Origin of the sequence: Idiomarina sp. H2, assembly GCF_004364275.1 — a bacterium.
GTDB lineage: Bacteria > Pseudomonadota > Gammaproteobacteria > Enterobacterales > Alteromonadaceae > Idiomarina > Idiomarina loihiensis.
Genome location: NZ_SNZY01000003.1, coordinates 344,502 through 398,045 on the forward strand (window position 1 = coordinate 344,502; position 53,544 = coordinate 398,045).

The window sequence follows — 53,544 nt, forward strand, 5'->3', positions numbered from 1 at the left end:
AAGGCCATCCTTATTCCTGGTCGGTTATCGGCTCAATGGAAGATTTAAACGCGGCATCGCTTGATGACGTGCATCAGTGGTTTGAAGATTACTATGGTGCAGCGAACGCGGTATTGGTTTTAGCCGGTGACATCGATGTCGAAACGGCCAAAGAAAAGGTAACGAAATACTTTGCTGATATCGGTCCGGGTAAACCACTGCAAAAGCAAGAATCCTGGGTTGCAAAACGCGAAGAACAAAAACGAGCAACGATGGAAGACCGGGTACCGGCCGCGCGCGTATACAAAGTCTGGAATACCGCCGAAATGGGAACCGCGGACTCTGAATACCTGAGCCTGCTGGCCGACATCTTGGCCAACGGCAAAAACTCACGTCTCTATGAGCGTTTGGTTTACAACGAGCAAATTGCCAGCTCAGTTGGTTCTTTCCAGTATGGCCGCGAACTGGCCGGACAGTTTTTGATTACCGCCGACGCAAAACCAGGCGTTGAACTTAAAAAGATTGAAGCCATTATTGATGAAGAGGTAGAACGTTTAATTAATGAAGGCCCAACCCCAGCCGAACTGCAACGTACTAAGTTCAGCACCACAGCGAATTTCGTTCGTCGTGCTGAGAAGGTGGGTGGCTTTGGCGGCAAGTCAGATATCCTTGCTTCGGGCGCGGTATACCACGACGATCCGGGCTTTTATCAGCAGCAAATGGAATGGACAAAACAAGCTTCCGTTAGTGACCTGCAAAGCGCTGCCGAGCAATGGTTAAGTTCTGGCGACTTTGTTCTTAATGTTGTTCCTCAGCCGGAATATACCAAGCAGGAAACCAATGCTGACCGTTCTCAATTGCCGAATGTCGGTGACTTGCCAGAGCTGGAGCTACCGGAGGTTAAGCACTTTACCTTATCAAACGGTTTAGACGTGTATCTGGCCCAACGCAGCGACACGCCAACGGTAGAAATGAGTCTGGTTTTCGACAGTGGTTATGCGTCTGATGTTGGCTCAAAACTGGGCACAGCCAGCTACACCATGTCGATGCTAAAAGAAGGCACGGCAAACCTCAGTGCATTAGAGCTGAATAAGCGTCTAGAATCTCTGGGAACCAACCTAAGCGCATCTGCCAGCCTGGACAGCTCCCGTATTAACATGGATACACTAACAGTCAACTTGGCTGAAAGTTTATCGTTAATGAGTGACGTGTTAGAGAATCCGGCCTTTGCAAAAGAAGAAATTGAACGTAAACGCTCAAACTGGTTAGAAGGAATTCGTAAAGAACAGGCTCGCCCTCAAACCCAGGCTTTACGTGTATTACCTCGGTTAATGTTTGGTGAAGGTCATGCCTATAGCCAGCCACTTACTGGATCAGGCACCATTGAGTCAATCAAGTCATTAACTCGCGACGATTTGGTTGAGCACGCACAGACTTGGTTGCGTCCTGATAACGCCAAACTTGTTATTGTTGGTGATACTACGGTTGGGCAGACTCAGGCTTTACTAGAAAAAGAACTGAGCAGCTGGAAGGCTCCAGCATCTGACAAACCAGAAAAAACCTTTGACTCCGCTATGGCATCGGACAGCAGCCGAGTCTTTTTGATTGATAAACCGGGCAACCCGCAGTCGTTAATCATTGCCGGGCAGTTAGCTCCTTCAGGTCAGGTTGATAACGCAGACACCGTCGATGTCATGAACACGATTCTTGGTGGCAGCTTTACCAGTCGTCTGAACATGAACTTACGCGAAGACAAAGGCTGGTCTTATGGTGCTCGCTCAATTTGGCTGGATAATGAAGGCCCTGGTTTATTAGTTGCTCTGGCGCCAGTGCAAACCGATAAAACCAAAGAGTCCATTGAGGAAATCATTAAAGAATTTACTCAATACGAAGGCGAAAACCCTGCGACTCAAGATGAGCTGGCAAAAGTAAAAGCCAATAAAACGGCTAAATTACCTGGTGCATATGAAACAAAAGGCAGCCTGCTCAGCGGGTTAGTCAGTACCTTTAACAAAGGCAAAGATGTGGAGTACCTTGAAGATTATGGACAGCGCATTAACGCCATCACACTTGAAGATATAAGGGAAAATGCAGACAAGGTATTAAAACCGGAAGCAATGACCTGGGTTATCGTTGGTGACTTAGCCGAAATAGAAGAGAAAGTTCGTTCACTAAATTTAGGTGAAGTGACCATTCTTAAAGAAAACGAAGTAAAATAACGTTACTGACACCCCAGTCTCTTCGGCTGGGGTGTTTTTACTACAACTAACCAAATAATTGCTCCGCCCTGCTGTGTAATATCCAGCTCGTCAATATGTATTTATCATTCGATACCGGTGTTCGCCCCCTGTGGGTGTGGGTAAAGTACGCTGGCGCTATAACCATCTGTCCCGCTTTGGGTTTTAAAGACCGATTCTGATAATAAAAGTCCGTTTCGCCTCCCTCCTCAACATCGTTTAAGTAATACATGAACAGTAAAGCCCGATGCAAAGGTTCAGTCGATCCCTTCTGAGGATAAGTTTCACAATGCCAGTAATTATAATTTCCTTCGCCTTTTCGGTAACGTTGCATTTGTATAGCGCCAACTCGAAACAGCTTTTGCATAATTGCCATTTCGTTACCCTTAGCAATTTCATCAAAATTATCATGAGTCAAAGGCGCTGGCTGCTTGGTCTGCGGGTGTTGCAGTGTGAGAGCCACCGGTGCAATTAAGGCAAAATGGTATTTTTTAAAATACTTCAGGGCGTGATGGGCTGTCGTTTGTTGTATCTGTAACAGCAAATTTTGGTATTCAGCATGATTATTCAAAGCCAGATCGGTACTGGATTTCTTACTGACATCGACACCACCACCGGTACGTCCCTGAAAAGTATGCGATGACTCCTCAAAGGTGTTAATTAGCTGCTGGCACAGCTCGGAAGATAAGGCGTTGTCATAAGTTTCAATAAAATCATTCATAGCGACGACTCTTTCCAGTAACGAGGGGTAAATAAAGTGCTAATTTAACAAGCGGTTCATTTCCGGAGCGGGTTTACCAATATAATAACCTTGCAGATACTCAATTTGCTGATCGCGCAGGTAACCATTAACGTCTTCGTTCTCAACGAATTCAGCGACAATAGGAATGCTCAGCTCTTTACAAATACTGATTAGGCCATTAAGAATACTGGCGCTGGTCGGGTCATGTAATACGTTCTGAACAATACTACCATCTATTTTCAGGTAATCTGGTCGCAAACTTATCAGTCGGGAAAAGTTTGAATAACCGACACCAAAATCATCTATTGCAATTTGGCCACCTAAACGCCGTACGTCATTAGCAAAAGCCTGGACTTTGGTGAAGTCCTCTGTTGATTCCGTTTCCGTAATTTCGAAAATTAATTGAGCTCTTTTATGTTCCGCCAGAACATAATGAATAAAATTGACGGTCTCATCATTCAGAATATCTTCAATCGATACGTTCACTGATATAGCGACCTGATACTGCTCGGAGGCCAACACCGCCTGCTCAATGACAGAGCGCGTAATTTCGCAGTAATAACGGGTTGTTTTTGCTTTATCCAGAAACAGCCCGGGAGCCAGGTCCTTATTGTTATCTCTTAGCCTGACCAGCGCCTCGTAGTAGCTTGGCTTATCTTTTTTTGTGCTTTTTATTGGCTGGTAGTAATTGATAAAACGATGATCAACAAGGGCTGACTGAATTTTAGGGAGCCAATTCACTTTGTTCTCATGAAGAAACTCACGTTCATAAACCACTTCAATTTTATAGCCCGAGTAGATAGCTTTTGCCTTAGATAAAGCACTTTCGGCTAGCTGCAGCTGCTTATTGCGACCCACCCCCATGCCAATAGCGACATCCAATGCCACATCGTTGTTTCCTACCGCAAGCCGCTTCGATAATAACGCCTGATAAAAATTTAACAGATGATCTTCAAATAAATTGGGAATCATTCTGAAATCGGGAATTAACGCGAACTTATCACTGTACAGACGATACAGGTTGATATGTTTTGTCTTTAAATAGGCAGATGCCCAGGTACTGAATTCACGTAACAGTTCATCACCAAATTCCAGACCGTGAAAGTCTGCATAGCTGCGAAACTGACGAATATCCAAAACTGCGAGACTCTGTGCCCCTACTCGCTTTAAATCGCTGAGCAAGTCAACTCGCGTCGGCAGTCCGGTCACCTGATCAAATCGGGCTTCCTCGAGTAACTCATCGAGATAAATTTCACGGGAAATATCCTGGAACAGTAAGACTTGCTCAACTAACTCACCATTGGTTCCGTATAAAGGGATTGCCATACAACGGCACCAACGACTGCGGCTATTACTCTGCAAGCACAAAGTCCCATTCCAGCTTTCACCGGTATCAGAAGCTTGCTTTATACCCTCAGCCACATGAGGCCGACTATCAATATGGAGAAACGCAGTAAAAGCGGTGGTTTGCCTTAAATAGTGAATTTCCAGCAGTTTATGAAGAGATTCACTCATCCAGCGAATGTTGCCTTCAGGCGACAGCCGCGCACACAAAGCTGCAGATTCAAGCGTATTAATGTACTGCTTTAGCAAAAATGTATCACGCATGCAGGCTTGCTCGGCTCAAATAGAAAATAAATGTTACTTTTATGTAATGTACCGAATTCGCTAAGATATTAACAGAGCACAACAGGAGATATTTGCTTAACCCGGGCCCTTTACTCCCGTATAATCCGCTTAAATTTTAACGCATTCACTACCGATCAGGTAAGTTCTCATGAAAAATCTACTATTAACACTCACCTTATTCAGCTTGCTCCCTTTCGCTGCCAGCGCAGAAAAGTACTGGTCAGATACCAGCTTAACTTACTTAAATGGCAGTCGTTATGAAGTGGGCGATACTGACCGCCAAGTGCTGACTTTTGAATATGTCGGAGGCTACAGTTGGGGCAAAATATTCAGTTTTGCCGATAGACTGGAGTCTTATAACGGCGATACGGAAACTTATATCGAGTTTTCACCTGAACTTTACCTGTTCGAATTTAAGGACAACCTGGTTCAAAACATTAGCTTGACCACAACCTCCGAAATCGGAGATGGTTTTACCCACTATTTATATGGTATCGGTGCCGCATTTGAAGTGCCTGGTTTTCAATATTTTGAGCTGGATGCCTATAAACGCAATAACGATAGTTTACCTGACAACTATCAATTAACCGCAACCTGGGGCTTGCCATTTTCTATCGGCGACACAAAATGGTTATACGATGGTTTTATCGATTACGCTTCAGGTATCAGCACTATTGGGCCGGCTAACCTTAATTTTACTTCTCAGCTGAAGTGGAATATTGCACCTTACTTCGATTTATCGGCACCACTTTACGTTGGCATTGAATACGTTTACTGGCGTAATAAGTTTTATATTGACGGTCTGACTGAGAAAAACCCCAACCTTTTGGTCAAATGGCATTTCTAAAAAGGGGGCTTTAGAGCCCCCTTTCTCCAAAACGCCTCAAAATCTATAGGTTACGCCAATATTTAACCCTTTAATCGTATATTCATCTTTATCAATTAATTTTATCCACTCAATAAAGTAAGTGGTTCTTGGATTACGGTCATATTGGATACCACCGCCATAACTCAAGCTGTTAAGCGTTGTATCCCCACCGCCCACTCTGAATTTGCCTCGGGAAAAGCCCCCTGTTGCATACAGTGCAACTTCAGGCGACAAGTACAGCCGAGGCTTAGCCAAAATGCTGGCCACATAGTCAGTTTCGAATTTGATGCCATTTTCACTGCTACTATGTACTCCGAAACCATAACGAGCCTCTACCGAAAGGCTATTGCTGTAGCGATAGCCTAACATTAGATTCATTGTATGGGGGGTGAATGACGGAGCTCCACCCAGTTCTGTATCAACATTAAGCTGAGCCAAAGATGCGGATCCGAAGTAACCGCTGTCTTGCGCCTGGGCAAAAACACTGAAAAGTAAAAATACGCTGCCAAACGAAGTGGCTCTCAAAAACCTCATACGACTTCCCTATTAACCTAGCTATTTTATTCGGACCCGGCTATTTTAGCAGACTCCGTTACAGGTTATACACCCCATAGTAATCAGCAACTTCCACATTATAAGACGTATTCTTCATTAGATGATCACGGAAGGTTTCAAGTGCCTCTGGTTCGCCATGCACTAGCTGAATTGGTGTGTTCGGCTTTAATTCTGAATGCCGGAGCCAGTCAGTTATCTCCTGATAATCGGCATGTCCAGACAACCCTTCCAGCGATCGTATTCGTGCTTTCACAGGAAGCCACTGGCCATGCAGCTTAATCGACTCTACACCCTGCAACATTTTTGCTCCGCGAGTCCCCCCTGCTTGATGCCCGCTAAACAGGACGGTTGACCGGTGATCGCTTAGCCAACGCTTAAAATGATGGAGAATCCGACCACCTGTTGCCATACCACTGCCCGCAATAATAATGTGTGGACCAGATTGAGATGCAATGGCTTTAGACTCATCAACAGAACGCGTATATTCAACTGCACCAAAGGTTCTGGAACAGTCAGAGTCTGACAGCCGATGCAGTTGATGGAACCGTTGATAAAGACCGGATACATTAATTGCCATAGGGGAATCTAAATAAATAGGTTGTCTGGGTATTCGACCTTCTTCCATAAGCTTGACTAACAGGTACTGCAATAGCTGTGCCCTGCCCACTGAAAAGCTTGGAATTAATAAAACGCCTCCGGCCTCAGAGGTTTCTTTAACCACTTCAGCAAGTTGGTCTTCTGCATCTTCAGTTTCCTTGTGCACTCTATCACCATAAGTCGACTCAAGTAGCAGCAGGTCGAGTTCAGGTAAAGGCTCGGGTGGGTACATCATGATATCTTGCGGCCGCCCAACATCTCCGGAAAAGCCAACTTTTTTTCCTTCGGCTTCAATAATGACACTTGATGCCCCTAAAATATGACCCGCTGGCTGCAAAGTAACCTTGATATCACCTATTTCAAACTGTTCATGGAACTCAACGCCCTGAAATAGCCTCATAGCCGACTTTGCTGTCGCTTCATCGTACAAAGGTTCGGGCTTTTCATGTCGACTCAACTTATGCTTACCCAGATATTTCGCATCTTCCTCCTGAATACGTCCACTATCGGTCAGGAGAATGTCACATAGGCCGGATGTTGCATGATGCGCAAAAACGGGCCCGCGAAAGCCCGCTTTATAAAGCACAGGAACAAATCCAGAATGATCAAGATGCGCGTGCGTCAAAACCACACCATCCACTTGGTTTATTCCCATAGGTAGCGGCTGCCAGTTACGTCGACGAAGCCATTTATAGCCCTGAAAAAGTCCACAGTCGATAAGAATCCGGGTCGATCCGGTTTCCACTAAATACTTCGACCCAGTGACGGTTTCCGCCCCACCTAAAAATACAATGCGCATCATTTCTCCCTGGCTATGCGGTTTTTACCCTGCCGCTTCGCTGCTAGCAGCGCTTTATCGGCACGGTCGATGGTTGCCATAATATGCTCATCCGGTACAACTTCAGCCACCCCAAAGCTACATGAAATTGTCTGGTTAGTTCCTTCCGGTCTCGCCTCGTTTATTCTCGATCGTAGTCTTTCAGCCGTTTCTTCAGCGAACTCAAGCGAGCTCTCTGGCAATAGAATCATAAATTCGTCACCACCAAAACGCCCAAGCAAATCACTATTTCTTAAAACCGAAGAAACAATGTTTGTCACCTGAACCAAAGCACGATCACCGGCTATGTGCCCGTAATTATCATTGATCTTTTTAAACTCATCCACATCGAACATGATCAATGAAACAGGTTTATTCTGACGCTTATTAAGGTTGATCAGAGAGTCTGCGCTCTGCATAAAGTGTTCACGGGAAGCCGCTTTCGTCAAGCCATCTTCAGAAATCTGACGGGTAAGCAGCTCATTATGAGCTATGAGTGTTGGAACCGTTAATCCGAACCAGGCACTAGCCGCAATGATGATAACGGCAAATTGATAAACTATTGCGTAATCCATCAACCCTAATATACCGACAGAAAATGCCGTAAAAGTGCTGAATAACGCCAACGATATGGCCGTGTTTAAAGGAGATTCAGTATAGGAAACCCACAATAAGGGAAGAATCAGGAAAAATATCGAGAAAGCTGCTTCATCTTTATTTGCGGTTGCCGTCAATAGTAAGCTTAAAAGCAACAATAGCAGAATAAGCAGTAGCTTCGGCAAAAAAGAACGGTGGCCCCCAGTTTTAACTGCAAAGCTTAAGCCCCCCAACCAACGCTCCAATTGGGGGTAACGCCAACTCATCATGGCAATAAAAAGAGGAGAGAGAACAATAACGCCACTCATATCCCCTATCCACCAAGGCAACCACGTATACCAAATAGCATCAGCTTCCAGCAGCTTACCTGAAATCATGGCTTCAGTACCCAGCCAGGCCGCACAAAATGATGAAGCAGCGGCAACGCCAAGAAACATCATTATAGTACTGGCAAGACCATAACTGCCCAGCCTCGTAAGTTTTGACCGCAACAGCCAGGCCCCTAAAAAATAAGGTAACGTATGAGCAAAGCCAAAAATAATACCGGTAGTTAACAGCGCACTTGCGGCGGTATCATCTGCGTATAACTGAGAAACCCAGAATGTGGTTACAACTCCGGCAACAAGAATAGCCGGAAAAGCCCGCCAACTCATAACCAGGAAGGCAGCAAATGTCAGCCCGGCCGGAGGAAACCAGATGCTGGCGTGTGGGCCGTACTCCATTACGGCCGCTACGCGCCATAGAAAGATCCAGGTAACAGCAAGTATTAAGTTTCGAATAATAGTTTGAAGCAAGGTAATAACTGCATTTATTTTTAGTGGTTACTCTTACTGTTATCAAAAAACGTTCAAAAGGCAACCATTAGTCTATTGACGAATAAACCTTCTCTTGCTTCACTCAAGCATAACAAGGAGTAAGAAATGACTCAGAACTACCCACAAGCCAAGCAATTTATGGCTAGCACGCACGAAGTCGAGAACCAGCCAAAGCCGCTAGAAAATTATAATCTCTATCTGGCCGATAAAGCACTGCAGAAGGCCTTGATACGCGAAGGTGCCGATTGGGCTGATTCTGACCTTACTGCTTTTGGTGAACTGGCGGGTAAAAAGGAAAACATTGAGTTGGGGTTCCAGGCCAACAAGTACCAGCCTGAGTTACGTACTCATGACCGTTACGGACACCGTATTGATCAGGTCGACTTCCATCCTAGCTATCATCAATTAATGACAACAGCCATTGAACATGGGCTGCACGCAAGTCCGTGGAGCGACCCGACACCAGGGGCCCATGTCGCCCGGGCAGCCAAGTATTATCTTCACACACAGGTAGAAGCGTCGCACGGCTGCCCTATTACCATGACCTTTGCTTCTATACCGGCACTAAGGCATCAGCCTGACTTGCTAAAGGAATGGGGTCCGAAAATTACCGCGCGGCATTACGATTCAAGAAATATTCCGCACACCGAAAAAAGTGCTGTCACCATTGGTATGGCAATGACAGAAAAACAAGGTGGTTCAGATGTCAGACGCAACAGCACACGGGCTTATCCAGTCTCCAAAGAAGGTGCCGGTCAGGCGTACGAACTGATTGGTCATAAATGGTTTGTCTCCGCTCCCATGTGTGACGCCTTTTTAGTGCTTGCACAAACGAACAGTGGACTGTCTTGCTTTTTAGTTCCGAGATGGCGTCCTGATGGCTCCAAAAACCCCATCCAAATCCAGCAACTGAAACAGAAAATGGGCAATGCCGCGAACGCTTCAAGTGAAACTGAACTTCGCGGGGCTTTGGGCTGGATGGTGGGCGAAGAAGGCCGAGGCGTTCGAACCATCATCGAGATGGTCGCAACCACACGTTATGACTGCATGATTGGGTCCTCTGCCGGTATGCGGCAGGCCGTGGTTCAGGCTATTCATCATGCCAGCCATCGCGAAGCTTTCGGCGCTAAATTAAGTGAACAGCCGCTGATGCAGAACCTACTGGCTGATCTGGCTCTGGAAAGTGAAGCCGCCATGACTTACATGATGCGAATGGCACGGGCAATGGATAACCAGGATAACGAGCATGAAAAATTATTATCGCGCATTGCCACGCCGGTTGGAAAGTACTGGATCTGTAAACGAACGCCTAATCATGCCTATGAAGCTATGGAGGTCATTGGTGGAAGCGGTGTTATGGAAAATCACATTATGCCAAGGCTCTTTCGCGAATCACCCGTCAACGCCATATGGGAAGGCAGTGGTAATGTTCAGTGCCTCGATATTCTGAGAGCCATAGAGAAACAGCCTGACGTTCTGGATGCTTATTTCGCAGAATTGCAACGTGCAAAAGGCGCTGACAAACGATTAGACCAGTTTATCAGCAAATTAAAGGAGCAGTTTACTCATACCAAGACACTACAATATCGAGCTCGCACCATTGCTGATTCTATGGCCGTTGGCCTCCAGGCTGCGTTATTGATTCAACATGCCAGCCCAGAGATGGCGGGCGCCTTTTGCGCGGGTCGGCTTGATGTTAATGGCGGGTTTAATTACGGCACACTACCCAGCGGGCTTAACTGCGCTGCGATTGTCGAAAGGGCCTCGCCAGCAGACGGACAATAAGTTCGCCCAATACAGCCAAAATTAAACCCGAAACCAGGCCAAACAAAATAGCACCGGGGTTCAGTCTTACGGTGTAAGAAAAGTCGCTTCTAACCTCTTGCTGAATATCTTCCACAGGCGTGAAAAACGCCTGTTGATATGCACTCCAAACATTTCGGTTAAAATTCTGATGCGCTTTATTTAGCTGCTGGTAACGCTGAAAAATCGCGCTGATACTCCGTCCGCCATCCTGAAACACTCTGTCGTTACTGGCTTGATAATGGGCAATAAGTTCTTCAATGCTGCCATCAAAAAACGTTTCTGCTTCATCGCGGAATTCATTGAGACTTCGCTCAGATTCAATCAAATGTGCCTGCAAGCTCTTCCCATACTGATCGACAAACCCAGGCAGCTGTATTCCTGCCAATACGCCTATAATCAGTAAAATCATTCGTAGATAGGATGTGAAGATTCCCATGGTCTCTCCTTAAAAGTCCTTAAACCACTTTAGAGTAGACCTTTAGCAACAATCAAACTTAATTACGTTTTATTACAGTTAATTGGTAAGCACGACCGCATTTTTACCCTCTTTCTTTGCCTGGTACATAGCCTTGTCTGCCCTCGCCATAATATCTTCTATGGTGTAATGCTCTGAAGGTCTATCACACTGGCACAATCCAATCGACAAAGTTACCGGCAGTTCAGCATGGTCAATGCCACTAACTAATTCACTGCGCATTCGCTGCATCATCTGCTGTGCATCATTAGCAGAAATCATGGGGTGTATGGTCGCAAACTCGTCGCCGCCAATGCGGGCAACATAGTCGGTATGGCGACTGTGCAAGCGAATCAGTTGAGCAATTTTCTGCAGAACCTCATCCCCAAAATGATGCCCATGCTCATCGTTAACGTCTTTAAAGTCATCCAAATCGATAAAGCTAACCGCGAAGGGTGTTCCATGTTCTGCCAGCTGCTCAATTTCACCTTGTAACTGTGCGGTAAACGCTCGTCGGTTCATAATGCCGGTTAAGTGGTCAGTCAGCGCTTGACGCTTTTCAAATTCCAGTTCCAGACGAATTTTATCTTCAGCTTTCTTTTGCAAAGTGTAGTCGCGTACTATGGCAATACCATACAGCTCACCTTCCAATTCGAGCTGATTAAGCATGATATCAACATGAAAAGTTGAACCGTCTCTGCGAATGGCTGAAAAGATTAACCCGTTTCCCATAGAGCGTCGCCCCGGGTGTTTGAAAAACGTCGCTAAATGCTGGTCATGTCTTTCACGAACCTCTTCGGGAAGTAACTGGTTAAGGTGCAGCTCCAGCATAGAAGACGAGGAATAGCGAAACATGGACGCTGCGGCCTGATTAACAGCAATAATTAAGCCCTTTCGATTAATAACAATAGCCCCGTCCGGAATCACTTCCAGAAACTCTATAAAGGTTTGTCTTGCTTCCATTTTACTGGCTCCGCTCTCTGACCAAATTAAACGCTGCAATAGCACCCTTTTGCAACGGTATTAATCCATTCGGGAGCCTTCTCTTCCATTGAAACTAAAGGAATTAATGCTTCCACAAAACTACTTTCAGTTGTACAAAATGCACCATCGGCGTAGGGCCCAAGGTAAATTAATTCTGATGACTTATTAAACATAATAATGGCTGGGGTTGCAGGAACGAACCTTTTTAGCTCATTGAATTGATCTATATCAATGTTGTGGTTCCTGCCACCTGACTCCGTTACTTGCCGCTTTACGCTACTGGTATGTCCGGCACTGCGCCAATTACAGTTACAACTTTCTGAGCTAATATGAAAAACGCTCCCGCTTAACGAGAACCCTCGATTTCTCAGCTCAGTTATCAACGGCTGCGCTAGTTCACCGTTATTGCCCAGCTCAAGTAATTGACTCTTTTCATCAAACCAGACCAAGCGTTGTTCCAGTAAGTAACTCAAGCCCCAGAGAACTAATGCAAACCAGGCAAAAATGGTCATAATGAGCCAACGAGTTCGGGTTTTCCCTGATAGCTTAGTCAACGATAAAGCGCCCCACTTCTGAGTCAAGTTTGGTTGAGACAGCTTTTAGCGTCGTTCCGTTTTCCTGCCCGTTGAGCAACAAGTGAGTTTCTGCTTCGGACAGTTCTCTCATTGTCTGCGCTGAACGTGAAATATCTTCACTTGCGTTTCTCTGTTCTTCAGTAGCTGCGGCAACTGAAATGACTTTTTGAGTCACGTCATTAATGCGCCCCGCAACAGTTTTCATCGCGACGCCAGAGTCTTCTGAATAGGTTACCGCTTCATCAATCTGCTGAACACAGGCTTCCATTGAGTTGACCGCTTCAGCCACTTCAGTAAGTATATTTTGGCTAATTTGACTAATTTGTTCAGCATTTTTTCCTGTAGTGGCGGCTAACGATCTTACTTCGTCAGCTACCACTGCAAAACCTCGTCCTTCTTCACCCGCCCTGGCAGCCTCGATAGCCGCATTCAGAGCCAATAAATTGGTTTGCTTGGTGATGTCATTAATGGCTCCGATAACATCGGATATTTGATGGCACTGCTTGTTTAAAGACGTCAACTTTTCGTTAGCTGCCAGAACATCATTTTTTAGTGAGTTTATGGAATGAGCAGCTGTCACAGATACACCTGCCGCCTGTTCTGAAAGGTCAATTGACTCTTCCGCCGACACTTTGGCGGAATTCGCCTGCTCTGAAATACTGCTAATTGTAACCGCCATCTGCTCAATTGCACTGGCAATGCTGTCAACTTCCTGTGAGCTGACCTGCCGACTTTTGATAAGTTCGGAGCTCTCACGAGACAATGTGCTCGAAACATCCTGTACCTGTTTTGATAAGCTGCGGGTGTGTTGAATATTAGTCTGGAACTGAAGCAATAAGTTTTTAAAGGCCTCAACTTCCTTCGTCTCACCGCTGACATCGACCATCAAATTGAGTTGTTCTGGTTGCTTGACGATATCGGCAATGCTGTTACGTAATGTCTGTGCACTCATTGCTTCGGTATCACTTTGCTTAGCTATAACGCAAAGTACACCCGCCTCAGCTACCGCAAAGCCTGCATGAATGGCTAGGATCCCTAAGGTGACGTAACCCTCAGCAAAAATATAAACATCGGCACCACTGGACTGCAGGATAAAGAACAGAATGTGATGTACTGCGACCACCGCGACACTGGTGACAACAATTGTCCAATCTCGGTAATAAATGAGGAACGCCATCACCACAAAAATTTCAAAATGCATTTCTACCAGACCCATGGTCTGATCAATATGCACTGCTGTAATCAACTGAACAGCTGCAGCAATCACATGTCTTGTCAGTTTACTTTGACCTGCAACTCTAATAAGTAGTAAAGGTAAAGAAACAATGAGTAATGACAGTAAAACGGGAACAAACCAGTCGTCAGTAAGAAACGCAATGAAAAAAGTGATGAGTAACTGAACCAGCAGCACCCCGTTAAAAACTCGATTGGCTGAATAAACCCAAGGGCGGTACAACATAAAATATCCTCAAAACACCCTCAGTGAGGGAGGCAAGCGGCGCGAATGATGCGCTCACTTTTTCATCAAATCAAGAAAAAGTTACCCTAATACGCTTGTTTCTAAATAAAGGTTTACCCGTATTTATGATATACTGCCGAAAAGCCGCATTCGTGTGGTGTCTACTACCATAACTCCCGGAGTTTCATGTCCACAGAACAAAACCAAAACTCATTCCAGTCACTAGGATTGAGCGACGATATTTTACGAGCCGTTACTGAATGCGGTTATACCACCCCCACCCCAATTCAACAGCAAGCCATTCCAACCGTCATGGCTGGTCACGATTTATTAGCTGCTGCGCAAACGGGGACCGGAAAAACCGCAGGTTTTACTCTTCCACTGCTGCATAAATTATCCAGTGCGAAGACTGAAGGTAAACCAATCATTAAAGCGTTGATTTTAACGCCAACTCGTGAGCTTGCGGCACAGGTTGAAGACAACCTGAATACTTATGCCAAATATACAGGCCTCAAATCTCTGGTTATTTTTGGTGGTGTCGGTATTAACCCTCAAATTAATGCTTTACGCCGCGGGGTCGATATTCTGGTGGCAACGCCTGGTCGCTTGCTGGACCACAGCCGTCAGGGAACCGTAGATCTGAGTCAAATAGACGTACTGATTCTGGATGAGGCCGACCGGATGTTAGATATGGGCTTTATTCATGACATAAAAAAAGTCATGAAACTGATTCCGGAAAAACGGCAGACACTCCTGTTCTCTGCTACTTTCTCAACCGAGATAAAAGCGTTAGCTCAGCAGTTTATGCAACAGCCGAAACTGGTTGAAGTAGCACGCCAAAATGCAGCGGCAGATACCATACAACAGCGGGTTTACCCCGTGGATAAAAAGCGTAAAAGAGAGTTACTTAGTTACTTAATTGGTAGCCGGAATTGGCGACAGGTGCTGGTCTTTACTCGCACAAAGCATGGCGCTAACCGACTGGCAACCCAGCTAACTGATGATGGCCTCCCGGCTATGGCAATCCACGGCAATAAAAGTCAGGGAGCCAGAACCAAAGCTTTGGCACAATTTAAAGCAGGCAAACTGCGAGTGCTGGTGGCAACCGATATCGCAGCACGTGGTATTGATATTGATGAACTACCGCACGTTATTAATTTTGAACTACCCCAGGTAGCTGAAGATTACGTGCACCGAATTGGCCGTACCGGCCGTGCCGGAAGCGAAGGGGAAGCCGCATCTTTAGTTTGTATTGACGAACACAAGCTATTGCGCGATATAGAGAAACTGACAAAGAACGATATACCTAAAGAGGTTATTCCGGGCTTTGAACCCGACCCCAGCATAAAAGCGGAGCCAATTCAGAAGCCTCGAACTGGCCGCCCTCAGAACTCTCGTCGCGCCCCCAGACAAAAGCGGCCGGACGCACGACGTTAATTTAACAGCCTAAAAACAGGTCTGGGCTTTACTTTAAAAAGTCCAGACCTCCCGTGACTGCAGCAACTTGAGCCTCTATACATTGCTCTGGAGTGGCTTTCGGGCTGTCCGGGTAGACTTCTGTTGTGGTTGCATATTCCGCTTTACTGAAACTTATACAAAGCCCCATTTTTGCCGTGGGTAACAGAATAACGCCCCGTTGAGCAATATCTTCGCCTATCAGCTTATCTTCACTATCGGCATCCGCAATATGAGTCACGGTTTCTACAGAATCGAGTACCGCTTTTTGAAACTCCGGGTACGGTTTTTCTGAGTTACCAACCAAGTAGAATCCATCCGGAATATTCCAGTTTGTATTAACGGTTCCATCCATCGCCGCCTTTGCAGGACGGAACTCGCTGTTATCGGTATCCGTGGTTTCATGCAAGTCAATATGTGCCAGAATATCTACGCCCAAACCAGCAACATAATTCATAATATGCGCACACTCACCCGCAGGCGAATCCGCCACAAATGAACGATTAGGATCGATAGCAGACGGATTCCAACGATTAATAGTTTCGTAACCCCACGGACTTAAACAAGGCGCAACGACAACGTTAAAATCTGTTTGGTACTGTCTTGCTTTAGTTTCAATAAAACGCAATGCACCGTGAACACCACTGGTTTCGTAACCGTGAACACCACCCGTTACCAACACAGTAGGCTTTGCCGTATCCCAGTCTTTGCTTCTGACCGCGAATAAAGGATAAGTAGCACTTTCGTAAGCAAGCTCACCGTATTGCTCTACATTGAAATCACTTTTAAAGGTTTCAATTTTGCTGACCACATCATCAAAGTATGAGCGCTTTTTACTTTGCTCAGCCAGCCATTGGGCTTTTTCTTCTGCACCCCAGGGCTTATTAGGCGTTCCAATATGATAAATTGTCTGTTGCGTCATATTCTGATCCTATTCATTAAAACAAGATAAGCATGTTACCAAAAACGGTGTATGCACTAAATGTTATTGGTGCAAATTAAGCGGCTTTTGATGATTCCTTATCACTTGTTTTTGTTGGCTCAGGCTTATCCACCGGCGCTTTTTCAGCTTTTGGTTTCTTCGGCTTTTTCGCGCCTAAAGCAATAAGTATGTTTTCCCGTTCTTTTGCTAAAAACAAAGCCATGTCTTCACGCTGCTGTTCGTCCGTAAAAAGCCCACTATCTTTGATCAACGGGTTTAGCGCTTCTGCCATATCCAGAACTTTATCGTGCGCATCGGCTTCGGCTTTTGAGGTAAATGTCATTTTCTCGGCTCCGTCACGAATAACTACATATTGGGTTACTACAGCCATGGTGTGGTCCTTTGCTGAGGTGTAAATATACTGTTTATTTGTACAGTAAAGTAACATAGATTGCAATACCCGCTGCATTCGCTAAACTGCGCAATCCCAATCGGCCTTACTAATACAGGAAGCAAATCTGACCCATGACTCAGTTCTCTAAAGCACAGGTTCAACTGGCTATCTTTGCCATGGCAATTGGCAGTTTTGCTATTGGTATTGGTGAATTTGTCATTATGGGCTTACTACCTGACGTAGCTGCCGACTTTAATACCGATACCAGACAGACCGGCCACCTGATCAGTCTTTATGCTCTGGGAGTGGTTATCGGTGCACCACTTATTACTATTTTATTTGCGCGTTTTCCCCGTAAGCCAATGTTGCTTGTTCTGCTAATTGCGTTTGCCTTGGGTAACTTTGCCAGCGCTTCAGCACAAAGTTACTCGCTACTGCAAATATTGCGTTTTCTAACGGGTCTGCCGCACGGTGCTTATTTTGGCATCGCCTGTTTGGTCGCCGCCGACATGGTCCGCAAGAATCAACGCGGAATGGCAGTAACTATGGTCATGATGGGGCTGACCATTGCTATTCTCGTCGGCAATCCACTGGCGACCTGGCTCGGGCAACTAATTGACTGGCGCACTGTTTACCACACCGTGGGCGCCATAGGCTTATTCGCTATGGTCATGATTTTCTTTGTCGTACCGCGACACCCCAAAGAGCAAAAAACCTCTGCCAGGAGCGAAATGAAGGCCTTACAAAATCCTCAAGTCTGGCTGACATTGGCAATAGGCGCTATTGGTTTCGGAGGTATGTTTGCCGTTCTAAGCTATATTGCACCCACACTACTAAATGCGACAGGCTTGGCGCCTCACTGGATACCTGTCGCGTTACTCATTTATGGGATAGGTTCTTTAGCTGGCAGTTTAGTTGGTGGCTGGGCAGCAGACCAAAGCCTGAAACTAACCATTGGCGGTTCTTTAGCCTGGTCAGCGGTGGTGTTGGCAATTTTCCCCTTCACATTGCAAAGCCTGTGGAGCATCATGCCAATGATACTATTACTGGGTAGCGCGGCCGCTTTGGTTCCAGCACTTCAGGTACGTTTGATGGACGTTGCCGGAGAAGCCCAGACGCTGGCCGCTTCACTGAACCATTCAGCATTCAATGCGGCAAACGCTTTAGGAGCCTGGCTAGGCGGTCTAGCCATTATTTCACCCCTTAGCTGGCAAGGCACGGGCTGGGTCGGCTGCGCGCTTTCATTAGCCGGATTATTGTTGTTCTGGATTACTAAAAAACACAGCCGCAAAACACCGGATATTATGAGTCTTTAGGCTGTCCGTCCACATCCAGCTCCTGTAGCTCTTCCCCCGGCTTCGCGTAAGACAAACGCGCTGCCCGCTGCGTTTTATGATAACCATCCAGCCCAGAAATAGTCATAGTACCCAGTGCTTCAATATCAATGAAACCATCCGATTTTACCGCCTCTTCTTTTACCTCAACCCAGCGTACCTCGCCCACAATTAATGCGGTGTCATTATGTTGTATGGGAATAATTTCGACCAGTTGCATACCAATTCTAAGGGCACTCTCGGCCACATAAGGTGCATGAAATCCATCCATAAATTCAGGTGTCAGGCCGCAAGCTTCAAACTCAGACGTTTCCCGCGGATAACGTGCTGAAGTCTGGTGCGCCTTGTGGAAAAACGTTTCACTGACCTGATTTATGGTGTACACCCCGCTTTCCTCAATATTTTCCCACGTGTGCCTGCTTACCGATTGCGGCCGCATAACAAACCCGAAAAAAGGCGGGTTGCTTCCTAAATGCACCACCGAGCTTATCATCGCTAAGTTGTTTTGCTGGTGTCTGTCCCGGGTTCCGACGACGTTTGCACTTTTAAAACCCGATAGGCAGTTAACAAAACGCGTTCTTTCTCCATCTTCCATATTCGCCAAGTCTTGCTGCTTATAGATTTTCATTCAAACTCCACTTTTTCTTTAATAACGTCGTTATACGTTCACTTTTCTCATTACGATCGTTTACAAACAACTTATTGCGAACTATTATCATTTGCGTTAACTTGTTTATTTAGAGCCAGAGTAAAGGATATCGAATGACTGACACCTATAAAAATTACTTTAATAGTCAGGCGCAGCTAAAAACGGCTACGTCGTTAATCGGTCGAAAGAACTACGAATCTGCAACGATTTTTCTCCTACGGGCGCGCGAATCTGCAACTCACGTTTTCAATGAACCGGCACTTGCAGGTAACGCTGTTCAAAATTACACCACTTGCTCAATCTTACTCATTGCCATTCAGATTCGTCGCCACCGACAAAGGCAAGCCTACGAGTTCCAACAAGAGAGCGTTGCGCAACTGAGGCAATGGCAGAACAATGCCGCAACTCAAGCATTAAACGAGTTATGTCGTTACTGCTATCAATTGCTTATCGCTGGTTGTCAGCATTCGCGCTGCCTGGGACATTATATGAAGCAATTAGAGGAGACGGGTTATGCGCAGGAACAAACCTGAACGCTTACAGCTTTCAATGAGCAAAGAACAGCTAAAAAAACTACTGCTTGAGCAAAGACTCGTTGCCAGTGATATACGTTGCTGCGACTATTGCAGTCAATGCGAGCTAAAGCAGCTGATACTAGAATGCGCACGAATCAATTGCAGCAGTGCATTAATGAAGTTTGGCAGTTAAAATTCTTTTTTTCTAAGCGCCTTTTTCTGTCCCAGCTGTTTTTTACTGGTCAGTCGCCTCTCTTTGGCAGAACGGCTGGGCTTTGTCGGAATACGCTTCTTTTGAACCTGGGCAACACTGCGAATTAGTTCAATGAGCTGCTCCAATGCCAGTTCACGATTGCGCGCCTGGCTCCGGGTTTCCTGGCATTTAATAATCACTTTGCCACTTTGAGTAATACGATGATCTGACTTGTTAAGTAGCCGTTGTTTATAAAAGTCGGGCAGAGAAGAAGCCTGAATATCAAAAATCAGCTGAGCGGCGGTGGCCACTTTATTGACGTTTTGCCCTCCCGCCCCACTAGAGCGAATGAACTGCCATTCTATTTCATGATCTGCGAGTTCAACTCGTTGTGAAACTCTGATCATTTTACTCAGCAGGTTCAATAAAGTTATCAATGCCTTCTTCTTTTAAAGCGTCTAAAGCTTCAGCAAGCGCGTCGTCTTCTTTCTCAAATTCATCTTCCCAAAGGGTCGAATTATTATTCTCGTCAACAATTTCCAAAATCCAGCCACTGTCTTCGGTGCGGTAGATATCGATTTCTACGCTTTTCCCATTGGCGGTGTATTGTTGCGTGTGTTTGCTTTGAGTCACTTGCTGTTCTTCGCTCATAATAGGCTCTATTTTTCCGTCGGTATGGAATGCTATTCTATCACTCTTCTACTCTCACCGGAGGGTCTTTTTTCAGCGCTTTCAATACGTCCCGCGCAAAATTGTGCTCATTAAATCCGGGTTCTCCAGCAATATCATATCTGCAGCGGTCATCCGAATGTTAAATTTTATGGTATATTACTGCGCAACTATTTACCGAGCAGGATAATCTAATGGCAGCTTTTGGTACCGTATTTATGCCGCAAATGACGTTGGCAGCTTTCGAGAACTCAAACTGGAGTGCGCCTGAACTCGTCTCTTCTGACTCAATACAACTGCACCCCGGTGCCCATGTTCTGCACTACGCCAGTACGTGCTTTGAAGGTCTCAAAGCCTTTCGTCATGACAACGGTTCCATCAATCTTTTCCGTATGAACCGCAATATAGAACGTATGCAGCAAAGTAGTCAGTTATTGTCACTGCCGGCATTTGATGCCAGTCTGCTGCAAAAAATGATCATTGATGTTGTTGCGCATTACGCTAACGATGTGCCAAAGCCGCCGGGATCAATGTACATACGCCCTACCCATATAGGTACCGAAGCGGCTATCGGTAAAGCCGCCTCCCCCACCAGCTCTTCGATGCTTTATGTATTGTTATCGCCGGTTGGCGATTACTTTTCCGGTGGTGATAAAACTTTGCGTTTACTATTAGAAGAAGACGGCTCTCGATGCGCTGCACATATGGGCATGGTAAAAAGTGGTGGCAACTACGCCAGTGCATTACAGCCCATTCTTCAGGCCCGTGCTTCAGTAAATGCCGATCAGGTATTGTTTTGTCCGAACGGTGACGTTCAGGAGACCGGAGCCGCTAACTTCCTGCTTATTGACGATAATGAAATTATTACCAAGGCATTGGACAGTAGCTTTCTCCATGGGGTAACCCGCGATTCAATACTGACCATTGCACGCGATATGGGAATGACCGTTTCGGAACGTGAACTGAGTGTCGAAGAACTTTTAGAACGAGCAGCGAAACCTCACACCGAAGCCGCGTTATCCGGAACAGCAGCAGTTCTGGCTCCAGTTGGCACTCTAATTCACAATGGGCAGGAATACCCAGTCAGTGACGGAACTCCCGGTGCAACAACATTGAAGCTTCGCAAGGCGCTCAACGATATCCAATGGGGTAAGGCAGAAGATAAGCACGGCTGGCTCACCAAAGTTTAATTTTTGGACGGCAAAACCACCCATTCAGGATCATCAAACTCGCCTATTGGCGTTATTTCACAAAAAGGCGCAGCTCGACGAATAATGTCAGCAACCTCTGGGTTATGCTGACCTTCCATTGCGTCTCTCTGTGCCTTACTATTCCAGGACGCAATGGCTATTAACGTTTTGTCATCGCCTATTTTTCGATGCAACTCGGTACCTCTGGCACCCGGAGCCTGCTGAATAATTTGACTGGCTTTCACCCAGGCCTCGGCATACTCCTCTGCCCTATGACCGTCTTTAATGCGGACTTGGAAAATATATTTCATAACCCCTCGTCAGTTACTCTTTTTGCGTTTTCTTTCCGATTTAATCATTTTTAAATAAAAGAAAATAGCGTAGAAAACACACATACCAATCACAATTGCCAGACCGCTAAAAGAAAAGAATATTACTGGGTCCTTAAAAAACTCTGTCCATAAGCTCATGGTCGTTACCTCTGTTTGAATTCTTCATTGAAGTTTATTCAAACTCGGTAATAACAATATTGATCCCCGTCAAATTATAGAATAACACTGTACTTATTGTGGTTTTAGTTTATCGCTATTAAGAGGAGATTCTTTTCTCTTAATAGCCCGTAAAGCTATGTAAAGAAATTTGCATATATTGCATTTAGCGTCTTTCCTAATAAGTAACTTCCACGTAAAAAACGAGGGTATTATGAGTAACAATCAAGCTAAAACTGAAGAGACAGTCAATAAATCAGCTAATAAAGCTCACGACACCATCGATAAAGTCGCTGATGCAGCTAAGCATGCTTCTGACAACCTCAGTGAAAAAGGACAAAGTTTTAAAGCAGCTGAAGAAAAGTGGGTGTCCAACGCGACTGATTACGTCAAAAAGAATCCATTAAAATCGGTAGGAATCGCTGTTGCAAGTGGTTATCTGTTGAGTAGGTTGTTCAGTGACCGTTCATAATCAAACCGAAACGAAAGATACCGAAAGCCTGCTTCAGCAGGTTCGCGCACTTGAAAACGAAGTGCGCGGAGTGGTTAAAGCACAGCTTCAGTTGGCGGGTTTGGAAACTCGGCGGGCCGGAGAAAGCTTTGTCCGCATGGTCGCCTTCGCTGTTATGGCGAGCTGCTTAATTTTATCAGCTTGGGGAGTGTTAGTTGCAGCCGCTGTAGCCGCTGTTGTAAATAACGGCCTCTTATCTCTGCCAACAGCACTTATCATTATTGCCGTCTGTCATCTGGGCATTGCGTTTTACCTCATTAAACGTATAAAGCAGCGAAGCCGCGATCTACTTTTTTCCAAAACAACCAGCAATTTTTAATGGAGGCTTTATGACATCAAGCCTGGACAATGAAATTGCGCAAATGGAACAAAACCTTCAACACCGTAAGCTGGCTTTAAAAGTTCGCTCACGACAGGTGGTCTCCACAACTTGTGACAAACTATCGTCTCCTGCTGTTCTTTATTTTGCTGCCGGTACTGGCTTTCTGATAGGTAAACTTTCAGACAGGCCAAAAAAGAAAATCTCCTCAAAGCAGAAAAAATCAAAAACGAGTGTTGTGTTTAAAGTATTAAGAATATTCACCAGCGCCCAAACTATCACCAGCTTTGCAAAACATCTGTAAAGATGACCGTAAAGTCCCGAATATACAGCTATAGTGATTGTGGTAACGATTTTTCAATAACAGGAGGTTACCCATGAAGAATTTTAAAATGGCACTACCAGCAAGTTTAATAGCACTTTCAATGCTAACAATTTCCGGTTGCAGTGAAGCAGAAACCGAGAAAGCGGAATCTAAAGCGGAAAATGCAATGCAGGAAACGAAAGATGCCGCTCAGAAAGCACAAAGCTATACTGAAAAGAAAGCTGAAAGCGCTGCTGAATATGTCGACGATGCTGTCATCACAACGAAAGTTAAAGCGGTCATTTTCGAAGATGACAACTTAAGCAGCATGAACATTAACGTTGAAACCAGTAATGGTATTGTTCAGCTGTCCGGTTTTGTGGAAAGTGAAGCAGATATCGATACAGCGGAGAATCTTGCAGCAACGGTTAAAGGTGTGAAAGACATCGAAAATAACCTGCAGGTTCGTGAAGAACAATAAGTAATCCGTAATACTCATTGCATAAAAAGCGGCTTTTTAAGCCGCTTTTTTTATCTCTTTAAACCTAGAACAGCTATCAAATTCCTGCTAACTTTACCGCATAATAACAATTAGATAAAAACGACAATGCCAACCGATAACTTTCAAAATCAAACTATAGCACCCGATAATCTGCCCCAAATTAGTGAGCAACACTACACGCCACTCAGCAGCGTTTATGTCAAAGTCAACTTAATGTGCCGCTTAGTGTTTTGGTTAATTCTTGTCAGCTTACTTTTACTTCTTTACTGGCAACCCTGGTTCCCTCTGCCGCCAGCTCTTGAGCTTTATTTGCCGGAATTACAATTAGCCACGGGTGCCTTTGGTTTATTAACCTCTGGCTACGGTGTTATTGCTGATAAGAAAAAAGGCTATGCCATACGCGAACATGACTTTAGTTACCGTAGTGGCGTTATTTTTAAATCGGTTGTGAGCCAACCCATTTTGCGTATACAGCACGTTGAACTAAAGCATGGCCCTATTGATCGACACTTTGGGTTAGCCAGCCTCGACATTTTTAGTGCCGGAGGATCTATGTATACGTTTTCGATACCAGGCTTACCTGAAGAAAAGGCTCTCGAAATCCGTTCATATGTATTAACTCACAGTGATATTGCGGCAAATGATTAATTACCAAAACCAATGGCTTAAACTATCACCCGTAGCCGTCCTTTACTTTGCCGTTCAGTTTATTAAAAATGTTGGTAGTAACCTAGTTTACCTACTTCCGGGTTTACTCGTTGGCTACAATCAATTTTCCGAGAACCCGTTGGCAATATTTTTGGGTATTGTCGCTCTTCTGGCGTTCATTACCATAACAGCGCTGTTGAAGTTTTATTTCTACCAATACCGGCTAACCGAAGGGCGAGTTCAAATTCATTCAGGCGTGTTTCAAAAAACACACATTGATCTTCCTTTCGAGCGAATACAAAACGTTCGTTTCGAACAACCTATTTTTTATCGCCCCACAAACCATATTTGCATGCTGTTGGACACGGCAGGCTCAAGTAAATTAGAAGCCAAAATTATCGCTTTGCACAAAGACGTCGCTGAATCGTTGAAAAAGGAAATACTCGAATATAAGGCCGAGAGTGTAAGCTCAACAGAACAAGACGCTTCGCAAGTCGAAAAAGAACAACTTTTAAATTCCCGTTCCATTCGCGACCTGGTCCTTCACGGCCTGGCCAGCAACCGTATCTGGATTGTTCTGGGGGCGTTGGCACCTTTCTTTAACTCAATTTCAGACCAGCTGACTAAGAGTCTGGAAGGCCTGGGCGTTGACGTCGATGCTTTAATGAGCTCTTCTCAGTACGCTATTTGGGAGTATGTCTTACTCTTTCTGTCAATTGCTTTCGTTGTTATTGCTCTTATGGCGTTATTCTCAGTTTTAGGCTCCGTTATCACCTTTTATGATTTTAAATTAACCCGTAGCGATGACCGCTACATTCGCCGTAATGGGCTTTTTACACGCCATGAAGTTGTTATGAAGCTGTCTCGTCTACAAATGATCATTTACCAACAAAACTGGCTTGATAGGCTATTACAAAGGGTGAACCTTAAGTTTGAACAAATTAACGCAGGGCAGAACCGTCAGTCAGGTGAAGATTCAGGCGGAAAAATTATTGTCCCCTCAGTTACTTTTGATGAGGCACACGGTTTAGCAAAACATACCTGGCCGAACAGCCAACTAAGCACAATAGATTATCAGCCCGTTAGCAAGCGGCTTGCAGTAAGAAACACACTCATTGCATTTTGGCTATTCATTCCACTTGCGGTCATTCTCACTTACGTTGGAAATACAGATCTCGCTATAGCGTCAGTCGCGCTTTTCATACTCTCCACCGCCTTGATTACATTGCGCTGGAAACGATGGGGTTACGCAATTGACGAGCAGTTTATCTACTTAAGAAAAGGTCTAATTGGAATTAATTACCGATGTTTCCCTATTCATAAAGTTCAACAAACTCGATTTTCCCAAAGCTGGTTTATGCGCCGCTTTCAATTGTGTTCCGTGAAGTTTGTATTAGCCTGCGGCGGACAAACGCTCCCCTTCATAAAAGACAAAACAGGAAAGAGTTTCATTGATATTTGTCTTTATCGAGTGGAAGCGTTAAAAAAATCGTGGATGTAGCAAAAAATTGTCGATTCACTTTTCATTCATTCGCTATTTTAGTCGTTTTTTCTGCGACACTGTTCGACTGAACCAAACAACATAGGCGAGCCTTTATGGAATTACCTTTCTCGCAAGCGTGCGAAAACAATAAAGACCCCATACTCAATGTTCTTAAATCAGCTTTTTCAGACTGTCACCATGTGTTAGAAGTGGGAAGTGGCACCGGTCAACATGCGGTGTATTTTGCCAGACAACTTCCTAATCTTTGTTGGCAAGCCAGCGATCAAAAAGAGTATCTACCAGGAGTCACCGCACGGATAAAACAAGACGGTGTATCCGGTCAGCCGTTGCCGATTAATTTCGATGTATTTGACGCTGCCCCAGAGGGGGAGTTCGACGCCCTGTTTACAGCGAACACTTGCCATATTATGCCTGAAAAGGGTGTTGAAAAGCTTTTTGAGCATCTAGGGGGCGGCCTTCGGTCAGTCAAAAGGTTATGTATTTATGGCCCCTTTAATGACAACGGCCGTTTTACCAGCGAAAGTAACCGGGCTTTTCACACGTCATTAAAATCGCGTGACAATACAATGGGAATACGGGACTGGCAATGGGTCACAAAGTTGGCGGGAAAAGAAGGGTTTGAACTAAAACACACTCACACAATGCCTGCCAATAATAAACTACTGGAGTTTCAGCGTTAGCCCCCACACGAGGGCTAACATTTTCTTACTTGGTATTGGGGATAATACGTAACTCGACTCGGCGGTTTAGCTGGCGTCCGCTTTCGGTATCATTATCGGCCACTGGCATACTCTCTCCGTAACCTTCTGTGGTTATTCGGCGTGAGTCTACGCCACTGCCAACCAAGTGGTTCCTTACGGCTTTAGCACGGTTTAACGACAACTGCTGATTGTACTCAGCGGATCCGGTGCTGTCGGTGTGCCCTTCTATCAGCATAGTGGTTTTCTCATACTCTTGCAGTACTCGTGCAACATCATTCAATACGGGGGAGAAGCTCTGAGAAATATTCGCGCTTCCGGTCGCAAATGTGATGTTACTCGGTAGTTGAAGACGGAGATTATCGCCGTCCCGTATGACTTTCACACCACTGTCAGCCAGTTCCTCTCTGAATTCCTTTTCCTGTTTGTCCATATATGAGCCAATTGCTCCACCGGCCAAAGCACCAACAGCCGCGCCCCAGACATACCGGCTTTTATCGTTATCGCCAGTACCTTTACCCAACAACGCACCCGTTACAGCTCCAATTGCAGCCCCCTTTTGAGTGTTATTCATGTTTGCACACCCAGCCAGTACAAGAGAGGACATCATCATAGTTAAGACAAATTTTTTCATGTTTTTACTCCTTTAAAACAGTCGATGCTCAAGAAATTAGCATGCTTTAGTATAGTCACTCAGAAAATTTGCGGATCTTTACTTAACTGTTTCCTCTTACTACTCAGCAGTGGTAACTTACGATCAGTGTTGTAACTCTCGTTTGTGTTTTCATCGATATGACAATAACAGAACCTACGGAAGCCAGTGATGCTCTTATGCAGTTCCTGCAGGAGAATGCCCCGGTAACGGTTATTACCGGCGCAGGTATTAGCACCGATTTAGGCATACCAGACTACCGGGACAGCAAAGGTGAATGGAAGCGTACGCCTCCAGTTCAGCACCAGGATTATATGCGCAGTGAGAGTGTACGAAAACGCTACTGGGCGCGCAGTTTGTTCGGTTGGCCGGTTCTGTATCACGCTCAGCCTAACCCAGCTCATTACGCTATTGCTGAGTTACAGCAACAAGGCTTAATTGGCAGTATCATTACGCAAAATGTTGACGGTCTGCACCAAAAAGCCGGAGCAACCAATGTCATCAATTTACATGGGTACGCCAACGAAATGGTGTGTATGAGCTGTCGGGAAATTACCCCGCGCCTGGAAATGCACGAACGCAGCCTATCAATGAACCCGGATTTTGCGGCTCTTGAAGCAACCGCAGCACCGGACGGTGATGCTGACTTAGAAGCTAACTTTGAAAACTTTAAAATAGCTGACTGTCGACGTTGTGGCGGTATTTTAAAACCAGACGTAGTTTACTTTGGTGACAATGTCCCCCGGCTCCGTGTTGAAGAAGCCCAGAAGGAATTGCGAAAAAGCAGTGCCCTGCTCGCTATAGGTACTTCACTTATGGTCTTTTCTGGCTACCGTTTCGCGCGACAAGCGCATCAAAACAATCAGCCAGTGGCGTTACTGACACTGGGAAGAACGCGAGCGGATGACTTAGCAGCTTTGAAGCTCAATTGCGCTATAAAAGACGTACTGGTATCAATTATTAGTGGTTTTTGACACGAATAATGCCGCGAATAGTACCGCGAATAGTACCCTAAATTCTTCGCCCGCTGAACGAGCAAGATCAGTCTTTTATAAAATGCTCTTTAGTATTTTTGGTAATATGCGCATTAAATACGGATACAAACCATGAGGACGCAAGCATGAAAGCAGTGATACTGGATGCAAAAACTCTGGGCGATGGCATCGATCTCTCTGCCATTGAGGAGCTAGTCGATGACTTAGTTTTGTATGATTCGACGACACCAGAAGAGGTTGGTAAACGTATAAGAAATGCTGAGATTGTCATAACCAACAAAGTGGTTATCAATAAATCGACCCTTGAAAGCGCGGCACACTTGAAGCTCATTTGCGTATTAGCAACGGGCATGAACAACATTGATACAGCAACCGCCGAAAAATTAAATATTTCGGTTAAAAATGTTGAAGCTTATGGTACCGCCAGCGTTGTACAGCATACCCTAATGATGATGTTAGCCTTGGCTACTAAACTCCCGATTATGCAAAAGCGTGTTGCCGCCGGGGATTGGCAAAACTCATCGATGTTTTGTTTGTTAGAGCCTTCCACCATTCAGCTGGCAGGCAAGAAGTTAGTGATTGTTGGCTCTGGTGAGTTGGGCCAGGCTGTGAAAACGCTGGCGGAAGCCTTTGGCATGGCTGTTGAATTTTCCGCAAGACCCGGTAAAACCGATGACTCACGCCCGTCATTGAACGAATTGCTCCCCGGCGCTGATATTATTTCGTTCCACTGCCCGCTAACCGATAACACTAAAAACTTGCTTAACGCTGACAACCTAAAACGTTGTAAGCAAGACGCACTTGTCATCAATAATGCCCGCGGAGGAGTCATCAATGAACAGGACGTTGCTGACGCACTCCGAGCCGGTAAAATTGGCGGTGTTGCGGCCGACGTACTGCCTCAGGAGCCGCCAAAAGACGGTAACCCATTACTGGACGCGATGAACGAAGGACTAAACCTTATTGTAACGCCGCATAATGCGTGGACGACTCCTGAAGCACGGCAGCGAATTGTGGAGCTTACCGCAGAAAATATAAAAAGCATTTAAAGTCCCACGTCACTCAACAACTGGCAACAATGGCTACAGTTTTTAAGGCCGTAACAAAACCCTAAAATTCGTAGCTTAATTCGAAGCGCACGGTTCTTGGCTCCATAACATGGTAATGCACGTCCTCTACGCCAGATGCGGGTTCACCAGGCAGTCGCGAGGCATAGAAATAATCAATGTCGTGGTCATTACTGTCAAACACATTGAGTACTTGTACATTCATCGCCCACGCGTTCCACCGTTTGCCAAGCAAGAAATTGACCACAGTCGAGCTTTGCGAACGTATCGAGTTATCTTCAACTAAGGGACGTTCTCCAAGATATCTCATGCGTACAGTAGAAAACCAGTTGCCGCTGAAGCGTTTGGTCACGCCCAACTGGAGAATATTTTCCATCGATCCCGGAATTTCCTGAGCAAGAATGTTGCCATCATCAAACTCAGCATCAGTGTAAGCGTACTCAAGGTCAAAGCTTAACTGCTCGCTAACATTGTAGTAGGCGGCCAGTTCAATCCCCTGCCTTTTTGATGGGCGGCTGGCTTCTGTATTACCAGCGTCGCCCACAAACAGTAATTCGCTGTCCTGGTCCAGAGCCCATAAAACCAACGAGCTATTGAATTTTGCGTTAGGTCGCCAACGCAGGCCTAACTCGTAACCGAAGGTTCTGACCAGAGGGTCGACAGTATTAACCGCATCGCCGCTCTTTGGATCAACACGTGATACTGTCCCCCGGGCATCATTGGAGTGAAAACCCTGTCCGGCTGATAGATAAATTTCGGTCTCGTTAGTTAACAGATAGGTTGCACTTCCCTTGGCAGACCAAAGGCTGTCCGAGGTTTCACCGTTATTTGGGGTGAGGTCGACCCCATAACTGTTGGTATCAATTAATGAATTAACATCAAAATTAAAGTAGTCGTAACGCAACGAAAAATTGGTGCGCAGTCTATCCGTCCATTGATAGTCGTGACTGATATAAAGCCCTGCATTCCACTCATTTACCGCATCGCTTCTAACGCTTCCCAACCGCTCTCTTTGCTGCGAACGGTGCAAACCCACTTCGTTTATATCATCGTAGCGCGTTGAAAAACCAAGAGTAATATTGTCATCCAAATGCCAGTTTCCCGAAGCCCCGTACACTTTTCTGTCATCAACTTGCTCAAACTGATCGCCCGTTAAGGGGTTATCCAGATAATAAGTAAAGTTTGAAAATAACGACAGTTGATAGTCAATAACATAAGCCGTCAAGGCATAATCTGCAGTGGTGTAAATGGCATTGAGGCTGTATCGATGCGTCTTTCCACCCAAGGTTTTGTCTATAGAGCCCAACTCGTCAATAATGCCCTGACTTACCGCTCTGGATGGGATTTGATCCGCGCTGTTCCACTCGTTTTCGTAGCCCATCGCGCCAAAAGTAAGAACACCGTCGGAGGTTCGGATGCTATGCCGCACTACCGCATTGAGCTTATTAACGTCTTCGTTAATGTCCGTCCAGGGGCCATTGTAGGTTTGGTACTCAAGTGCATATAGCGTACCGCTGCGGCTGCTCTGCGATACACTATCGGCTAATAACAACCTTTGGTAAGCATCCTCTCCCACGCTGACTTTAGCCAGCCCTTTTTTGCGGCTCATCTGCGTACTGAAACCGACGCTTCCGGCGCCGGAAAAGTCGCCGACATCGCCATAATAAGAGCCTTTTTGATAGACAACCTGGTCGATAATCTCCGGAATCAAAAAGTTGATGTCGGTATAGCCATGACCGTGACCATGGGTTGGCATATTAACTGGCATACCATCAACATAGGTGGCAAAGTCCGTACCGTGATCAAGATTAAAACCCCGCAAAAAATACTGATTCGCCTTCCCACTCCCGCTGTGCTGAGTCGCACTCATACCAGGGATCAATTCCATTAACTCGCCTGTACGCAACATCGGCCGAATGCTAATTTCTGGTTGGCCCAGCACACCTTCAGAAGCAGACATCGCCTGCCCCAGTAAATTCGCCTGATGACCTGAAACTAAAATTCGCTCGATACCATCATGTGCAGAGACTTCAGCACAGTTCAATAAAACACCAGACACAACAACCGAGACAAGCGTGCGTTTAAAAGCCTTCATTAATCGAATCTTCCCTGTAAAAAATTTCGCGGTAGTTTACCTTAAAGACAAACCTCCATGTTGAAATTTGAGAGAGAAAAGCGAATTTCAGCGATAAGCCTAAAAGCTGGATCCCGGCTGTTTAAGAAACGCTTCTTCCTGCGGAGTCGATGGACGCCCTAAAATAGTATTCCGGTGGGGATAACGACCGAATTGGTCGATAATTTCTTTATGTTTCACTTCAAATTTATAATTATTTTCAAGACCAGACTGGTCAAAGAGCCGCATAGCCTGCTCATGAATAAGCTTTGATTCACTGTGCATATAGGGCATGTACAAAAACGCTTTTTCGACTGCCTCTAACGAATTGTCAGCACCGGCTTTTATCGCCTCTTGCGCTAACACCAGTGCCATTGCATCCTGTGAAAAAGCGCACGGTGTATCACGGTAAATATTGCGTGAAAACTGATCTAACACGATAATTTCAGCCAGCCGTCCATGCGCTGTCTCTCTCCATTGCCAGCATTCTCCTGCCGCGGCAGCGCTTAGTGTACCGGAAAACCGCTCCTTGATGTTCTCATCGAGTTTGTCACTTTTTGCAAACCATTGCTGCTGCTTGAGTTCTTTGAACCAAAAATCGATAACGTCTTCTGCTTTAGCAACCATATTAAGGATCTCTATCAGAAACTTACTTGAACTAATTAAAATGAAAACACGATTCAGAGACCGCATGCACTGGCTTCACTCAATTACAGCCCGGTAACGCAGAACTACCAAACCGGAGTGAGGTATCCGAATGATAACTGCTAAAAAGCTACTCCCAGTATTTTCTAAACCAGGACATCATCTCTTCTCTAATTTCTTTTTGTCTCGGAAAAGAGCTATGTCCCAGACCGTCGTATATCGAAAGCTTATGAGTAAAACCTTCTTTCTCAAGGACTTTATCCAGGCCAATGCTGGAATTGACTAAAACGCGTTTGTCTCTATCTCCGTGTATCAACAGAATAGGAATGTCATTATCAATTTCGTCCATCCAAAACACAGCTGAACGTTTCTTTAGTTCTTCATCTTTGTTTTGCTCATAGCCTGGAATGCGCGCTTTATGCACACGTTCCATTTCAGGACGATGTTTTTGCCCCTCAAATAAATCGTACTGACCCGCATGCAGAACTATCGAATCAACACTTAATCCATGCTTTACGGCTAAAAGCGACTGCATTGCCCCGCGACTAAAGCCGAATAGTCCAACGTTCTCTGGGTTTACATTAGGGAAATGCTCAAATAGCTGAGGCAGAGCCACAACATCATTTACATCAGCTCCGCCAAACTCGTCTTTACCTGGCAGTTTAGGAGCCGCTCCTCTGTAGTTAGATGCAAAAATTGCCACATTCTTTTCATCAGCTAGTTCAAAAAGCTTGTTATAAACCCGTGGAAATATCCAGCTACTGAAGCTACCGTTACCGCCTCTGTTATAAATAATGACAGGTAAGTCTGACTGACCTTTGGGCGCGATATAATAACCGTGAACCATGGCCTCATTGACTTTATAAATGAAATTCTTGCACTCAAGGTTTTCCTGAAAGTTTTTAAAGTCTTCTTTTTTATAAAAAGCTTTCACCTTCTTTAAGATTTTTTCAGTATTAGGCTTATCTCGATTCATCTGAGCAATTTTCTTCATCCAGCTCTCATAACTGGCGAAGGCACCACTAAAACAGTCACTTTTACCTACTAATTTAACCTCGGGCTCCGCCTGCACGGAAGTAGCTGTCAAACCAGTTACAGTGAAAAGGCTAAGAATAAGGGTTTGCTTTATTGTTTTTATCATCTTCCCTCCCTGGACTTTAATTACCGAAATTTAATCAACACATTTAGTAACTTACTTTATGATGATTCAAATAACAAACGTGGATGCAGAAACTACGGCAACGGTTGGTAGCCTTTCCAGTCTGGCACCAACGCCTGTTGCTGGCCATCAAACTCTAAGGTCACAAAGTGATTATCGATAAGGTCGAGGCAAAGGCAGTCATCTACTGCAAGTAGATCGTCTTTATGAATTAGCTCAGCACCCGCTAAACCCGCTTGGGATACCTTTGCCCGAGCCTGCTGTTTAGCGGCCGCAGGTGAGTCAGCCACCACCAGGATAAAATCGTGATACTCAGCGAGTTGGTTGGTAAAGTAGCCGCCGAAATTCACAAAATACAATTGCTTATTTGAGCGTTGCTCTGGTTGTTCTGACACTAGATGAATACGGTAACCATCGACATGATGCAAATGAACAAAACTGTCGAGATGCAGACCTTTCTGAGTGCCAAACCACTGCCGGCGGATAATGTCGTAGGTGTCTTCCATTTCCTTACCAACAACAAAGCGGATATCGTGCAGCTCGATGTTAGCGCCGGGTGCTGTACCGCCAATGTAGGCTAAAAACAGTTTGTTATCTATTTCGCTCATCAAGCTACCTCACTCATTGCCAATAAAGCGAAATCGTGGCAAGTCTTTACCGTCAACAAAAACGGTTTCAACAAACATATCAAACGGACGCACCCAAAGCCCTTGCTCGCCATACATAGGCTGATAGAGCACTAACCAGTCTTCCGTTTCACTGTGACGTACAGTATCGATAACACGATACCGCCCGCCTTTATAATGTTCATAAATACCTGGGTTTATGGTCATATCTCAGGTTCCCGAAAGTCTCTTTTTCAACATATCAATTGTTCTGCCAGAATAACTTAAAACTCTACGCAAATCTTGCCAAAGTGCTTGCCTGATTCCTCATAACGAAAAGCATCCGCCAAATCTTCCAGCGCAAAAGTTTTATCAATGACCGGCTTAATGCCGTTGGCTTCTAAGGCACGTACAAAGTCTTTCTGGTTATCTCGACTACCAACAATTAGCCCCTGCAAGCGTGCCTGTTTCGCCATTAGCCTAGCGGTTGGAACTTCCCCTTCGCTTCCGGTCAGCACACCAATTAACGCAATATGCCCTGCAATAGCGACCGCGTTAATAGACTGTGGCAAGGTACCCGGCCCGCCAACTTCAATCACATGATCAACACCACGGCCATTGGTTAATTTACGAACCGTTTTGCCCCATTCCGGGTCTTCTTTGTAGTTAATCAGATGATCCGCTCCAAGCTCTTTATAGTGCTTGAGTTTGTCATTAGAGGACGACGTAGCGAATACCGTTGCGCCCAGGCTCTTCGCTAACTGGCAGGCAAATACGGACACACCGCCACTCCCCAGTACCAGCACCGAGTTACCCGGCTTAATACCGCCATCTACCACCAAAGCGCGCCAGGCAGTTAGGCCAGCCGTGGTCAGGGTGGCTGATTCCGCATGACTATAACCTTTCGGCTGATGAGTGAAGAACTGGGTTGGACGCACCACAACTTCGCGGGCGTAGCCATCAATTCCATCGCCCGGGGTATTACGGAAGTCGCCTACTGGCGCGGGTCCGCTTTGCCAGTAAGGGAAAAAAGTAGAAACAACATTATCCCCTACCTCAAACTCTTCCACACCATCGCCAACGGCTTCTACTACACCGGCTCCGTCAGACATAGGAATGCGCCCGTCCTCTGTTGGAATAAAGCCGGCCGCAACCCCGTAATCATGGAAATTAAGCGAGCTGGCTTTAACTTTAACGCGAATTTCTCCCGGCCCCGGCTGACCCGGATCGTCCATTTCGGTGACCTGAATATTATCCAGCCCAAACGGCTCTTTCAGTCTTAACGCTTTAATTTTATCCGTCATGTTCACAGTCCTCTAACTGAAGTGTGTGTTAAATAGTAGTTTTTAGTAGGGGGTATTGGATCAGAGTAAATCGCCATTCATTTAGTATATGTCTTATTTTGACGCAACAACCTATGTTGGTTTATAGCAACGAATGGCGAGGTTTAGCTGGCAAGTTTAAGGACGATAACGCCGGCGACTATCAGGGCTACCCCTGCGTAACGGGCTATGGAGGATGGATCTCCGAAGTAAAGTACACCAACCAGAAAGGTGCCGGCCGCACCTATGCCTGTCCATACAGCATAAGCTGTGCCTATGGGTATTTCGCGTTGGGCTAACCAGAGCATCACGCCGCTAAAAAGCATGAAAATAATAGCAATGCCAATGCCAAGCCAGCGAGTCTCCGGCTCCTGCGATACTTTTAAGCCAACAGGCCAGCCTATTTCAAGCAGTCCGGCTATTATTAGGTATATCCAGGCCATGTTCATGGCTCCTCTTTTGTGTCGCGAGTTTCGGCTGTGATAATAGCAGGCACAAAAAAACCGCTCAAATGAGCGGCTTTTTATATGGAATTGGTGGAGCTGGCGGGAGTTTTATTAAGACTATAAGTTTTTGTTTTTAAACTACACTAATTAAAATAAAATCACACAGGAATACAACCAGGAATACATCAAACCTTACATAGTAACCTTCCCCCCTTAGACAGTGCCCATGCCCAACTTAACATCTTAAAACCTGTTTATCGCCGTATCCGACTCAAATTAAAATCGCTTATCTTAAATTTCCCCTATGTATCTCTGTTATTCTTTTTTAATTACTAGACTCCCTATAGCCATTGCTTCGGATAATCATGCCCGGAAATTAATCGGTGATATATGACTCCGAAAACAACAATCAGAACGGCTCCAGCTGTGACTGGCATAAATAAAAAATCCCATTGCTCGCCGGCTAGCATAACAACAAGCGGGTTAGCTCCTGCGGGTGGATGAGTAGTATCGGTCAGCAGCATCAAACCTACCGCCAAACCTACTGCTAACCCCATAGACCAAGGGCTAACACTTACGACAGAAGCGACAGACAAACCAATTGCCGTAGTTAATACATGCCCCATGATGATGTTTCGGGGCTGTGCCAGAGGGCTTTCCGGTAAGCCAAACAGAATGACCATGGTGGCCCCGAAAGGTGCCATTAACCATGCAAAAGACTCGACAGTTGTGCCCAGGCCGCTTAAGGCGGTAATACACAACATCGCTCCCAAGCCCGCTATCAATGGAACAGAAAATCGAGAAGTAGTAAGACGTTTATACATAAGTAAAACCCCAAGTAGACAGATTGGTCTACTTAGAATAGACAGATTTGTCTACTTGTGTCAAGATAAGGGGATGTGATGAAACAAGGTGTAGACATGGACAAGCATGAATTGCTGATTCGTACGGCCTTTAAACTGTTTTATACTAAGGGCATCCACGCGGTGGGAGTGAATCTCGTGTTAGCGGAATCTGGTGTGGCCAAGAAAACGCTTTATCATCATTTTCCCAGCAAGGAGCACCTGGTCGAAGCAACCATCCGATATCGCGACAGCTGTTACCGGGACTGGCTTATATCGAGATTAGAGCATGTGCCTGCGGGCAAGAACGCTTTATTCGAACTTTTTAATGCCCTGGATGATTGGTTTCATAACCGTGTACCAGATATCGATAACTTCCATGGCTGCTTCTTCGTCAATGCCAGCGCTGAGTTTGGGGACCAGAAAAGCGCCATTCACAGAGCTTGTGCTGAGCATAAGGCCTGCGTTACGGCATTAATTCGCAAGCATGTAAATCTGCTGTCTCTTTCGGAAAAGAAAGCTGATGAAATCACACAATTAATTGTTCTATTAAAGGAAGGCGCTATCTCTCTGGCATACGTTCAGGGCAACCTTAATGCCGCTAAGGAAGCCCAGACAATAATAGAAGGTGCCCTGGGAGATTAAATAGTTATACCTAGATCAGAGTTGGCAACCTTACCCTTCGTCAATGACCCCGGAGTTGAAATACTAAGTTCCGATGCAAGACATTCTGCCCGGTCTTTTGCATTGGCTACCGACATACGGTGTCTGTCGTCACCAAACTCTTGGTATTCAGAGGCTATTTCATACATTGTGTCCACGCCTAAATATTTGCTCAGTGTTCGTAGGTGTGGTGTCAGGTGGCCAGAGTCTTCTCTTACTCCCCCCTTTTCAAAACCAAACTCACCGCTGGAAGTCACTGTTATCAATGTCTTACCTGAAAGTATAGGCTGCAAAGGAAAATCCCCTCGTGAAAGATCAAAATCAAAGGTTTTGTTTATCCGCACAATTTGATCAAACCAAGCTTTTAGCTGAGCCGGCATTCCGTAGTTATACATGGGTGATGAAATCACGATAACGTCGGCTGCTGACACTTCATCTATCAGTTTATCTGATAACGTCAGTCTCTCTTTCTGCTCTAAAGTCCTTTTCTCATAGGGGGTAAACACCGCACCAACCCAATCCTGAGTAATAAAATCCGGCGGGTTCACTCCAACATCACGATAAATATACTCATCTTTAGGCCGATTCTTCCTCCATTTCTCAATAAATCGTAGAGCTATATTCTTCGATATAGAATTGTGGTCTGGATTCGTGTTACTTACAGCTCTAACACTCGAATCTATGTGTAATAACCTGCTCATATTCATTACCTTAGTTGCTGAATAGCAGGAGCTATTTTCTGAGTCTGAGCAGAATAATACAAACGAGAAAAATACATTTATAGATGAGTTAAACTCATCTATATTGAACGCTTTTTTTCCGGCTAGGGGATGACAATGCAGGTATCACTACAAGCACTTAAGGCCTTCGAGGCGGCCGCACGTCGGGGGAGTTTCAAGCTGGCTGCGGAAGAGCTTTCGCTGACGCCAACAGCCATTTCGCACCACATTAGCAACCTGGAAGGCCGGTTAAATGCAAACTTGTTTCACCGGCAAGGAAGGCGAATAGCGTTAACCCGGGCTGGTGAAAGGTTAGCTGAAGCGACCTCCGCCGGATTCCGGGAAATTGAAAACTCTCTGGAAGAGCTGGTGGCCTCTGGCAGCAAGGTTAGAGTAACAACAACGTCATCACTAGCAGCTATGGTGCTTATCCCTTCCCAGAACGAATTTGAGAAAATCAATCCTGGTATTTGTGTCGAAATATCTACCGGTGAGTCGGTCGACAATCAGTCCTACATTATTCCAATTCGTTTTGGTGATTCTACAGTTATTGAGCCTTCGGATGTCATTAGGTCCGAATCCTTCAACGTTTTCGGTGCTTCTGAAGTGAAGCCCCCTTCCTGGTCAAATAAGCCCGTTACCCTTTTTACCACTGAATGGAAAAATAAAGCGTTACCAGATGCGCCATTAGAGGCCTGGTTAGCGATGAATGGACTGGAAGGGTCAAATATTAAACTCAAAAAATTTGATCAAGAGCTGTTCGGGATCCAGCAGGCTATGGCAGAAAATGGACTTGTATTCTGCTCTACGACACTTACAAAACGGTTGTTAGAAGCTAATCTTCTCCAGCAATTTGGAACTCAACCGGTAGAATCTGATTTGTGCTATTACGTGCCAAATAAAAGAAGCTTCGAAACCAGAAGTGCAACCCAGTTTCTAGATTGGGTTGAGGGACTTTTAAGACCGTAACTCATGTTAACGCTAAAATGAGCAGACACATGGCAAATGTCTGCTCAGATATAATATCTTTTCAGATTAAAACAGCACTTAAATTAACTTCTACTAAGTGATATTACGTCACCAAAATGATGAACAACCTGTGAGAAAAAGAAGCTTTGTTGCTCTTGGTTGAATGCTGCAACAGCATCTTTGGCAACATAAGTATCATAGCCTTTGTCATGAGCTTCTCTTAACGTTGATTCAACGCAAACATGAGTTGCAAACCCACAGAGTATCATCGTCGATATACGATTATTCCTCAGATAAGCATCAAGATTCGAGCCAGCAAAAGCACTGGCTCCAACTCGTTCCCTGATAACATGCTCCCTTGGCAAAGGTCTAAAATCTGGGTGGATATCTGCCATCTGCTGTTTCCAACTGCCAACAGCAGGAATAGCTGCACGCAATCCCAAGTGAGCTTCGCCAAATATTTGGTAATTTTCATCTGGTCTCATTAAAACATGAACGACATGCATTCCCTCTTTTCTGGCTCTTGCCAACCATTGTTTTCCCCCTCTATGCGCAGCGCTTAACTGGCTTTTATCGGTAACCAGCTTCTGGTGTAAGATACCCTGCTCACTTAACCATTCATTTTGGAACTCGATAAGCACCAACGCAGTTTTTTCATTTGTAGTTTTCATAGCCCAAATTACACCTCATACATTTTATCGACACGCACCGGACTAGCTAACGCTTCTTCGTAAAAACTAAAAACATCTTTTGTGTAGTCTTTTGCATAATGTGAATCTAACGCTGCAGTATTAGTAAAACGTTCAATCAGGAAGATATTCTGAGAGTCTTTATCGCAATAGACTTCGAAACGAAGGCAGCCCGGTTCTTCTCGCGTATCAGGCACTATTGCTTGAATCCTCTCAAGGCAGTTGTCGAATTGGTCTGTTTTTGGTGAGATTTTTGCAACAATGTTTAACATGTCAAAACTCCTTAGTCAGTATCTTCGAAGTAAGCACTTCTACGGGCTTCATTAAAAGAAAGGTGGTAACAAATGCAGCAGGCCAAGCTAAGAGAAAAGCCGTAAGCCAGTCATGAATAAAACTATGAGTAAACCCGAGGTTTACCCAGGTAATCCAAAACGACATTAAGAACGACATCAAAAGAGTTAGGAGACCTACCCGGGTTACTTGATATTTCATAGCAGCCTTTCCAATCAACAGTGTGATGTCACTATAGAGTTATTGTATGCTTTAACGAATACTTATATTTGAAACCTTAGTTTGCAAAAATGATGATGCTAAATGAGCTTTATACATTTATTGAAGTTGTCCGCGCAGGCAGTATTAACGCTGTCGCGCGTTCAATGAATACAAGCCCCGCAAGAATATCTCGACAACTGACAGCTCTGGAAGATTATTTTGAGCAGCCTCTATTACAGCGAACGCCGCGAGGAATAATCGTAACCAATTACGGAAAAGTTGTGTTCGATGAAGCGGCATTGCCAGTTGACCAGGCGCTCTCAGCGCTTCGCAAGAAACACGAACTCTCACAACGATTTCAGCTAATAGCCCCTAATAATTTGTTGTACAGCGCTTTGTTTTCGGCGATCAAAGAGATTATTTCCAAGCTCGATAACATCACTCTGGACATACACGCAAACAATAAGAACCAGTTGCTCAGCCAGACCAATTTTGACCTAGCTCTTCGAGTCGGAGAGCAAAAGGACTCGTCTTATTATCAAAGGCGCTTAGGTACTATTGCCACCGCTCTGGTAGCTAAAAAGGATACTCAACCCAACGACATTCTTTTCTTACCGTTTGGAGAACATCAAATCGGTTCAATTGAGCCTTCTCTCAGCGCTTCCTTTAAAAAGGTTTCGCATATTGACGATATTTCAATAGTAAGAAGACTGGTTGAAGCCGGTTTAGGGGTTGGTATGTTGCCAATGACAGAAATCTGTCAACTTAGTAACCATTCACTCTATAAGTACATCGAGACAGATGCCATCATGCCCAAACGACCACTTTATGTACTGTGGCACGGAAGCAGGAAGCCTACAAAGAACGGCAAGCTGGTTATTGACATAATTCATTCAGTTACAGGTGACCGGCCTGAATTTTGCGGAGAACGTTTACTCTTATAAATTTGTGGTTAAGACAAAAAAGGCGCTACTGGAAACCGGCAATGGCGCAGTTCGAGATTATGTATCAAGATCGGATTTAACAGTGCAATCAGCCATTTACACAAAATCTTTTACAGTCTCCGAACCGTCGACGATACCGACTAAAAGTTCATGTAAACGCTCCGACCAAATAGTACTAAAACATTGCTATTCGAACTTCTCAGTATCGTCATTCTTTGTCGAGGAACTGTTTTCGGCTGCAATCCGCTTATGCCCTTCCTCCAACGCCTTTAGTTGTCTATGATGTTTAAGATATTCATCCACAGATATACCAAAGCTAGCATCGAGCAACATATCGAGAGCCTCTTCAAGCCTCTCTATACGTCTACGGTTTTCCGCCTTTGTTAACTTACTCTCGTATGCCTTCTTTAGTTTCTCGTTTTGCTCCAAGAGCTTCTTATACTGTTCTCGCACGCGCTTTTTCACTTTAGGCTCAAAGCTCTCGCTCAAATTAAGTAATTCAATCAGGGCGTCCTTATTAGTAGCTTCGTAATCAAGGCCATGCTTGAAGTCTTCGAACCTGTCTTTGTCTCGTCGACTCACTGAAATAGGTATGACGACTTTTCTGTCCCTTTCCGCCTTATTTTCCTCTTTAACTCTATCTCTAATCGCTCTGCTTCCTCTCTTCCAATAAGAATTTAAGTCTAAACTTCTTTCGGGGATGCTTAATAAAGCAGCAACTTTTTCAGATGTAAGCAATTGGTCACTTTTTACTGAGCCATGTAAATCGACATGCGATCGGGTCGGATATTTGTCGAGAAAGAGCTCGAGCCATCGATAAAAAAGGACACGATTTTTAGCACTTACAAAGCTGAATTCTTCGGCAACGTGCTGGTCGATTAAATCGAACTTTTCATCGTCGCGATCAAAATTTAGATCTATTTCCTCTGCCGCAACTCGCTCGAGTGATTTCGGTTTTCGACTCATGTATCTCTCCCGATTTCTTCTATTAGCCATCCAACGACGACTCAAAAAAACATATGTGACTATATAGGTCGACAAAACAACATTAAAATGACATTTGACGTAATACGGTTTAAGGTATACCCAATAGCAACAACATTAAATGTCGTTTATGAATCATCACAAGTCAGTAACCGTATTAACGGACGAGTATCCCATATCTCTAAAGACAAAACACCTACTTATAAATTTAATCGAGTGGACCAACAAAAATAACCACCGCCGCTTTGTTTTGACGACGGAAAAGCGCGAAGAAAACCTGCAGTTACAGAGTAGCGACATTGGCGTATATGTAAAAAATAACTACCATGCGGAATTAACTGAGTTAGTGACGAAAGAGTACCTAGTCACGTCAAACTTATCGAAAGGAGATGGTAGAGTTAGTTTTTCTGTTACCGACTTTGAAACCGACGCATCCAATCACAAACCGCCATTTTCGGAGATGGCGATAAAACTGATAACCTCTAATCGAGGCGACACAGCCGACCTTCTGAATGTCAGCCAAGATAAGCTCGATGATACAGAGAACTTTAAAGTCGTAAGCAAAGGACAAGCACAGAAAAGTAATGCGATTGGTGCGGTTCGGTTCATGCGTCCGCAACAAATAACTTTTGGAACCCTTCTTTGCCGAGCCAATGAAGATGGAATAATCAAGACTGAGCATGGTGAACTCGCTTCATTGTTAGGTATTACAACCAAGACACTGAGAAGCCATCTTTCACAATTTCAGAAGCTAGGCCTACTATCGGAGCAAGTCGGAGGGTTTGTTGGAAGCAGCTTAATAGACAAAGCGAAATCGACCTTGATTTTAAAACCTGACATCGTGGTTAAAAACTATGAGCTAAACGGCCTGTATACTAAAACCATCCTGTTCGACAACCCTGTAAGGCCAACCATATCATTACTGCTTGATCTCGCAGCACTTAGTAGCAGTAGCCACATACTGGCCGCTCTTAAAGGCCTACCCAAACAACAAGGAATTAAGCACTCTATACCGGAGGAGTTAACGAATAATGGTTTTTCCATGCTCCGCAAGCTGTTTAAGACCGAGCCTCCCATTGGGGACCGACCCTACAAACATTTCTGTTTCTTAATTGAGGAAGTCGTCATAAGTGAATTAAGACGTTCTGGCTTTCCCCATTCAGACTCGGCAGAACCAAAAGATAACGCCTCTAATGCGACATTAGATGATCAACACGCTTTGTTCTTCGATGCTATCTCCAAAATGATAACTGGCCCACTAACTAAAAGCATGGAATATCACCAGGCCAATAAAATAAGTGAGGCGGTCAGCTATTTTATGGCTAATGCAGCAATTGACCTATTCAATAAAATCCAAAGTGCAGTTCGAAATAGCCAACAATTTTCAGGCACGCCTAGTGACGAACTAAGACAAAAAAAATTCATGCTATACCCGGCGAGTAAGAACTTCTTTTCTTCATCTCAAAATTTGTTGGTTGTCGATTGAGTACCCCTTGCCGTTGCAATTAAAGCTATTGATATTTAATCAGAATCACAATATACGCGGAACGCGCATGGCCTCACACGCTATACCGGGAAAAATTACTCTGCGGGATGTATGTAATAATTAATATACATATAGAGTAACTGTATAGGCCACTAGAGCAGCATCAAAGCTGCTCATTAAGCAATACCAATAAAGTTTTACATGGCTGACTACTTGTATGACACATAACCAATCATACAAGGAGTCGTCATGAACAGAAGAACCCCTGATAATACAAACCTTAGGTTGACCTACGAGAGTTTCTACAACGGTTTAAGGGTCTACAACTACAAAGGCCCTTTAGCTATCAATTACCTTCAATCAATTGAGCAAGTTCTAGCAAAAGCGATGGATGATCACGCAAGGGTCCTTGTAGTACGCTTTGACTTAAGGTTCCCGGTAACTGCTGAGTATGCATCTGAATCAAACTCCATTACTCGGTTTTTCGAAGCATTAAAATACCAATTTGCAACAGACAGCAAACGACGTTTAAGTAGCTATAACCGTGTCCATCCTTGTACCATTCGATATGTTTGGTGCCTAGAGCAAGAAGGTTCTGAGAAGCCGCATTACCACGTTGCCTTGGTTCTCAACGAAAGTTACTTTGGAAGACTCGGTAAGTACAGCGGTAGCGAAACTAGTTTGGCTTGTTTTATCAAGAGAGCCTGGGCAAGTGCGTTAAAGCTAAATATTTCCGAATTGGCTGGCGGTGTGCACTTCGTAAATAACGCCAGCTACCACTTGCTGCGAAATGAGGGACGAGCTTCAGTGTCTTACCAGGATGCGTTTTATCGCCTCAGTTATTTTGCAAAACTTAAGAGCAAACATTACGGAGATAGCAGAAAATCATTCAATTGCAGTAGAAACTAACAGGGGCATTACTGCCCCTTAAATTTCCAGCTCAACAAAGTCCCTATCAACGTCCTCCTGAGTAATACCAATGTAACGCAAGGTAACCGCCTCATTACTGTGCCTAAGCATCTTCATAACCCGTGCAAGGTCATTGGTGTTTTTGTAGAGGTGGTAACCTCGCGTTTTACGCATTGAGTGCGTTCCCAGGTCTAACCCTACCTCTTCACCGATCATTGAGATTGCACGATTCACATACCGGCTGCTCAATGGCCTGGGTGACTGGTTAATCGACCAGCGATTACGATAGGACTGAAACAAGTAAGTATGGTCAGGGTGCTCCGAGCGTATCCGTTCAATGATCGTTCTAGCTTTATCGTTGAGCTTGATACTTGCTACCTTACCGGTTTTACTCTCCCTGAGAACTAGTCTATCCCCTTGGATATCGCTGAACCGAATTGACAGTAAGTCAGAAATGCGTAAAGCTAAGTTTAAGCCAACGTTCCAGATATCAGCTATCTGCTGACCGTAGGTTTTTAGAAGAAGATGGCCGATAAGCTTCACCTGGTCCAAATCCTTCACTGCTTGTACTTCAGCCATGATTAAGTTTCCTTATTTTTCTATGCTTTTAAAATTACGACATTCCGTTTTAAAGCCCTCGTTATACAAGGGCTGTAGTGTCGTTAATAGACTAGAAACGGAACAGCTTTTTAAGGTCCCGTTCTAGACGAAAAGCTTTGGTTAAATAATCGTACACCAGCCTCTTCCAAAGCCGCTCTAACGCTCTCAACAACGTCAGGCTCTATCGACAGGCCATTGGCATAGACACCTTTGTCGAACGTTAAAACAGCTCCGTACGCTTTCGCTTTGGACGCTGCCCGCTTTATGCCGTCACTATCAACCGCAGAGTCATCACTGATGTGGTGACGGATTTGGTAGGACGTGATGACATAGCCCCGCTCATCGAGCAGGATCAGGCCCAGTGGGCTTGCTGACATAGCGTTAGGAAAGTCTGACTCTGACCGTAAGCATCCAGTGTTTTGCTGGCGCTCTCGCAATTGCGGTAAAAGTGCCAGTGCTGTTATTGCTGCCTTAATTCCCAGCACTACCCACTTTCTAGATGCCGGTGTCTTAAATATTGCCGCCATAAAGCTTTACTCCAGTATTTGGTTACACAAGTGAACTAGCGCTAAAGAAGACCGCGCTCAGAGAATGACACGCACTCTTTGCCGACAACGATGTGGTCTTTCACGTCAACGTCGATAATAGCCAGGGCCTTTTTCAGGCGCTCCGTCAAACGGATATCCGCATTGGAAGGCTCCGGCTCTCCTGAGGGGTGGTTATGTGACAGGACGAGTGAAGACGCCTTGGTTTCCAGTGCGGCTCGAACCACTTCCCGTGGGTACACACTGGCCGCATTGATGGTGCCGTAGAACAGCTCGCGGTACTCGATGAAGTGTCCCGTTTCATCCAGGAAGATGATGCTGAATACCTCACGCTCGTAGTGCGCCAGCTTATACGTCAGGAAGTCCTTAATGACGTTCGGGTTGTAAGGCTCTTGGCCTCGTAAGTGACGCTCTTCCAGGATCTGACTGGCGCGATGAAAAACGTCTCGCTCAGCTTCATTGTTGGCTGATGAGTAACAGCCTTTATCAAGTGTGTGCATTGTTAACCTCCTAATTTGGTAAATGCACAGCAGTGATATAGGTCTGAAATCTGATGGGCTCTTAACTATCGCAATAAAACATTACGGCTCCGACCGATGCTTTGAAAGCAAGCACGATCAATCAACACAACAGAAACTTGGAGTCATCATGTATAACCCTTTTACCTTTGACGCAAAGCATATCGAACTCATCCACAATCACTTTCACGACGACCCTTACTACATTAAAAGGGATGCGTTGGAGTCTGCAGTAAAACAAGCGTCCAACGAAATTTGGAATAACCCGACATATGGAGCTTTTGAAGCGGCTGGCGTTTACGCGTACCAGCTCATTCGCTCAAACGCTTTTGGTAGACAAAGCGGTGATACGGCTTTGGTCTGCGCCCTGCTTTTCCTTAGGCTCTACGGTCACGGTTTTGTCTGTACACAGCAGTATCTTTACAATTTCATCGAGCGACACGCAGACCCTGAAACGATGGCTATCTGCCTCTCCGGTGCTTATGCCGGAGCTGAAAGCTATGTTGAATCTCTCCATCTTCAACGACCTCATGTGCCTATGGACATTGCTGAGATAGCTCTCGATGAAGACATGACTGTGTCGCTTACTGCCACTATAAAAATGGCTTATGACGTGAACGGAGACTACGGGGCTTGCCAAAAAATAAAGAAGCCGTGGTTAGGTGGTCGTAGACGTTGGATTAGATTGGCCGATTTATAAAACTCAGGATGCAAACCGGCTGTACCCTAGCAGTACAGCCGCCCAATCATAATAGTCCCCGCTCAGCAAGCGAGACGACCTCATCAGTTACCAACATACAGTCCAGTAGGGATACGTCAATCAGGTTCAGGGCCGACTTAAGTGCTGATAACTCATGCTCTTTGTCAGAGTGACTCAGCTCTTTCGAAGGTGAAAAATAACTGACAATAACCGCTGCAGCGTTAACCTTAAGTACCTCACGGTACACTCTAGATGCAGCCAGCTCTTTACCCTCTTCAAACTCAACGTTATCTATGAGTCGGTGTTGACTATCGAGTAGCAGTAAACCTGCAACTTCTTTTGAGCACTGCTGATAGCTTCCCTGGACGAACTCTTTAACCATTGCCGGCTCTGTAAAACCCTCTCCCTGTAAAAATCGGGACTGGATTAGGAGATACGCTTTGTCCAACAACTCTCGCTCTGATCTTGACTCAGCGCTCTTATCATTTTTTATTTGCTTGTGCATATCGATTCCTTAAGTATTAATGTATCAATGCACAGCGGTAATATAGGTTTCAAATGTAACCGAATAGGGGCTTTGCAAGCTTAAAAGTTCAGCTGCTCCTGTATTGATTTTTAGAAGACCGCCCCAACCTCTTAGTTGAACCTACTTATAATTCAACAATAAAGAGGAAGAATAATGAGCGATAATAATTTTGGTGACAACGGGCATGATTCGAAATTCGATACTTGTGTGGAACACTACCTTCGTGAGCTTGGCTGCCACTCAAGCTGGGCTGATGCTCCAGAAAACCTTCTTGAGCAAGCAACTCAGCTAGCTGAAAAGGAGCTAGGTAGAGAACGTCGTGGTTAAACCCTGAATAAAGCTCAGCGCTCTGAGGATCACATTACTGATCCCTGAGCGCTTCAAATTGAATTCCCTTCTCAAGCCAAGTATTAATAAGCTTATCGCAAACAGTCATACTCTAAAGCCAAGCCTTGCAAAGTCAGATCTAAAAAATTAGCTTAATGTAGGCCTCGCTTAACGACACTATTTGCACAGGAATAAGTAAAATGAAAAACCAGTACTTTGGTGACATTAACGATTACAGAAAGTACGGTTTGCTCAGGTGCATTAGTAAAGCAACAAACTTAACTATCTCTGTTGCGTGGATGCTCACACCCGATGACAAATCTACTGACGGTCAACTTCTAAGCTATTTAAACGCTCCAGCGAAATGGAGGCCCAGCGATCCTGAATTATTTGATCAATTAAGCTACGTTCTTGGGAATGAGAGGAAGCGGCATGTAGGGTTGGCTCAAAAGTATAACTTTATACCAACTACCAAGTATTTCGATAAAGTCATTCCTGACGATGCAACCCAACGAAAGGCCTGGTTTAAAAAGTTACTCGCGTTCACAGAACAGTCTGATCTCGTATTTCTCGACCCCGACAACGGTCTCGAAGTGAAAACCAAACCATATGGCAAAGCAAAATCGTCGAAATATTTATACTGGCATGAGCTAGACGCGCTGTGGAATGCCGGCAAATCAATATTGTTCTATCAACACTTCGCTAGAGAGAAACGTTCTACTTTCATACAACGGATGCTTTCGACACTTCAAGAGAGAACTCAAGGAAGCATGGTTTGCGCGTTTTCGACTGCAAATGTTGTTTTCCTCTTAGCACTGCAGCCACATCATCAAAAATATTACCAAGCCATCCAACAAGGCGTTGAACAGCATTGGGGAAGTCAGATTAGGCTATGGGAGCTTAATGTTTACTCCATTGAGGTACCGGAGGTAGCAACCGAGAGAAAGCAGTCGGAAACCAATAAAGGCCTTTCAGATAAACTCATTAACAAGTTCCGAGATAAAGTAAACGAATACGGCTTCGTTTACCTCTATTACAGCAGTAAAAACGGGAAAAACTACTGGAACCCAATATGCTCGTGTATGGACTGGATTAGCGTTGCTATCCGATCCATTACCAATGCAGATCCACTTTCACGAGATATTGATGTGCGGTCCATGCAACTATACTCGCTCATTTCATCTATTGACCTCGTTTCAGAAGCCATCATGAGCCTCAATTCTATTCTTAACGAGAGTGCCGCACGAATAAGCCCTTTCAAGGGCGACTGCTCTATTTTCCGAGGGCAAGAAGGGATGGACGATGATAAGTACTTTAAACATATTCGCTCATGCTTTGGAGCACACCCAGTCAATATAAATTTAAATGGTGGCAAGAAACGATATTTCGCATCTTGGCCCCACCAACCTAGCATGGACAACGCAGACTTAAAGGTAATTCTTTACAGCAACGAAGTCGGTCAACCTGATAGTTCCCTCCTACTAAAGACAAGCGAACTCATGAAATACTTAGAGAAGCGATACAATGTTTTAGATGAACTGATAGAACGAGTTGAATTCCAAAGGAGGACTTTCGAAAGCGAACTCTCTAAGCAGCCAATACAGAGAGATAAAACTCCTCTCGCTCAACTGGAAATTTTAGAGCGTGAATCTGCTCGTCGCATGAATAACGATTACCTTAACCAACACATCAGAGAGCTTAAGTATCTATTTTCTGTATCACTGGCTGACACAGAACATAGCGAGTTTGAGCGTAGTTTTAAGCAAGAGCTGAAACCACTTATTTCAGAAATTTACGATGTGCTTCAAAACTGTCAGTTTGATTTTCAACTATCATACGACTTCCTTTTAGAGCTGGACTGCCTATACAGCCGATATAGCTACGAAATGCCGAAATTATCGTCATGTCTATATTCAAGCCAGGCAGATCCATTAATCGATTACTATTTCGAGCGACTAAATAAATCTGATAAATGGGGCTTTAATTTACGTAAGCTCGACGAGCCTGCACTCAACATTTTGAAGCTTCATTTACTTAATAAAGCGCTTAAAAACGATGAGTTTAACAAATAAACTATTCGCGGGTATGAAGCTAAAAAAAATTTCTAGCCAGGGCTCGTCTATGACCCTGAGCTAACCGCACTAAGGAAACAAAAGCACTCCCAGTGTGCGGCGTAAAGTTAGGCTAATAATTAACTACTGTAGAGCCACTATCAGTTACCACTTCAATCTCAGTCAGCGAGCAGTCATCGTAGATTTTAAGCTCAATAGATTCACCGTACTTCAGATCGGTTGGTAGGTATGGCTTTCTTGAGTAAGGCGTTTTATCACTGTAGTCGCAGTTCCCGCGATTAACCAACATATCTTCCACCGTTACCTGCTCTTCAATTGATGTAATCTCAATTACGAAGTACGTGCCACCTGTATGCCGGTTGGTATGCTCCCAAGCCTCAATACTTACTTGAGGATCCGGATCGCTACACGCAGCTAAAAGTCCAGCAAACAATGCAATAGATAATGCCCTTTTCATGACTAGCTCCTTTCAGTCATTGGAATAAACGTTAGCCCAGATTTCCACATGCCTAATTAGTGCAGGGTTATTTATGATCAGACGGACAAAATGAAGGGCGAATGCGTGCTTAAAGACAATGAACTAATTAATGCTCGAGCTTAAGGCTAGCCGTAAACCAGTCTCAAATAATTTCTTACAGGGTCAACCAATCCCATGAGACAAACTCAGATAGGAGAAAACTCATGAGATTCATTCGCTTAGAAGAAGTCATTAACAAAGTTGGCCTTAGTCGCTCATCCATTTACCGCCGTATAGAAAACGACGGATTCCCCAAACCAGTATTACTTGGCGGCCGAGCTAGTGGCTGGCTAGAAAGTGAAGTCGACGAATGGCTAATGCAATGCCTCAGAAAATCACGTGGTGAGGACACTCACTCAATCACAAACCGTTATTAACAAGCGAATTTCAAAAACGAAATTTAAGAATGGATAGAGCAACGTATTGCTGAACGCGATAACGAACTTGAGTAGACAAAAAATAAAGAGGGCTCCTAGAGCCCTCAGTCGTCCTTTTTCTTGTAGGTAACGGTTAAGGTACCAGTTACTCGGTTCTTAGCAATTTCATAGTCCGGGTCCCACGTTGCTACATTATGTGCGCCCATAAACGCCGCAGAAGCGACACCCCAAATTGCCGTCGGACCAAAGAAAGAACCTGCCATTAATGTCTTACGCCCCTTCGAGAAAACTCGGCACTTCATATCAAGTGTCTCAATATGCTTTTCCAGCGTATTGATAACCTCTTTGAAATGTTTGCGCGGCACCTTCTCGATGACAAAAGACTCGTGGTCACGTAATAACTTTTTCAACTTAACATCGGGTAACTCACGTACCCCATAAACCCGAACATCCATTTAATTAATCCTCGCTGAATAAACACAAATAGGCTCAGACTAGAGGGTTACACACGCCGCAGTAATTGATGGTAATTTGTGACGAACACTAACGAATAATGGAGTAAACGGTAGATATTGGTGGTGAATATGGAGAGTTAATCGTCTGATTGGAGACCTAGCTTCATCATTAACAGCGATCGGAATTGGGGGCCAATGGGAACCTGCTGCCCATCTGACATAACACACTCGGTATAACGCCCTAACTCGCTCTGTATGTACTTCAAGTGTTTTAAATTCACAGCGTAGCTTCGGTGAATTTGGACGAAATATTCAGGCATTTTCCCAAGCATAGACTGCAATGTTGCCCGGTGGAGCAAACGTCCATCCCCAAAGAACAGCTCGACATAATTTCCAGCAGCACGCAATAAAATAACGCTTGGATTCTCAATGATCGTGATTTTGCCAGGCTCTGTTTTAATAGCTAACAATCCATGCTCATTAATCATGACCAGAGCCCTGCAAACAACAGTTTTCCATACATAAGCATCTGTGCATAGCTTTTCTCCTTAATTCTTGGCAATGCACAGCCGTGATATAGGTTTGAAGTTTTGCCGAGTGAAATAGCCGTTAGCGTTCAGAATTTGGTATGTCAAAAAATACTGGATATCCATATCACCCTGTTAATTAGTCCAGTTATGTTGCCCGTATTTTGTCAAACCAAAATTAGAATAGGCTCAAAAGCCGCGAAGGCATCATTTTGCGTGATGAAAGGTCAAATCAAGGTGTCAGGCTGCTGAGTTTTAACTACGCAATTCAAAGTTGGTTCGCGCTTTTAAAGGCAATTGGTCTTATCGCGCCTTTCGATGGCTCGTTCTAGTTTTAACTTCGTGCGTACCACCGTTACATTCGACATTTTGCTCCTTGTTGACAGTTGATAGGTTGCAGGGTTAACTGCCAATAGTTTTTACTCATTTTGATGTAGACAATGAAAACGAGCGAGTACAGGCGCGGGTAGCACATAATTTTCAACGCACTTCGGAGGCACTTGCTGGAGGATGTTCTCGGCTGGGTTGCTGTACTTATCGTTGGTATTGTTTTGTTGTTCGTAGACTGGCCAATTCTCGACCCTATATTGTCGATTGGCTTTACTCTATTTATTTTAGTGAATGTGCTGCGCAACCTGTGGGCAACGCTGAAACTCTTCATACAAGCAACTCCGGACAAAAAAACCTACAGACAAGTCGCTGACACTTTACTGGAGCTACCTCATGTTGCTGACCTACACCATCTGCATTTTTGGTCACTAGATGGCGAGGAGCATGTATTAACCGTTCATTTGGTGTTAACTGAAAATCTTGATATCGAGGCCCGTAGCGACTTAAAACAGCACATCGATAACGTCCTTGCGCCCTATGCTTTAAGCCATACAACGGTAGAACTAGAAGATCCTGATGAAGCGTGTAGGGACAACTGATAATGAGTGCATTATTTTTATTGAAAACGCTCGGGTTATTTATTGCAACCGCAATTGCCGAAATTGTCGGTTGCTATTTACCCTACCTATGGCTCAAAGAGGGCCATTCCGTTTGGTTGCTCATTCCGGCAGCAATAAGCTTAGCTTTATTTGCTTACTTATTAACACTTCATCCAGCGGAAAGCGGGCGGGTCTACGCAGCTTATGGTGGTATTTACGTGTTAACTGCCATAGTCTGGCTGCGAATTGTCGATAAATCGCCACTATCCAATTTCGACCTGATTGGCACGACGTTTGTGCTAACCGGTATGGGGATTCTTGTGTATGGCTGGCGTTAGCTATAAAGCAATTCAGTTAAAGAACTCCACTCAAAAGTTTTACACAGACTAGCGCACCTTATGTTTGTCCGTCGTAGCGTCCTCAACCCCATCATTAAGCGACGCCATCAGTGGACAATAGACATCTCCGTGTCCGGCGCTGCATTTTTGCACCAACTCATTCAGCGCTTGTTCAATTTGCTGTAAGTGCGATATCTTTCGACGAACACTGGTGAGCTTTTGCTCTCCAAGCTCCCGTGCTTCATCGCAATGAGCGCCATCTTGCAGAGTTAATAGCTCACCAATTTCATCCAGACTAAATCCAAGCCATTGAGACGCGCGAATAAAATGAAGCCGAGCAAGCGCTTGTTCGTCGTAATGTCGAATTCCCCCATACGGCTTCTCCGGCTCGCTCATTAGCCCTCGGCGCTGATAATAGCGCACCGTTTCCACGCCCACGCCGGCTGTTTTGGCCAGCGTGCCAATTGTCATTACGTTGCGTTTTTTTAACATAGCTATTGCTTCCGTAGTGAGGTACGGGTCTAAGATTAACACATTAAAGCAAAATGCCCGAAAGAGTTACTATTATGTCAAATTCAAAATCTGGTCGGGGCTCTCTTCTCGCGGGAGGGATCGCAGCGACTCTGGCATCTGCGTGTTGTCTGGGTCCCCTCATATTACTTGCACTCGGTGTATCCGGGGCCTGGATTGGGAGCCTCACAGCACTTGAGCCTTATCGACCCATTTTTATTGCCATTGCATTGATTGCCATATTCTTTGCCTGGCGTCGAATATACCGGCGTGCTGATGACTGCAACCCTGATGACACCTGCGCAACGCCAAATGCTCGTAAGAGCTACAAAGTGATGTTTTGGCTCGTTGCGGTACTTACTTTAACAGCACTGGCTTACCCCTATGTTGTTCCTTTCTTTTACTAGGAGGCAATACACGATGAAAAAAACAATGATAACAACCATTTTATTTTTACTGTTTAGCATGCCCGCATTGGCGGTTGAGAAAACGG

General features: G+C 44.9%; 66 protein-coding genes (1 of these 66 cut by a window edge). 29 read left to right on the top strand and 37 right to left on the bottom strand.

The window, feature by feature from the left end; all coding sequences use genetic code 11:
• Nucleotides 1-2,198: the 3' portion of a pitrilysin family protein gene (locus DET62_RS05690; protein WP_110013305.1), read on the top strand. 577 nt of this gene lie to the left of the window's left edge; 2,198 of the gene's 2,775 nt are visible here — the last part of the coding sequence; the start codon falls outside the window, past its left edge; it ends in the stop codon at nucleotides 2,196-2,198.
• Between the two features lie 46 nt (nucleotides 2,199-2,244).
• On the opposite strand, the gene DET62_RS05695 is transcribed toward DET62_RS05690, so the two are convergent.
• Both DET62_RS05695 and DET62_RS05700 read right to left on the bottom strand, forming a co-directional pair.
• Complete coding sequence (locus DET62_RS05695; RefSeq protein ID WP_110013306.1) at nucleotides 2,245-2,937, bottom strand: 2OG-Fe(II) oxygenase; 693 nt, start codon at nucleotides 2,935-2,937, stop codon at nucleotides 2,245-2,247.
• Between the two features lie 39 nt (nucleotides 2,938-2,976).
• A complete protein-coding gene (locus tag DET62_RS05700) occupies nucleotides 2,977-4,566 on the bottom strand; it encodes a bifunctional diguanylate cyclase/phosphodiesterase (protein ID WP_110013307.1) in 1,590 nt (529 codons plus the stop codon).
• A gap of 169 nt (nucleotides 4,567-4,735) precedes the next feature.
• On the opposite strand from DET62_RS05700, the gene DET62_RS05705 reads away from it, so the two are divergent.
• Nucleotides 4,736-5,434, top strand: a complete 699-nt coding sequence (locus DET62_RS05705) for a nucleoside-binding protein (protein WP_110013308.1) — start codon at nucleotides 4,736-4,738, stop codon at nucleotides 5,432-5,434.
• Nucleotides 5,435-5,470: 36 nt separating this feature from the next.
• Here DET62_RS05705 and DET62_RS05710 read toward each other — a convergent pair whose 3' ends face one another.
• The 3 genes from DET62_RS05710 to DET62_RS05720 are packed head-to-tail and all read right to left on the bottom strand — an operon-like array spanning nucleotide 5,471 to nucleotide 8,815.
• Nucleotides 5,471-5,989 (bottom strand): outer membrane beta-barrel protein, encoded by a 519-nt coding sequence (locus tag DET62_RS05710; protein ID WP_110013309.1) that lies wholly within the window; start codon nucleotides 5,987-5,989, stop codon nucleotides 5,471-5,473.
• A 58-nt stretch (nucleotides 5,990-6,047) separates the two neighbouring features.
• Nucleotides 6,048-7,409, bottom strand: a complete 1,362-nt coding sequence (locus DET62_RS05715) for an MBL fold metallo-hydrolase (protein WP_243734845.1) — start codon at nucleotides 7,407-7,409, stop codon at nucleotides 6,048-6,050.
• Nucleotides 7,406-8,815, bottom strand: coding sequence for a diguanylate cyclase (locus DET62_RS05720; RefSeq protein WP_110013311.1), 1,410 nt, complete (start codon nucleotides 8,813-8,815; stop codon nucleotides 7,406-7,408). The genes DET62_RS05715 and DET62_RS05720 overlap by 4 nt, the downstream gene beginning before the upstream one ends.
• Before the next feature lie 126 nt (nucleotides 8,816-8,941).
• On the opposite strand from DET62_RS05720, the gene DET62_RS05725 reads away from it, so the two are divergent.
• Entirely contained in the window at nucleotides 8,942-10,621 is a 1,680-nt protein-coding gene (locus DET62_RS05725) for an isovaleryl-CoA dehydrogenase (protein WP_110013312.1), read from the top strand.
• On the opposite strand, the gene DET62_RS05730 is transcribed toward DET62_RS05725, so the two are convergent.
• From DET62_RS05730 to DET62_RS05745, 4 genes are all read right to left on the bottom strand, one after another.
• Nucleotides 10,572-11,078 carry a DUF2937 family protein gene (locus DET62_RS05730; RefSeq protein ID WP_110013313.1) on the bottom strand — a complete coding sequence of 169 codons (507 nt, stop codon included), beginning with the start codon at nucleotides 11,076-11,078 and terminating at the stop codon, nucleotides 10,572-10,574. The two genes, DET62_RS05725 and DET62_RS05730, sit on opposite strands and share 50 nt — an antisense overlap.
• Before the next feature lie 78 nt (nucleotides 11,079-11,156).
• Nucleotides 11,157-12,059, bottom strand: coding sequence for a sensor domain-containing diguanylate cyclase (locus DET62_RS05735; RefSeq protein ID WP_110013367.1), 903 nt, complete (start codon nucleotides 12,057-12,059; stop codon nucleotides 11,157-11,159).
• A 26-nt stretch (nucleotides 12,060-12,085) separates the two neighbouring features.
• Nucleotides 12,086-12,634 (bottom strand): DUF6436 domain-containing protein, encoded by a 549-nt coding sequence (locus DET62_RS05740; RefSeq protein WP_243734844.1) that lies wholly within the window; start codon nucleotides 12,632-12,634, stop codon nucleotides 12,086-12,088.
• Entirely contained in the window at nucleotides 12,627-14,114 is a 1,488-nt protein-coding gene (locus tag DET62_RS05745; RefSeq protein ID WP_110013315.1) for a methyl-accepting chemotaxis protein, read from the bottom strand. Before DET62_RS05745 ends, DET62_RS05740 begins: the two co-directional genes overlap by 8 nt.
• Nucleotides 14,115-14,300: 186 nt before the next feature.
• Here DET62_RS05745 and DET62_RS05750 point away from each other — a divergent pair, with 186 nt between their 5' ends.
• Nucleotides 14,301-15,551 carry a DEAD/DEAH box helicase gene (locus DET62_RS05750; protein ID WP_110013316.1) on the top strand — a complete coding sequence of 417 codons (1,251 nt, stop codon included), beginning with the start codon at nucleotides 14,301-14,303 and terminating at the stop codon, nucleotides 15,549-15,551.
• Nucleotides 15,552-15,579: 28 nt separating this feature from the next.
• Here the strand turns inward: DET62_RS05750 and DET62_RS05755 are convergent, their stop codons facing one another.
• Both DET62_RS05755 and DET62_RS05760 read right to left on the bottom strand, forming a co-directional pair.
• Nucleotides 15,580-16,491, bottom strand: coding sequence for a M14 family metallocarboxypeptidase (locus DET62_RS05755; RefSeq protein WP_110013317.1), 912 nt, complete (start codon nucleotides 16,489-16,491; stop codon nucleotides 15,580-15,582).
• 76 nt (nucleotides 16,492-16,567) lie between these two features.
• Complete coding sequence (locus DET62_RS05760; RefSeq protein ID WP_110013368.1) at nucleotides 16,568-16,882, bottom strand: YebG family protein; 315 nt, start codon at nucleotides 16,880-16,882, stop codon at nucleotides 16,568-16,570.
• Between the two features lie 134 nt (nucleotides 16,883-17,016).
• On the opposite strand from DET62_RS05760, the gene DET62_RS05765 reads away from it, so the two are divergent.
• The gene (locus DET62_RS05765; protein WP_110013318.1) at nucleotides 17,017-18,201 is read left to right on the top strand and encodes an MFS transporter; all 1,185 of its coding nucleotides are present in this window, start codon (nucleotides 17,017-17,019) and stop codon (nucleotides 18,199-18,201) included.
• Here DET62_RS05765 and DET62_RS05770 read toward each other — a convergent pair.
• Nucleotides 18,188-18,847: a flavin reductase family protein gene (locus DET62_RS05770; RefSeq protein WP_110013319.1), complete on the bottom strand. Its 660-nt coding sequence runs from the start codon at nucleotides 18,845-18,847 to the stop codon at nucleotides 18,188-18,190. The genes DET62_RS05765 and DET62_RS05770 overlap by 14 nt on opposite strands.
• A 134-nt stretch (nucleotides 18,848-18,981) precedes the next feature.
• On the opposite strand from DET62_RS05770, the gene DET62_RS05775 reads away from it, so the two are divergent.
• The gene (locus tag DET62_RS05775) at nucleotides 18,982-19,401 is read left to right on the top strand and encodes a hypothetical protein (RefSeq protein WP_110013320.1); all 420 of its coding nucleotides are present in this window, start codon (nucleotides 18,982-18,984) and stop codon (nucleotides 19,399-19,401) included.
• On the top strand, nucleotides 19,382-19,576 hold the full coding sequence (locus DET62_RS05780) for a hypothetical protein (RefSeq protein ID WP_110013321.1): 195 nt from the start codon (nucleotides 19,382-19,384) through the stop codon (nucleotides 19,574-19,576). The genes DET62_RS05775 and DET62_RS05780 overlap by 20 nt, the downstream gene beginning before the upstream one ends.
• Here DET62_RS05780 and arfB read toward each other — a convergent pair.
• Together arfB and DET62_RS05790 are read right to left on the bottom strand one after the other, a co-directional pair.
• Nucleotides 19,573-19,983 carry an alternative ribosome rescue aminoacyl-tRNA hydrolase ArfB gene (gene arfB / locus DET62_RS05785; RefSeq protein WP_110013322.1) on the bottom strand — a complete coding sequence of 137 codons (411 nt, stop codon included), beginning with the start codon at nucleotides 19,981-19,983 and terminating at the stop codon, nucleotides 19,573-19,575. The two genes, DET62_RS05780 and arfB, sit on opposite strands and share 4 nt — an antisense overlap.
• A gap of 1 nt (nucleotide 19,984) precedes the next feature.
• Nucleotides 19,985-20,227 (bottom strand): hypothetical protein, encoded by a 243-nt coding sequence (locus tag DET62_RS05790; protein WP_110013323.1) that lies wholly within the window; start codon nucleotides 20,225-20,227, stop codon nucleotides 19,985-19,987.
• Between the two features lie 212 nt (nucleotides 20,228-20,439).
• Here DET62_RS05790 and DET62_RS05795 point away from each other — a divergent pair, with 212 nt between their 5' ends.
• Nucleotides 20,440-21,435, top strand: a complete 996-nt coding sequence (locus DET62_RS05795) for a branched-chain amino acid aminotransferase (protein WP_110013324.1) — start codon at nucleotides 20,440-20,442, stop codon at nucleotides 21,433-21,435.
• Here DET62_RS05795 and DET62_RS05800 read toward each other — a convergent pair.
• On the bottom strand, nucleotides 21,432-21,746 hold the full coding sequence (locus DET62_RS05800) for an antibiotic biosynthesis monooxygenase (protein ID WP_110013325.1): 315 nt from the start codon (nucleotides 21,744-21,746) through the stop codon (nucleotides 21,432-21,434). The two genes, DET62_RS05795 and DET62_RS05800, sit on opposite strands and share 4 nt — an antisense overlap.
• 391 nt (nucleotides 21,747-22,137) lie before the next feature.
• On the opposite strand from DET62_RS05800, the gene DET62_RS05810 reads away from it, so the two are divergent.
• From DET62_RS05810 to DET62_RS05840, 7 genes are all read left to right on the top strand, one after another.
• Nucleotides 22,138-22,395, top strand: coding sequence for a DUF883 family protein (locus DET62_RS05810; RefSeq protein WP_110013327.1), 258 nt, complete (start codon nucleotides 22,138-22,140; stop codon nucleotides 22,393-22,395).
• The gene (locus tag DET62_RS05815) at nucleotides 22,382-22,753 is read left to right on the top strand and encodes a phage holin family protein (protein WP_110013328.1); all 372 of its coding nucleotides are present in this window, start codon (nucleotides 22,382-22,384) and stop codon (nucleotides 22,751-22,753) included. The genes DET62_RS05810 and DET62_RS05815 overlap by 14 nt, the downstream gene beginning before the upstream one ends.
• A gap of 10 nt (nucleotides 22,754-22,763) precedes the next feature.
• The gene (locus tag DET62_RS05820) at nucleotides 22,764-23,057 is read left to right on the top strand and encodes a hypothetical protein (protein WP_110013329.1); all 294 of its coding nucleotides are present in this window, start codon (nucleotides 22,764-22,766) and stop codon (nucleotides 23,055-23,057) included.
• Nucleotides 23,058-23,130: 73 nt separating this feature from the next.
• Nucleotides 23,131-23,538, top strand: a complete 408-nt coding sequence (locus tag DET62_RS05825) for a BON domain-containing protein (protein ID WP_110013330.1) — start codon at nucleotides 23,131-23,133, stop codon at nucleotides 23,536-23,538.
• A gap of 126 nt (nucleotides 23,539-23,664) precedes the next feature.
• On the top strand, nucleotides 23,665-24,207 hold the full coding sequence (locus DET62_RS05830; protein ID WP_243734843.1) for a PH domain-containing protein: 543 nt from the start codon (nucleotides 23,665-23,667) through the stop codon (nucleotides 24,205-24,207).
• Nucleotides 24,200-25,708, top strand: coding sequence for a PH domain-containing protein (locus DET62_RS05835; protein WP_110013331.1), 1,509 nt, complete (start codon nucleotides 24,200-24,202; stop codon nucleotides 25,706-25,708). Before DET62_RS05830 ends, DET62_RS05835 begins: the two co-directional genes overlap by 8 nt.
• Before the next feature lie 95 nt (nucleotides 25,709-25,803).
• On the top strand, nucleotides 25,804-26,391 hold the full coding sequence (locus DET62_RS05840) for a DUF938 domain-containing protein (protein ID WP_110013332.1): 588 nt from the start codon (nucleotides 25,804-25,806) through the stop codon (nucleotides 26,389-26,391).
• Between the two features lie 25 nt (nucleotides 26,392-26,416).
• Here the strand turns inward: DET62_RS05840 and DET62_RS05845 are convergent, their stop codons facing one another.
• Nucleotides 26,417-27,043 carry an OmpA family protein gene (locus DET62_RS05845; protein WP_110013333.1) on the bottom strand — a complete coding sequence of 209 codons (627 nt, stop codon included), beginning with the start codon at nucleotides 27,041-27,043 and terminating at the stop codon, nucleotides 26,417-26,419.
• A 158-nt stretch (nucleotides 27,044-27,201) separates the two neighbouring features.
• On the opposite strand from DET62_RS05845, the gene DET62_RS05850 reads away from it, so the two are divergent.
• Together DET62_RS05850 and DET62_RS05855 are read left to right on the top strand one after the other, a co-directional pair.
• Nucleotides 27,202-28,035 carry an NAD-dependent protein deacetylase gene (locus DET62_RS05850; protein ID WP_110013334.1) on the top strand — a complete coding sequence of 278 codons (834 nt, stop codon included), beginning with the start codon at nucleotides 27,202-27,204 and terminating at the stop codon, nucleotides 28,033-28,035.
• 146 nt (nucleotides 28,036-28,181) lie between these two features.
• Entirely contained in the window at nucleotides 28,182-29,105 is a 924-nt protein-coding gene (locus DET62_RS05855; protein WP_110013335.1) for a D-2-hydroxyacid dehydrogenase, read from the top strand.
• Between the two features lie 61 nt (nucleotides 29,106-29,166).
• On the opposite strand, the gene DET62_RS05860 is transcribed toward DET62_RS05855, so the two are convergent.
• The 8 genes from DET62_RS05860 to DET62_RS05895 form a co-directional block, all read right to left on the bottom strand.
• Nucleotides 29,167-31,218, bottom strand: a complete 2,052-nt coding sequence (locus tag DET62_RS05860) for a TonB-dependent receptor (RefSeq protein ID WP_110013336.1) — start codon at nucleotides 31,216-31,218, stop codon at nucleotides 29,167-29,169.
• A gap of 99 nt (nucleotides 31,219-31,317) precedes the next feature.
• Nucleotides 31,318-31,863 carry a DUF924 family protein gene (locus DET62_RS05865; protein WP_110013370.1) on the bottom strand — a complete coding sequence of 182 codons (546 nt, stop codon included), beginning with the start codon at nucleotides 31,861-31,863 and terminating at the stop codon, nucleotides 31,318-31,320.
• 148 nt (nucleotides 31,864-32,011) lie between these two features.
• Nucleotides 32,012-33,022 (bottom strand): prolyl oligopeptidase family serine peptidase, encoded by a 1,011-nt coding sequence (locus DET62_RS05870; protein WP_110013337.1) that lies wholly within the window; start codon nucleotides 33,020-33,022, stop codon nucleotides 32,012-32,014.
• Nucleotides 33,023-33,114: 92 nt separating this feature from the next.
• Complete coding sequence (locus DET62_RS05875) at nucleotides 33,115-33,648, bottom strand: DUF1543 domain-containing protein (protein WP_110013338.1); 534 nt, start codon at nucleotides 33,646-33,648, stop codon at nucleotides 33,115-33,117.
• A gap of 9 nt (nucleotides 33,649-33,657) precedes the next feature.
• Nucleotides 33,658-33,873: a DUF1653 domain-containing protein gene (locus tag DET62_RS05880; RefSeq protein WP_110013339.1), complete on the bottom strand. Its 216-nt coding sequence runs from the start codon at nucleotides 33,871-33,873 to the stop codon at nucleotides 33,658-33,660.
• Nucleotides 33,874-33,929: 56 nt separating this feature from the next.
• Complete coding sequence (locus DET62_RS05885) at nucleotides 33,930-34,949, bottom strand: NAD(P)-dependent alcohol dehydrogenase (protein WP_110013340.1); 1,020 nt, start codon at nucleotides 34,947-34,949, stop codon at nucleotides 33,930-33,932.
• A gap of 143 nt (nucleotides 34,950-35,092) precedes the next feature.
• Nucleotides 35,093-35,410, bottom strand: a complete 318-nt coding sequence (locus DET62_RS05890) for a multidrug efflux SMR transporter (protein WP_110013371.1) — start codon at nucleotides 35,408-35,410, stop codon at nucleotides 35,093-35,095.
• A 344-nt stretch (nucleotides 35,411-35,754) separates the two neighbouring features.
• Complete coding sequence (locus tag DET62_RS05895) at nucleotides 35,755-36,237, bottom strand: HPP family protein (protein ID WP_166635823.1); 483 nt, start codon at nucleotides 36,235-36,237, stop codon at nucleotides 35,755-35,757.
• A 78-nt stretch (nucleotides 36,238-36,315) separates the two neighbouring features.
• On the opposite strand from DET62_RS05895, the gene DET62_RS05900 reads away from it, so the two are divergent.
• Complete coding sequence (locus DET62_RS05900) at nucleotides 36,316-36,900, top strand: TetR/AcrR family transcriptional regulator (protein ID WP_208107580.1); 585 nt, start codon at nucleotides 36,316-36,318, stop codon at nucleotides 36,898-36,900.
• On the opposite strand, the gene DET62_RS05905 is transcribed toward DET62_RS05900, so the two are convergent.
• Nucleotides 36,897-37,619, bottom strand: a complete 723-nt coding sequence (locus DET62_RS05905) for an NAD(P)H-dependent oxidoreductase (protein ID WP_110013341.1) — start codon at nucleotides 37,617-37,619, stop codon at nucleotides 36,897-36,899. The two genes, DET62_RS05900 and DET62_RS05905, sit on opposite strands and share 4 nt — an antisense overlap.
• Nucleotides 37,620-37,754: 135 nt before the next feature.
• On the opposite strand from DET62_RS05905, the gene DET62_RS05910 reads away from it, so the two are divergent.
• Nucleotides 37,755-38,606 (top strand): LysR family transcriptional regulator, encoded by an 852-nt coding sequence (locus DET62_RS05910; protein WP_110013342.1) that lies wholly within the window; start codon nucleotides 37,755-37,757, stop codon nucleotides 38,604-38,606.
• 83 nt (nucleotides 38,607-38,689) lie between these two features.
• Here the strand turns inward: DET62_RS05910 and DET62_RS05915 are convergent, their stop codons facing one another.
• The 3 genes from DET62_RS05915 to DET62_RS05925 are packed head-to-tail and all read right to left on the bottom strand — an operon-like array spanning nucleotide 38,690 to nucleotide 39,787.
• The gene (locus DET62_RS05915; RefSeq protein ID WP_110013343.1) at nucleotides 38,690-39,277 is read right to left on the bottom strand and encodes a cysteine hydrolase; all 588 of its coding nucleotides are present in this window, start codon (nucleotides 39,275-39,277) and stop codon (nucleotides 38,690-38,692) included.
• Nucleotides 39,278-39,285: 8 nt separating this feature from the next.
• Nucleotides 39,286-39,567 carry a putative quinol monooxygenase gene (locus tag DET62_RS05920; protein ID WP_110013344.1) on the bottom strand — a complete coding sequence of 94 codons (282 nt, stop codon included), beginning with the start codon at nucleotides 39,565-39,567 and terminating at the stop codon, nucleotides 39,286-39,288.
• Between the two features lies 1 nt (nucleotide 39,568).
• Nucleotides 39,569-39,787 carry a DUF2798 domain-containing protein gene (locus DET62_RS05925; RefSeq protein WP_110013345.1) on the bottom strand — a complete coding sequence of 73 codons (219 nt, stop codon included), beginning with the start codon at nucleotides 39,785-39,787 and terminating at the stop codon, nucleotides 39,569-39,571.
• Nucleotides 39,788-40,068: 281 nt separating this feature from the next.
• On the opposite strand from DET62_RS05925, the gene DET62_RS05930 reads away from it, so the two are divergent.
• Nucleotides 40,069-40,731: a LysR substrate-binding domain-containing protein gene (locus DET62_RS05930; protein WP_243734842.1), complete on the top strand. Its 663-nt coding sequence runs from the start codon at nucleotides 40,069-40,071 to the stop codon at nucleotides 40,729-40,731.
• Between the two features lie 186 nt (nucleotides 40,732-40,917).
• Here DET62_RS05930 and DET62_RS05935 read toward each other — a convergent pair whose 3' ends face one another.
• Entirely contained in the window at nucleotides 40,918-41,697 is a 780-nt protein-coding gene (locus DET62_RS05935) for a hypothetical protein (protein ID WP_110013347.1), read from the bottom strand.
• A gap of 148 nt (nucleotides 41,698-41,845) precedes the next feature.
• On the opposite strand from DET62_RS05935, the gene DET62_RS05940 reads away from it, so the two are divergent.
• Nucleotides 41,846-43,201, top strand: coding sequence for a hypothetical protein (locus tag DET62_RS05940; protein ID WP_166635851.1), 1,356 nt, complete (start codon nucleotides 41,846-41,848; stop codon nucleotides 43,199-43,201).
• A gap of 249 nt (nucleotides 43,202-43,450) precedes the next feature.
• Nucleotides 43,451-44,110 (top strand): inovirus Gp2 family protein, encoded by a 660-nt coding sequence (locus DET62_RS05945; protein WP_110013349.1) that lies wholly within the window; start codon nucleotides 43,451-43,453, stop codon nucleotides 44,108-44,110.
• Between the two features lie 18 nt (nucleotides 44,111-44,128).
• On the opposite strand, the gene DET62_RS05950 is transcribed toward DET62_RS05945, so the two are convergent.
• The 3 genes from DET62_RS05950 to radC all read right to left on the bottom strand — a co-directional run bounded on the left by DET62_RS05950 (nucleotide 44,129) and on the right by radC (nucleotide 45,755).
• Nucleotides 44,129-44,689, bottom strand: coding sequence for a tyrosine-type recombinase/integrase (locus DET62_RS05950; RefSeq protein WP_110013350.1), 561 nt, complete (start codon nucleotides 44,687-44,689; stop codon nucleotides 44,129-44,131).
• 110 nt (nucleotides 44,690-44,799) lie between these two features.
• Nucleotides 44,800-45,237 (bottom strand): hypothetical protein, encoded by a 438-nt coding sequence (locus DET62_RS05955; RefSeq protein ID WP_110013351.1) that lies wholly within the window; start codon nucleotides 45,235-45,237, stop codon nucleotides 44,800-44,802.
• Nucleotides 45,238-45,278: 41 nt separating this feature from the next.
• Entirely contained in the window at nucleotides 45,279-45,755 is a 477-nt protein-coding gene (radC, locus tag DET62_RS05960) for a DNA repair protein RadC (protein WP_110013352.1), read from the bottom strand.
• 148 nt (nucleotides 45,756-45,903) lie between these two features.
• Here radC and DET62_RS05965 point away from each other — a divergent pair, with 148 nt between their 5' ends.
• Entirely contained in the window at nucleotides 45,904-46,473 is a 570-nt protein-coding gene (locus DET62_RS05965) for a death-on-curing protein (RefSeq protein WP_110013374.1), read from the top strand.
• Between the two features lie 46 nt (nucleotides 46,474-46,519).
• Here the strand turns inward: DET62_RS05965 and DET62_RS05970 are convergent, their stop codons facing one another.
• Complete coding sequence (locus DET62_RS05970) at nucleotides 46,520-46,978, bottom strand: JAB domain-containing protein (protein WP_110013353.1); 459 nt, start codon at nucleotides 46,976-46,978, stop codon at nucleotides 46,520-46,522.
• 174 nt (nucleotides 46,979-47,152) lie between these two features.
• On the opposite strand from DET62_RS05970, the gene DET62_RS14450 reads away from it, so the two are divergent.
• Nucleotides 47,153-47,326 (top strand): hypothetical protein, encoded by a 174-nt coding sequence (locus tag DET62_RS14450; RefSeq protein ID WP_166635822.1) that lies wholly within the window; start codon nucleotides 47,153-47,155, stop codon nucleotides 47,324-47,326.
• A 200-nt stretch (nucleotides 47,327-47,526) separates the two neighbouring features.
• Nucleotides 47,527-49,398 carry a hypothetical protein gene (locus DET62_RS05975; RefSeq protein ID WP_110013354.1) on the top strand — a complete coding sequence of 624 codons (1,872 nt, stop codon included), beginning with the start codon at nucleotides 47,527-47,529 and terminating at the stop codon, nucleotides 49,396-49,398.
• Nucleotides 49,399-49,510: 112 nt separating this feature from the next.
• Here DET62_RS05975 and DET62_RS05980 read toward each other — a convergent pair whose 3' ends face one another.
• Complete coding sequence (locus DET62_RS05980) at nucleotides 49,511-49,855, bottom strand: hypothetical protein (RefSeq protein WP_110013355.1); 345 nt, start codon at nucleotides 49,853-49,855, stop codon at nucleotides 49,511-49,513.
• A 224-nt stretch (nucleotides 49,856-50,079) separates the two neighbouring features.
• Here DET62_RS05980 and DET62_RS05985 point away from each other — a divergent pair, with 224 nt between their 5' ends.
• Nucleotides 50,080-50,292, top strand: coding sequence for an AlpA family transcriptional regulator (locus DET62_RS05985; protein WP_110013356.1), 213 nt, complete (start codon nucleotides 50,080-50,082; stop codon nucleotides 50,290-50,292).
• A gap of 104 nt (nucleotides 50,293-50,396) precedes the next feature.
• Here DET62_RS05985 and DET62_RS05990 read toward each other — a convergent pair whose 3' ends face one another.
• Both DET62_RS05990 and DET62_RS05995 read right to left on the bottom strand, forming a co-directional pair.
• On the bottom strand, nucleotides 50,397-50,747 hold the full coding sequence (locus DET62_RS05990) for a hypothetical protein (RefSeq protein WP_110013357.1): 351 nt from the start codon (nucleotides 50,745-50,747) through the stop codon (nucleotides 50,397-50,399).
• Nucleotides 50,748-50,884: 137 nt separating this feature from the next.
• Nucleotides 50,885-51,235 carry a LytTR family DNA-binding domain-containing protein gene (locus tag DET62_RS05995; RefSeq protein WP_110013358.1) on the bottom strand — a complete coding sequence of 117 codons (351 nt, stop codon included), beginning with the start codon at nucleotides 51,233-51,235 and terminating at the stop codon, nucleotides 50,885-50,887.
• Nucleotides 51,236-51,747: 512 nt separating this feature from the next.
• Between DET62_RS05995 and DET62_RS06000 the strand changes: the two genes are divergently transcribed.
• Together DET62_RS06000 and DET62_RS06005 are read left to right on the top strand one after the other, a co-directional pair.
• Nucleotides 51,748-52,203 (top strand): cation transporter, encoded by a 456-nt coding sequence (locus DET62_RS06000; protein ID WP_279513161.1) that lies wholly within the window; start codon nucleotides 51,748-51,750, stop codon nucleotides 52,201-52,203.
• Nucleotides 52,204-52,205: 2 nt separating this feature from the next.
• Nucleotides 52,206-52,541 (top strand): YnfA family protein, encoded by a 336-nt coding sequence (locus DET62_RS06005; protein ID WP_006956209.1) that lies wholly within the window; start codon nucleotides 52,206-52,208, stop codon nucleotides 52,539-52,541.
• Nucleotides 52,542-52,589: 48 nt separating this feature from the next.
• On the opposite strand, the gene merR is transcribed toward DET62_RS06005, so the two are convergent.
• Nucleotides 52,590-53,033 carry an Hg(II)-responsive transcriptional regulator gene (gene merR, locus DET62_RS06010; RefSeq protein WP_006956210.1) on the bottom strand — a complete coding sequence of 148 codons (444 nt, stop codon included), beginning with the start codon at nucleotides 53,031-53,033 and terminating at the stop codon, nucleotides 52,590-52,592.
• Between the two features lie 74 nt (nucleotides 53,034-53,107).
• Here merR and merT point away from each other — a divergent pair, with 74 nt between their 5' ends.
• The gene (gene merT, locus DET62_RS06015; RefSeq protein ID WP_105307079.1) at nucleotides 53,108-53,458 is read left to right on the top strand and encodes a mercuric ion transporter MerT; all 351 of its coding nucleotides are present in this window, start codon (nucleotides 53,108-53,110) and stop codon (nucleotides 53,456-53,458) included.
• Nucleotides 53,459-53,544: the final 86 nt, after the last annotated feature.

Excerpts from the sequence above, each read along its gene's own strand:
- DET62_RS05695 (WP_110013306.1), bottom strand. The coding sequence starts at position 2,937 with ATGAATGATTTTATTGAAACTTATGACAACGCCTTATCTTCCGAGCTG.
- DET62_RS05700 (WP_110013307.1), bottom strand. The coding sequence starts at position 4,566 with ATGCGTGATACATTTTTGCTAAAGCAGTACATTAATACGCTTGAATCT.
- DET62_RS05705 (WP_110013308.1), top strand. The coding sequence starts at position 4,736 with ATGAAAAATCTACTATTAACACTCACCTTATTCAGCTTGCTCCCTTTC.
- DET62_RS05710 (WP_110013309.1), bottom strand. The coding sequence starts at position 5,989 with ATGAGGTTTTTGAGAGCCACTTCGTTTGGCAGCGTATTTTTACTTTTC.
- DET62_RS05715 (WP_243734845.1), bottom strand. The coding sequence starts at position 7,409 with ATGATGCGCATTGTATTTTTAGGTGGGGCGGAAACCGTCACTGGGTCG.
- DET62_RS05725 (WP_110013312.1), top strand. The coding sequence starts at position 8,942 with ATGACTCAGAACTACCCACAAGCCAAGCAATTTATGGCTAGCACGCAC.
- DET62_RS05730 (WP_110013313.1), bottom strand. The coding sequence starts at position 11,078 with ATGGGAATCTTCACATCCTATCTACGAATGATTTTACTGATTATAGGC.
- DET62_RS05735 (WP_110013367.1), bottom strand. The coding sequence starts at position 12,059 with ATGGAAGCAAGACAAACCTTTATAGAGTTTCTGGAAGTGATTCCGGAC.
- DET62_RS05745 (WP_110013315.1), bottom strand. The coding sequence starts at position 14,114 with ATGTTGTACCGCCCTTGGGTTTATTCAGCCAATCGAGTTTTTAACGGG.
- DET62_RS05750 (WP_110013316.1), top strand. The coding sequence starts at position 14,301 with ATGTCCACAGAACAAAACCAAAACTCATTCCAGTCACTAGGATTGAGC.
- DET62_RS05755 (WP_110013317.1), bottom strand. The coding sequence starts at position 16,491 with ATGACGCAACAGACAATTTATCATATTGGAACGCCTAATAAGCCCTGG.
- DET62_RS05760 (WP_110013368.1), bottom strand. The coding sequence starts at position 16,882 with ATGGCTGTAGTAACCCAATATGTAGTTATTCGTGACGGAGCCGAGAAA.
- DET62_RS05765 (WP_110013318.1), top strand. The coding sequence starts at position 17,017 with ATGACTCAGTTCTCTAAAGCACAGGTTCAACTGGCTATCTTTGCCATG.
- DET62_RS05770 (WP_110013319.1), bottom strand. The coding sequence starts at position 18,847 with ATGAAAATCTATAAGCAGCAAGACTTGGCGAATATGGAAGATGGAGAA.
- DET62_RS05775 (WP_110013320.1), top strand. The coding sequence starts at position 18,982 with ATGACTGACACCTATAAAAATTACTTTAATAGTCAGGCGCAGCTAAAA.
- DET62_RS05780 (WP_110013321.1), top strand. The coding sequence starts at position 19,382 with ATGCGCAGGAACAAACCTGAACGCTTACAGCTTTCAATGAGCAAAGAA.
- arfB (WP_110013322.1), bottom strand. The coding sequence starts at position 19,983 with ATGATCAGAGTTTCACAACGAGTTGAACTCGCAGATCATGAAATAGAA.
- DET62_RS05790 (WP_110013323.1), bottom strand. The coding sequence starts at position 20,227 with ATGAGCGAAGAACAGCAAGTGACTCAAAGCAAACACACGCAACAATAC.
- DET62_RS05795 (WP_110013324.1), top strand. The coding sequence starts at position 20,440 with ATGGCAGCTTTTGGTACCGTATTTATGCCGCAAATGACGTTGGCAGCT.
- DET62_RS05800 (WP_110013325.1), bottom strand. The coding sequence starts at position 21,746 with ATGAAATATATTTTCCAAGTCCGCATTAAAGACGGTCATAGGGCAGAG.
- DET62_RS05810 (WP_110013327.1), top strand. The coding sequence starts at position 22,138 with ATGAGTAACAATCAAGCTAAAACTGAAGAGACAGTCAATAAATCAGCT.
- DET62_RS05820 (WP_110013329.1), top strand. The coding sequence starts at position 22,764 with ATGACATCAAGCCTGGACAATGAAATTGCGCAAATGGAACAAAACCTT.
- DET62_RS05825 (WP_110013330.1), top strand. The coding sequence starts at position 23,131 with ATGAAGAATTTTAAAATGGCACTACCAGCAAGTTTAATAGCACTTTCA.
- DET62_RS05830 (WP_243734843.1), top strand. The coding sequence starts at position 23,665 with ATGCCAACCGATAACTTTCAAAATCAAACTATAGCACCCGATAATCTG.
- DET62_RS05835 (WP_110013331.1), top strand. The coding sequence starts at position 24,200 with ATGATTAATTACCAAAACCAATGGCTTAAACTATCACCCGTAGCCGTC.
- DET62_RS05840 (WP_110013332.1), top strand. The coding sequence starts at position 25,804 with ATGGAATTACCTTTCTCGCAAGCGTGCGAAAACAATAAAGACCCCATA.
- DET62_RS05845 (WP_110013333.1), bottom strand. The coding sequence starts at position 27,043 with ATGAAAAAATTTGTCTTAACTATGATGATGTCCTCTCTTGTACTGGCT.
- DET62_RS05850 (WP_110013334.1), top strand. The coding sequence starts at position 27,202 with ATGACAATAACAGAACCTACGGAAGCCAGTGATGCTCTTATGCAGTTC.
- DET62_RS05855 (WP_110013335.1), top strand. The coding sequence starts at position 28,182 with ATGAAAGCAGTGATACTGGATGCAAAAACTCTGGGCGATGGCATCGAT.
- DET62_RS05860 (WP_110013336.1), bottom strand. The coding sequence starts at position 31,218 with ATGAAGGCTTTTAAACGCACGCTTGTCTCGGTTGTTGTGTCTGGTGTT.
- DET62_RS05865 (WP_110013370.1), bottom strand. The coding sequence starts at position 31,863 with ATGGTTGCTAAAGCAGAAGACGTTATCGATTTTTGGTTCAAAGAACTC.
- DET62_RS05870 (WP_110013337.1), bottom strand. The coding sequence starts at position 33,022 with ATGATAAAAACAATAAAGCAAACCCTTATTCTTAGCCTTTTCACTGTA.
- DET62_RS05875 (WP_110013338.1), bottom strand. The coding sequence starts at position 33,648 with ATGAGCGAAATAGATAACAAACTGTTTTTAGCCTACATTGGCGGTACA.
- DET62_RS05880 (WP_110013339.1), bottom strand. The coding sequence starts at position 33,873 with ATGACCATAAACCCAGGTATTTATGAACATTATAAAGGCGGGCGGTAT.
- DET62_RS05885 (WP_110013340.1), bottom strand. The coding sequence starts at position 34,949 with ATGACGGATAAAATTAAAGCGTTAAGACTGAAAGAGCCGTTTGGGCTG.
- DET62_RS05890 (WP_110013371.1), bottom strand. The coding sequence starts at position 35,410 with ATGGCCTGGATATACCTAATAATAGCCGGACTGCTTGAAATAGGCTGG.
- DET62_RS05895 (WP_166635823.1), bottom strand. The coding sequence starts at position 36,237 with ATGTATAAACGTCTTACTACTTCTCGATTTTCTGTTCCATTGATAGCG.
- DET62_RS05900 (WP_208107580.1), top strand. The coding sequence starts at position 36,316 with ATGAAACAAGGTGTAGACATGGACAAGCATGAATTGCTGATTCGTACG.
- DET62_RS05905 (WP_110013341.1), bottom strand. The coding sequence starts at position 37,619 with ATGAGCAGGTTATTACACATAGATTCGAGTGTTAGAGCTGTAAGTAAC.
- DET62_RS05910 (WP_110013342.1), top strand. The coding sequence starts at position 37,755 with ATGCAGGTATCACTACAAGCACTTAAGGCCTTCGAGGCGGCCGCACGT.
- DET62_RS05915 (WP_110013343.1), bottom strand. The coding sequence starts at position 39,277 with ATGAAAACTACAAATGAAAAAACTGCGTTGGTGCTTATCGAGTTCCAA.
- DET62_RS05920 (WP_110013344.1), bottom strand. The coding sequence starts at position 39,567 with ATGTTAAACATTGTTGCAAAAATCTCACCAAAAACAGACCAATTCGAC.
- DET62_RS05925 (WP_110013345.1), bottom strand. The coding sequence starts at position 39,787 with ATGAAATATCAAGTAACCCGGGTAGGTCTCCTAACTCTTTTGATGTCG.
- DET62_RS05935 (WP_110013347.1), bottom strand. The coding sequence starts at position 41,697 with ATGAGTCGAAAACCGAAATCACTCGAGCGAGTTGCGGCAGAGGAAATA.
- DET62_RS05940 (WP_166635851.1), top strand. The coding sequence starts at position 41,846 with ATGAATCATCACAAGTCAGTAACCGTATTAACGGACGAGTATCCCATA.
- DET62_RS05945 (WP_110013349.1), top strand. The coding sequence starts at position 43,451 with ATGAACAGAAGAACCCCTGATAATACAAACCTTAGGTTGACCTACGAG.
- DET62_RS05950 (WP_110013350.1), bottom strand. The coding sequence starts at position 44,689 with ATGGCTGAAGTACAAGCAGTGAAGGATTTGGACCAGGTGAAGCTTATC.
- DET62_RS05955 (WP_110013351.1), bottom strand. The coding sequence starts at position 45,237 with ATGGCGGCAATATTTAAGACACCGGCATCTAGAAAGTGGGTAGTGCTG.
- radC (WP_110013352.1), bottom strand. The coding sequence starts at position 45,755 with ATGCACACACTTGATAAAGGCTGTTACTCATCAGCCAACAATGAAGCT.
- DET62_RS05965 (WP_110013374.1), top strand. The coding sequence starts at position 45,904 with ATGTATAACCCTTTTACCTTTGACGCAAAGCATATCGAACTCATCCAC.
- DET62_RS05970 (WP_110013353.1), bottom strand. The coding sequence starts at position 46,978 with ATGCACAAGCAAATAAAAAATGATAAGAGCGCTGAGTCAAGATCAGAG.
- DET62_RS14450 (WP_166635822.1), top strand. The coding sequence starts at position 47,153 with ATGAGCGATAATAATTTTGGTGACAACGGGCATGATTCGAAATTCGAT.
- DET62_RS05975 (WP_110013354.1), top strand. The coding sequence starts at position 47,527 with ATGAAAAACCAGTACTTTGGTGACATTAACGATTACAGAAAGTACGGT.
- DET62_RS05980 (WP_110013355.1), bottom strand. The coding sequence starts at position 49,855 with ATGAAAAGGGCATTATCTATTGCATTGTTTGCTGGACTTTTAGCTGCG.
- DET62_RS05985 (WP_110013356.1), top strand. The coding sequence starts at position 50,080 with ATGAGATTCATTCGCTTAGAAGAAGTCATTAACAAAGTTGGCCTTAGT.
- DET62_RS05990 (WP_110013357.1), bottom strand. The coding sequence starts at position 50,747 with ATGGATGTTCGGGTTTATGGGGTACGTGAGTTACCCGATGTTAAGTTG.
- DET62_RS05995 (WP_110013358.1), bottom strand. The coding sequence starts at position 51,235 with ATGATTAATGAGCATGGATTGTTAGCTATTAAAACAGAGCCTGGCAAA.
- DET62_RS06005 (WP_006956209.1), top strand. The coding sequence starts at position 52,206 with ATGAGTGCATTATTTTTATTGAAAACGCTCGGGTTATTTATTGCAACC.
- merR (WP_006956210.1), bottom strand. The coding sequence starts at position 53,033 with ATGTTAAAAAAACGCAACGTAATGACAATTGGCACGCTGGCCAAAACA.
- merT (WP_105307079.1), top strand. The coding sequence starts at position 53,108 with ATGTCAAATTCAAAATCTGGTCGGGGCTCTCTTCTCGCGGGAGGGATC.